At 56.1% G+C, this 57,671-nt stretch carries 49 protein-coding genes and 1 tRNA gene (1 of these 50 cut by a window edge); 12 read left to right on the forward strand and 38 right to left on the reverse strand.

Going from position 1 to position 57,671, the window contains the following annotated elements:
* Window positions 1–103 precede the first annotated feature (103 nt).
* Window positions 104–469, reverse strand: coding sequence for a response regulator (locus ACDZ94_RS07495; RefSeq protein WP_064450150.1), 366 nt, complete (start codon window positions 467–469; stop codon window positions 104–106).
* A 29-nt stretch (window positions 470–498) separates the two neighbouring features.
* Window positions 499–1,194 (reverse strand): Crp/Fnr family transcriptional regulator, encoded by a 696-nt coding sequence (locus ACDZ94_RS07500; RefSeq protein ID WP_064450149.1) that lies wholly within the window; start codon window positions 1,192–1,194, stop codon window positions 499–501.
* Window positions 1,195–1,277: 83 nt separating this feature from the next.
* Between ACDZ94_RS07500 and ACDZ94_RS07505 the strand changes: the two genes are divergently transcribed.
* Entirely contained in the window at window positions 1,278–1,805 is a 528-nt protein-coding gene (locus ACDZ94_RS07505) for a DUF962 domain-containing protein (RefSeq protein ID WP_221293632.1), read from the forward strand.
* A gap of 108 nt (window positions 1,806–1,913) precedes the next feature.
* On the opposite strand, the gene ACDZ94_RS07510 is transcribed toward ACDZ94_RS07505, so the two are convergent.
* The 6 genes from ACDZ94_RS07510 to dibA form a co-directional block, all read right to left on the reverse strand.
* Window positions 1,914–2,894: a sulfate/molybdate ABC transporter ATP-binding protein gene (locus tag ACDZ94_RS07510; RefSeq protein WP_432751273.1), complete on the reverse strand. Its 981-nt coding sequence runs from the start codon at window positions 2,892–2,894 to the stop codon at window positions 1,914–1,916.
* A 3-nt stretch (window positions 2,895–2,897) separates the two neighbouring features.
* Window positions 2,898–3,770 carry a sulfate ABC transporter permease subunit CysW gene (gene cysW / locus ACDZ94_RS07515; protein WP_003218139.1) on the reverse strand — a complete coding sequence of 291 codons (873 nt, stop codon included), beginning with the start codon at window positions 3,768–3,770 and terminating at the stop codon, window positions 2,898–2,900.
* Window positions 3,771–3,783: 13 nt separating this feature from the next.
* The gene (gene cysT / locus ACDZ94_RS07520) at window positions 3,784–4,602 is read right to left on the reverse strand and encodes a sulfate ABC transporter permease subunit CysT (protein ID WP_064450147.1); all 819 of its coding nucleotides are present in this window, start codon (window positions 4,600–4,602) and stop codon (window positions 3,784–3,786) included.
* A 199-nt stretch (window positions 4,603–4,801) separates the two neighbouring features.
* Window positions 4,802–5,812, reverse strand: a complete 1,011-nt coding sequence (locus ACDZ94_RS07525; RefSeq protein WP_432751274.1) for a sulfate ABC transporter substrate-binding protein — start codon at window positions 5,810–5,812, stop codon at window positions 4,802–4,804.
* Between the two features lie 65 nt (window positions 5,813–5,877).
* The gene (oscA, locus tag ACDZ94_RS07530; protein WP_003170956.1) at window positions 5,878–6,060 is read right to left on the reverse strand and encodes a sulfur starvation response protein OscA; all 183 of its coding nucleotides are present in this window, start codon (window positions 6,058–6,060) and stop codon (window positions 5,878–5,880) included.
* 301 nt (window positions 6,061–6,361) lie between these two features.
* Complete coding sequence (gene dibA / locus ACDZ94_RS07535) at window positions 6,362–8,275, reverse strand: phosphodiesterase DibA (protein ID WP_432751275.1); 1,914 nt, start codon at window positions 8,273–8,275, stop codon at window positions 6,362–6,364.
* A gap of 166 nt (window positions 8,276–8,441) precedes the next feature.
* On the opposite strand from dibA, the gene desA reads away from it, so the two are divergent.
* Window positions 8,442–9,626 (forward strand): delta-9 fatty acid desaturase DesA, encoded by a 1,185-nt coding sequence (gene desA / locus ACDZ94_RS07540; RefSeq protein WP_064450144.1) that lies wholly within the window; start codon window positions 8,442–8,444, stop codon window positions 9,624–9,626.
* A 187-nt stretch (window positions 9,627–9,813) separates the two neighbouring features.
* Window positions 9,814–10,815 carry a sensor domain-containing diguanylate cyclase gene (locus ACDZ94_RS07545; protein WP_432751276.1) on the forward strand — a complete coding sequence of 334 codons (1,002 nt, stop codon included), beginning with the start codon at window positions 9,814–9,816 and terminating at the stop codon, window positions 10,813–10,815.
* Between the two features lie 34 nt (window positions 10,816–10,849).
* Here ACDZ94_RS07545 and ACDZ94_RS07550 read toward each other — a convergent pair whose 3' ends face one another.
* The 3 genes from ACDZ94_RS07550 to gabD form a co-directional block, all read right to left on the reverse strand.
* The gene (locus ACDZ94_RS07550) at window positions 10,850–12,058 is read right to left on the reverse strand and encodes an HDOD domain-containing protein (RefSeq protein ID WP_064450142.1); all 1,209 of its coding nucleotides are present in this window, start codon (window positions 12,056–12,058) and stop codon (window positions 10,850–10,852) included.
* A gap of 139 nt (window positions 12,059–12,197) precedes the next feature.
* Window positions 12,198–13,475 (reverse strand): 4-aminobutyrate--2-oxoglutarate transaminase, encoded by a 1,278-nt coding sequence (gene gabT, locus ACDZ94_RS07555; RefSeq protein ID WP_064450141.1) that lies wholly within the window; start codon window positions 13,473–13,475, stop codon window positions 12,198–12,200.
* Window positions 13,476–13,673: 198 nt separating this feature from the next.
* Entirely contained in the window at window positions 13,674–15,116 is a 1,443-nt protein-coding gene (gene gabD, locus ACDZ94_RS07560; protein WP_064450140.1) for an NADP-dependent succinate-semialdehyde dehydrogenase, read from the reverse strand.
* A gap of 371 nt (window positions 15,117–15,487) precedes the next feature.
* Between gabD and ACDZ94_RS07565 the strand changes: the two genes are divergently transcribed.
* The 5 genes from ACDZ94_RS07565 to ACDZ94_RS07585 all read left to right on the forward strand — a co-directional run bounded on the left by ACDZ94_RS07565 (window position 15,488) and on the right by ACDZ94_RS07585 (window position 19,113).
* A tRNA-Arg gene (locus tag ACDZ94_RS07565) sits at window positions 15,488–15,564 on the forward strand.
* Between the two features lie 425 nt (window positions 15,565–15,989).
* Window positions 15,990–16,319 carry a DUF4031 domain-containing protein gene (locus tag ACDZ94_RS07570; protein WP_432751277.1) on the forward strand — a complete coding sequence of 110 codons (330 nt, stop codon included), beginning with the start codon at window positions 15,990–15,992 and terminating at the stop codon, window positions 16,317–16,319.
* 52 nt (window positions 16,320–16,371) lie between these two features.
* The gene (locus ACDZ94_RS07575) at window positions 16,372–17,370 is read left to right on the forward strand and encodes a thymidylate synthase (protein WP_432751278.1); all 999 of its coding nucleotides are present in this window, start codon (window positions 16,372–16,374) and stop codon (window positions 17,368–17,370) included.
* A gap of 13 nt (window positions 17,371–17,383) precedes the next feature.
* Window positions 17,384–18,184 carry a hypothetical protein gene (locus tag ACDZ94_RS07580; RefSeq protein WP_432751279.1) on the forward strand — a complete coding sequence of 267 codons (801 nt, stop codon included), beginning with the start codon at window positions 17,384–17,386 and terminating at the stop codon, window positions 18,182–18,184.
* Window positions 18,181–19,113: a hypothetical protein gene (locus tag ACDZ94_RS07585; protein ID WP_432751280.1), complete on the forward strand. Its 933-nt coding sequence runs from the start codon at window positions 18,181–18,183 to the stop codon at window positions 19,111–19,113. Before ACDZ94_RS07580 ends, ACDZ94_RS07585 begins: the two co-directional genes overlap by 4 nt.
* Window positions 19,114–19,117: 4 nt before the next feature.
* On the opposite strand, the gene ACDZ94_RS07590 is transcribed toward ACDZ94_RS07585, so the two are convergent.
* The 5 genes from ACDZ94_RS07590 to ACDZ94_RS07610 all read right to left on the reverse strand — a co-directional run bounded on the left by ACDZ94_RS07590 (window position 19,118) and on the right by ACDZ94_RS07610 (window position 23,857).
* Window positions 19,118–20,200: an ImmA/IrrE family metallo-endopeptidase gene (locus ACDZ94_RS07590; RefSeq protein ID WP_432751281.1), complete on the reverse strand. Its 1,083-nt coding sequence runs from the start codon at window positions 20,198–20,200 to the stop codon at window positions 19,118–19,120.
* Complete coding sequence (locus tag ACDZ94_RS07595) at window positions 20,190–20,525, reverse strand: hypothetical protein (protein WP_432751282.1); 336 nt, start codon at window positions 20,523–20,525, stop codon at window positions 20,190–20,192. Before ACDZ94_RS07595 ends, ACDZ94_RS07590 begins: the two co-directional genes overlap by 11 nt.
* Window positions 20,526–20,908: 383 nt before the next feature.
* Complete coding sequence (locus ACDZ94_RS07600) at window positions 20,909–21,505, reverse strand: hypothetical protein (RefSeq protein ID WP_432751283.1); 597 nt, start codon at window positions 21,503–21,505, stop codon at window positions 20,909–20,911.
* Window positions 21,502–22,074 (reverse strand): RNA polymerase sigma factor, encoded by a 573-nt coding sequence (locus ACDZ94_RS07605; RefSeq protein WP_064450138.1) that lies wholly within the window; start codon window positions 22,072–22,074, stop codon window positions 21,502–21,504. The genes ACDZ94_RS07600 and ACDZ94_RS07605 overlap by 4 nt, the downstream gene beginning before the upstream one ends.
* 154 nt (window positions 22,075–22,228) lie before the next feature.
* On the reverse strand, window positions 22,229–23,857 hold the full coding sequence (locus tag ACDZ94_RS07610; RefSeq protein WP_432751284.1) for a vWA domain-containing protein: 1,629 nt from the start codon (window positions 23,855–23,857) through the stop codon (window positions 22,229–22,231).
* Between the two features lie 557 nt (window positions 23,858–24,414).
* Here ACDZ94_RS07610 and ACDZ94_RS07615 point away from each other — a divergent pair.
* The 3 genes from ACDZ94_RS07615 to ACDZ94_RS07625 all read left to right on the forward strand — a co-directional run bounded on the left by ACDZ94_RS07615 (window position 24,415) and on the right by ACDZ94_RS07625 (window position 30,094).
* A complete protein-coding gene (locus ACDZ94_RS07615; protein WP_432751285.1) occupies window positions 24,415–26,319 on the forward strand; it encodes a M10 family metallopeptidase C-terminal domain-containing protein in 1,905 nt (634 codons plus the stop codon).
* Between the two features lie 98 nt (window positions 26,320–26,417).
* Entirely contained in the window at window positions 26,418–27,788 is a 1,371-nt protein-coding gene (locus tag ACDZ94_RS07620) for a M10 family metallopeptidase C-terminal domain-containing protein (protein ID WP_432751286.1), read from the forward strand.
* Between the two features lie 92 nt (window positions 27,789–27,880).
* Window positions 27,881–30,094: a M10 family metallopeptidase C-terminal domain-containing protein gene (locus tag ACDZ94_RS07625; protein ID WP_432751287.1), complete on the forward strand. Its 2,214-nt coding sequence runs from the start codon at window positions 27,881–27,883 to the stop codon at window positions 30,092–30,094.
* 47 nt (window positions 30,095–30,141) lie between these two features.
* Here ACDZ94_RS07625 and ACDZ94_RS07630 read toward each other — a convergent pair whose 3' ends face one another.
* The 6 genes from ACDZ94_RS07630 to ACDZ94_RS07655 all read right to left on the reverse strand — a co-directional run bounded on the left by ACDZ94_RS07630 (window position 30,142) and on the right by ACDZ94_RS07655 (window position 36,937).
* Window positions 30,142–30,792 carry a DUF799 domain-containing protein gene (locus ACDZ94_RS07630; protein WP_064450133.1) on the reverse strand — a complete coding sequence of 217 codons (651 nt, stop codon included), beginning with the start codon at window positions 30,790–30,792 and terminating at the stop codon, window positions 30,142–30,144.
* Window positions 30,789–31,151, reverse strand: a complete 363-nt coding sequence (locus tag ACDZ94_RS07635; protein ID WP_053253757.1) for a DUF4810 domain-containing protein — start codon at window positions 31,149–31,151, stop codon at window positions 30,789–30,791. The genes ACDZ94_RS07630 and ACDZ94_RS07635 overlap by 4 nt, the downstream gene beginning before the upstream one ends.
* A 29-nt stretch (window positions 31,152–31,180) precedes the next feature.
* Window positions 31,181–31,861, reverse strand: a complete 681-nt coding sequence (locus ACDZ94_RS07640) for a CsgG/HfaB family protein (RefSeq protein ID WP_064450131.1) — start codon at window positions 31,859–31,861, stop codon at window positions 31,181–31,183.
* Window positions 31,862–31,950: 89 nt separating this feature from the next.
* Entirely contained in the window at window positions 31,951–32,115 is a 165-nt protein-coding gene (locus ACDZ94_RS07645) for a hypothetical protein (protein WP_156526242.1), read from the reverse strand.
* 1,746 nt (window positions 32,116–33,861) lie between these two features.
* Window positions 33,862–34,299 (reverse strand): RDD family protein, encoded by a 438-nt coding sequence (locus ACDZ94_RS07650; RefSeq protein ID WP_432751288.1) that lies wholly within the window; start codon window positions 34,297–34,299, stop codon window positions 33,862–33,864.
* A 67-nt stretch (window positions 34,300–34,366) separates the two neighbouring features.
* Window positions 34,367–36,937: an autotransporter outer membrane beta-barrel domain-containing protein gene (locus ACDZ94_RS07655; RefSeq protein WP_432751289.1), complete on the reverse strand. Its 2,571-nt coding sequence runs from the start codon at window positions 36,935–36,937 to the stop codon at window positions 34,367–34,369.
* A gap of 687 nt (window positions 36,938–37,624) precedes the next feature.
* Between ACDZ94_RS07655 and ACDZ94_RS07660 the strand changes: the two genes are divergently transcribed.
* On the forward strand, window positions 37,625–37,879 hold the full coding sequence (locus ACDZ94_RS07660; RefSeq protein WP_017136667.1) for a hypothetical protein: 255 nt from the start codon (window positions 37,625–37,627) through the stop codon (window positions 37,877–37,879).
* A gap of 127 nt (window positions 37,880–38,006) precedes the next feature.
* Here ACDZ94_RS07660 and ACDZ94_RS07665 read toward each other — a convergent pair whose 3' ends face one another.
* From ACDZ94_RS07665 to ACDZ94_RS07740, 16 genes are all read right to left on the reverse strand, one after another.
* The gene (locus ACDZ94_RS07665; RefSeq protein WP_432751290.1) at window positions 38,007–38,573 is read right to left on the reverse strand and encodes a hypothetical protein; all 567 of its coding nucleotides are present in this window, start codon (window positions 38,571–38,573) and stop codon (window positions 38,007–38,009) included.
* Entirely contained in the window at window positions 38,558–39,001 is a 444-nt protein-coding gene (locus ACDZ94_RS07670; protein WP_082895804.1) for a hypothetical protein, read from the reverse strand. Before ACDZ94_RS07670 ends, ACDZ94_RS07665 begins: the two co-directional genes overlap by 16 nt.
* Before the next feature lie 209 nt (window positions 39,002–39,210).
* Window positions 39,211–39,471 (reverse strand): hypothetical protein, encoded by a 261-nt coding sequence (locus tag ACDZ94_RS07675; RefSeq protein WP_064450128.1) that lies wholly within the window; start codon window positions 39,469–39,471, stop codon window positions 39,211–39,213.
* A gap of 337 nt (window positions 39,472–39,808) precedes the next feature.
* On the reverse strand, window positions 39,809–40,234 hold the full coding sequence (locus ACDZ94_RS07680; RefSeq protein ID WP_432751291.1) for a hypothetical protein: 426 nt from the start codon (window positions 40,232–40,234) through the stop codon (window positions 39,809–39,811).
* A 45-nt stretch (window positions 40,235–40,279) separates the two neighbouring features.
* Window positions 40,280–40,855 carry a transposase gene (locus tag ACDZ94_RS07685; protein WP_237140874.1) on the reverse strand — a complete coding sequence of 192 codons (576 nt, stop codon included), beginning with the start codon at window positions 40,853–40,855 and terminating at the stop codon, window positions 40,280–40,282.
* A gap of 797 nt (window positions 40,856–41,652) precedes the next feature.
* On the reverse strand, window positions 41,653–41,838 hold the full coding sequence (locus ACDZ94_RS07690) for a hypothetical protein (RefSeq protein WP_432751292.1): 186 nt from the start codon (window positions 41,836–41,838) through the stop codon (window positions 41,653–41,655).
* A gap of 97 nt (window positions 41,839–41,935) precedes the next feature.
* Window positions 41,936–42,160 (reverse strand): hypothetical protein, encoded by a 225-nt coding sequence (locus ACDZ94_RS07695; protein ID WP_432751293.1) that lies wholly within the window; start codon window positions 42,158–42,160, stop codon window positions 41,936–41,938.
* Window positions 42,161–42,404: 244 nt separating this feature from the next.
* On the reverse strand, window positions 42,405–42,854 hold the full coding sequence (locus ACDZ94_RS07700; RefSeq protein ID WP_169367947.1) for an SMI1/KNR4 family protein: 450 nt from the start codon (window positions 42,852–42,854) through the stop codon (window positions 42,405–42,407).
* Between the two features lie 588 nt (window positions 42,855–43,442).
* A complete protein-coding gene (locus ACDZ94_RS07705; RefSeq protein WP_064450126.1) occupies window positions 43,443–44,027 on the reverse strand; it encodes a hypothetical protein in 585 nt (194 codons plus the stop codon).
* 440 nt (window positions 44,028–44,467) lie between these two features.
* Window positions 44,468–44,899, reverse strand: a complete 432-nt coding sequence (locus ACDZ94_RS07710; RefSeq protein ID WP_432751294.1) for a hypothetical protein — start codon at window positions 44,897–44,899, stop codon at window positions 44,468–44,470.
* Window positions 44,899–45,273: a hypothetical protein gene (locus ACDZ94_RS07715; RefSeq protein WP_432751295.1), complete on the reverse strand. Its 375-nt coding sequence runs from the start codon at window positions 45,271–45,273 to the stop codon at window positions 44,899–44,901. Before ACDZ94_RS07715 ends, ACDZ94_RS07710 begins: the two co-directional genes overlap by 1 nt.
* A gap of 47 nt (window positions 45,274–45,320) precedes the next feature.
* Entirely contained in the window at window positions 45,321–45,707 is a 387-nt protein-coding gene (locus ACDZ94_RS07720) for a hypothetical protein (protein ID WP_432751296.1), read from the reverse strand.
* 9 nt (window positions 45,708–45,716) lie between these two features.
* A complete protein-coding gene (locus ACDZ94_RS07725) occupies window positions 45,717–46,157 on the reverse strand; it encodes an EndoU domain-containing protein (RefSeq protein WP_432751490.1) in 441 nt (146 codons plus the stop codon).
* A gap of 18 nt (window positions 46,158–46,175) precedes the next feature.
* A complete protein-coding gene (locus ACDZ94_RS07730; protein ID WP_010428178.1) occupies window positions 46,176–46,580 on the reverse strand; it encodes a hypothetical protein in 405 nt (134 codons plus the stop codon).
* An 11-nt stretch (window positions 46,581–46,591) separates the two neighbouring features.
* Window positions 46,592–57,577, reverse strand: coding sequence for a hemagglutinin repeat-containing protein (locus ACDZ94_RS07735; RefSeq protein ID WP_432751297.1), 10,986 nt, complete (start codon window positions 57,575–57,577; stop codon window positions 46,592–46,594).
* Between the two features lie 31 nt (window positions 57,578–57,608).
* Window positions 57,609–57,671, reverse strand: partial view of a ShlB/FhaC/HecB family hemolysin secretion/activation protein gene (locus ACDZ94_RS07740; RefSeq protein WP_432751298.1) — the final stretch only. 1,662 nt of this gene lie beyond the right edge of the window; only the last 63 of its 1,725 coding nucleotides appear in the window; its start codon lies off the right edge, out of view — the gene reads right to left on this strand; it ends in the stop codon at window positions 57,609–57,611.

A 57,671-nucleotide genomic window follows, 5' to 3' on the forward strand; every position in this document is an offset into this window, starting at 1 on the left:
GGGAGCAAGCCCCCTCCCACATTTTGATGTGTGAACCCAGTCAAATGTGGGAGCGGGCTTGCCCGCGATGGCGATAGCCCCGGCAACCCATGAACGGGATCAGTCAGCGCCCACGATCACGTCGCAATAACTTCCTTACCCGCGCCACCAACGCCTTGGCATCGAACGGTTTGAGCAAATAATCATCTTCATGCAGTTCCAGGCCACGCAGTCGGTCTTCAATCCCGCCCGGCGTGGTCAAGAACAACATCGGCGTCTCGCCCTTCAACCGAATCGCCTGCTGCAACTTCCAGGCATTCAGGCCCGGCAGCATCACATCCAGAATGACCAGGTCGTACTCGGTGCTTTCCACGAAACGCAACGCCGCCATGCCATTGGCTGCGACCTCCACGGTGTAGCCCGCTTCGTTCAAGCCCTGGGCCATCCGCTGTGCTTCTTCGGATTCATGTTCCACTAACAGCACACGCATAACACACCTCGATTAATCAGGCTTGCAGGCTAACACCCTGGCGTGTGCGCCGCCTCACGCAGTCGCTGGGCATCAAGGATTTCGATCTCGCCATAGCCCAGGCGCACGATGCCCTGGGCTTGCAGGTCCTTGAGCAAAGCGTTGGTGGTCTGGCGCGACAGGCTCAACATCGCCGCCAGGTCTTCCTGGGGCAGTTGCACACTGCTTCTGGAGGGTTGGATATCACCGTAACCCTCAACAATCATCAATAAGCGGTGGGCCAATCGAACGGAAGCAGGCATCAGGCTGAGGTGTTCGAGGCCAATGAAACTCAGGCGCAGTTTCTGGCTCATCAGCAAAGCCAGGTCGCGCCAGTATTGCGGGGTTTCATCCAGGATGTTCAGCAGCGCCCGTTGCGGCACCTGCAACAGCGTGCACGGCCCGACCGCGCAGGCGTCATGGGTACGCGGCAGGCCGTCGAACAGGCAGATTTCGCCGAACCAGTAAGGCAGCTCAACCTGGCTCAATACCGCTTCCTTGCCGTGCTCATTCACTGCGCTGATGCGCAGCGTGCCGTCGAGCACCGCGTACAGGCCACACGGCGGGTCGCCGCGTTTGAACAGGTATTGCCCCGCCGCCAGCTGCCGCTGCCGGGCGTGGGCCAGCAGGCTATGCTGAAAAGAACCCGGCAGGTGGCTGAACCAATGGCCCGTGGCCAACTGCGCGTGCCATTTCTCTGTGTCCATGACAACTCCGAAGATTGTCGCCCAGCTGACAGTCAGTCGCCGGCTGACAGGGCATGATCAAACATCCTACAGGAGGAACAATAATGAAAAGCCTCGTCGACCATCTCAGTCAATACGCCGCCTACCATCGCGACCCCCGCAATATCGCCAGCCACTTTATCGGCATTCCACTGATTGTCGTGGCAGTGGCCGTGCTGCTGTCACGCCCCGAAGGGTCAGTGGGCGGGCTCTGGCTCTCGCCTGCCGTCATGCTTGCGCTGTTTTCAGCGTGGTTTTACCTGCGTCTGGAGCTCGCGCTGGGCGTGCTGATGACGGTGTTGATGGGCTTGTCGGTGTGGGCCGGACACATACTGGCCGCACAGAGCACGATGGTCTGGCTCAGCAGCGGCATCGGGATGTTTGTGGTGGGCTGGGTAATTCAGTTTGTCGGCCACTATTACGAAGGCAAGAAGCCGGCGTTTGTGGATGACGTCTCGGGGCTGATCGTCGGGCCGTTGTTTGTGGTGGCGGAGCTGGCGTTTATGGTGGGGTTGCGGGAGGAGCTGAAGCAGCAGATAGAGCAACGGTCTGGGCCGGTGGAACGCCGTGATCTAAAGCCGAGCAAGGTCTAAATGTGGGAGCGGGCTTGCTCGCGAAAGCGGTGTATCAGTCGGTATATCTATTGACTGACACTCTGCATTCGCGAGCAAGCCCGCTCCCACATGGGTATTGCAGTAGGCTTAGGCTTTTTGCCAGACCTTGGGCTTGAAGAACAGCGTCTCGCCACGGGCCAGGCCGGTGAGGCTGTCGTGGTCTTTCACCACTTCAGCTTCAATCAGCTCGCTCTGGCCTTCCACCTTCAAGGTCACCCGTGTAGTCGCACCCAGCGGACGAATATCACGCACTTCAGCCGCATGGTGGTCTTCCAGCTCATGGCGCGACAGCGACACTTCGTGCGGGCGGAACAGCACGTGCTTGTCCTCACCCAGGTGCAGGCGGTTGGAGTCGCCGAGGAAGTGGTACACAAAATCGCTGGCCGGGTTTTCGTAGACGTCGCCCGGTGAGCCGATCTGCTCGATCACGCCCTTGTTCATCACCACGATACGGTCGGCGACTTCCATCGCCTCTTCCTGGTCGTGCGTCACAAACACCGACGTCAGGTTGATGTCTTCGTGCAGGCGCGCCAGCCAGCGGCGCAGTTCTTTACGGACCTTGGCGTCGAGGGCACCGAACGGTTCGTCCAGCAGCAAGACTTTGGGCTCCGCCGCCAGCGCACGGGCCAGGGCGATACGCTGGCGCTGGCCACCGGACAGTTGCTCCGGATAGCGATCAGACAACCAATCGAGCTGCACCATGTTCAGCAGTTCGTGAACCTTGACCGCGATCTGGCTTTCGCTCGGGCGCTGGTTTTTCGGCTTCATGCGCAGGCCGAAGGCGACGTTGTCGAACACTGTCATGTGGCGGAACAACGCGTAGTGCTGGAACACAAAACCGACGTTGCGATCCCGCACGTCGTGGCCGGACACGTCTTCACCGTGGAACACAATGCTGCCGTCATCCGGGGTTTCCAGCCCGGCAATGATGCGCAGCAAGGTAGTCTTGCCGCAGCCGGACGGGCCCAGCAACGCCACCAACTCGCCACTCTGGATGTCCAGATTGATGCTGTTCAGGGCCTTGAAGGCGTTGAAATTCTTGCTGACATTACGGACTTCAATCGACATGACTTATTCCTCACCGGCGCTTTTGCGCAGGCGGTTGATACGGTTCTCGCTCCACTGCTTGAGCAGCAGGATGAAGAGCGCCAGGATCAGCAACAGGCTCGCGACGGCAAACGCTGCGACATGGTTGTATTCGTTGTAGAGGATCTCGACGTGCAGCGGCAGGGTGTTGGTGACGCCGCGAATGTGGCCGGACACCACCGACACCGCGCCGAACTCACCCATGGCCCGCGCAGTACACAGCACCACGCCGTAGATCAGGCCCCATTTGATGTTCGGCACGGTCACATGCCAGAACATCTGCCAGCCATTCGCACCGAGCAGGCGCGCGGCCTCTTCTTCCTGGGTGCCCTGCTCCTGCATCAGCGGGATCAGTTCACGGGCCACGAACGGCACCGTCACGAAAATGGTCGCCAGCACAATGCCCGGCAAGGCGAACACGATCTGGATGTCATGATCCTGCAGCCACGGGCCGAAGAAGCCCTGGGCGCCGAACATCAGCACATAGACCAGGCCCGCGATCACCGGCGACACCGAGAACGGCAGGTCGATCAACGTGACCAGGATGCTCTTGCCACGGAACGAGTACTTGCTCACGCACCAGGCGGCGCTGACCCCGAATACCACGTTGAGCGGCACCGAAATTACCACGGCGATCACCGTGAGCTTCAGCGCCGACAGCGCGTCGGGTTCAAGGATTGCGGTGAAGAATGCGCCGAGGCCATTCTTCAAGCCCTGGGACACCACGATAAACAGCGGCAGCAGCAGGAACAGGAAGAACACCAGCCAGCCCAGGCTGATCAGGATGCGCCGGGACACCGCGCTGCCACGACGGGCGGCGTTGGCCGAGGACGCGGCGGAAATAGACGATTGGGACATGTTCCGCGCCTCCTTATGGACGTTCGATGCGCCGCTGCAACAAGTTGATCAGCAGCAGCAGGACAAAGGAAACCACCAGCATCAGCACGCCAATGGAGGTGGCGCCGCGGTAGTCGTATTGGTCGAGCTTGACCATGATCAGCAGCGGCAGGATCTCGGTTTTCATCGGCATGTTGCCGGCGATGAAGATCACCGAGCCGTACTCACCCACGCCACGGGCAAACGCCAGCGCGAAGCCGGTCAGCCAGGCGGGCAGCAATGCGGGCACGAGAATGTAGCGGAACACCTGCAATGGCTTGGCGCCCAGGCAGGCGGCGGCTTCTTCGATTTCCCGGGGGATATCGGCGAGCACCGGCTGCACCGTACGCACCACGAAGGGCAGCGTGACAAAGGTCAGCGCCAGGGTGATGCCCAAGGGGCTGTAGGCAATCTTGAAGCCCAGGTCGGCCGCGAACTGACCGACCAGGCCGGTCGGCGTGTACAGCGCGGTCAGCGCGATACCGGCCACGGCGGTGGGCAGGGCGAACGGCAGGTCGATCATCGCATCGATGATCTTGCGGCCGGGGAAGGTGTAACGCACCAGCACCCAGGCCAGCAGCGTACCGATTACGCCATTGATCAGCGCGGCGTACAACGCGGTGCTGAAGCTCAGTTTCAACGCCGCCAGCACGCGTGGTGCGGAAATAATGGCCCAGAACTGATCCCAGGTGAGTTGAGCGGCGTGCACAAACATCGCCGCAAGGGGGATGAGTACGATCAGGCTGAGGTACACCACGGTGTAGCCCAGCGTCAGCCCGAAGCCGGGTATGACGGGGGAAATACGACGCGACATAAGAGTCCTTGGTTAAAAGGTAGAAACCACTGTAGGAGCGCGCTCCTCTGTGGGAGCTGGTTTATGTGGGAGCCGCGCTTGCCCGCGATGCAGCCACCTCGGTGTGTCAGCCACACTGCGGTGATGCTATCGCGGGCAAGCCCGGCTCCCACACAAGCCAGCTCACAGAGAGAAGCGGGGCTCCTACAGGTACTTTGGCTTACTGCGCCGTGTAAATCTGGTCGAACACGCCACCGTCATTGAAGAATTTCGGTTGGGCAGTTTTCCAGCCGCCGAAGTCTTTGTCGATAGTCACCAGGTCCAGTTTCGGGAACTGCTGGGCGTATTTGGCGGCGACTTTCTCATCGCGTGGGCGGTAGAAGTTCTTCGCCGCAATCTCCTGGCCAGCCGGGCTGTACAGGTGCTTGAGGTATTCAGTGGCAATCTCGGTATTGCCCTTTTTCTCGGCGTTCTTGTCAACCACGGCCACCGGCGGCTCCGCAAGAATCGACAGGGATGGCACGACGATGTCGAACTTGTCGGCGCCACCGTCTTCTTTCAGGGCCAGGAATGCCTCATTTTCCCAGGCCAGCAACACGTCGCCCTGACCGTTGTTGACGAAGGTAATGGTCGAGCCACGAGCGCCGGTGTCGAGGATCGGCACATGCTTGAACAGCGCTTGAACGTATTCCTGGGCCTTGGCTTCGCTGCCGCCGGCTTTGAGGCCATAGGCCCAGGCGGCGAGGAAGTTCCAGCGGGCACCGCCGGAGGTTTTCGGGTTCGGGGTAATGACCGAAACGTCTTTCTTGATCAGGTCACCCCAGTCCTTGATGCCTTTAGGGTTGCCCTTGCGCACCAGGAACACGATGGTCGAGGTGTACGGGGTGCTGGCGTCCGGCAAACGGGTTTGCCAGTTTTCCGGCAGGGTCTTGCCCAGCTTTGCGATTTCGTCGATGTCGCCGGCCAGGGCCAGGGTCACGACGTCGGCGCGCAGGCCGTCGATCACCGCACGGCCTTGTTTGCCGGAACCACCGTGGGATTGCTGGATCTTGACGTTGTCACCCGGGAGCTCTTTCTTCCAGAAGCTGGTGAATTCAGCGTTGTAGTCCTGGTACAGCTCACGGGTAGGGTCATACGAGACGTTCAGCAACTCGTAGTCCTTGGCAACAGCGGAACCGGCAAACACGGCACTGGCCAGTGCGGCCAGGGCATAACGGCGAATCGACGACATAGAAGGCTCCTGAAATTCTGGGTGTTGGCTTTTTCTTATAGTTGCGGGTCTATCGCCGTTTTTGCTTAGCTCGGTTTGTTACCCGGGTTCTGCAAACGGAATTTTTCTTTGCGTTCGATCTGTACCACTTGGGCGTTATGCACAGTGATTTCCACCGCGCCAAACCGCAGGTCGCGCAAGGCGCTCTGGATCTCGCGCAAAATGGCTGCTTCGTCCTGGCCGTCGACGCTACGTAGAGATGCGCTCATGGTCTCGCTCCTGAAAAGAATAGTGCCTGGCAGTGGCGGCACTGCTTGCGGCGTGAGGGCGATAGTAGATAAGCGCGGATATTCTTAAAAATACTATTTAAGAATGTTTATATAACCAGAAAGAATTTTCTGGCAGGACGTGGGGTTGCGAGGTTTTTTACGCGTGCGACACTGAAAATAAGCCATGCCGAAATCCAAAGGTGGGAGCGGGCTTGCTCGCGAATGCGGTGAATCAGTCAATACACCTGTTTCTGACAGACCGCTTTCGCGAGCAAGCCCGCTCCCACATTTTGACTGTATTTCAAGTCCTGATAGCTGGCGCACGCTCCCAATCAATTTCATTTGCCGGCATCGGCCGCCCGAACCAATAACCCTGCCCCATATCGCACTCCTGCTCCGACAGAAACCGCGCCTGCTCAACCTGCTCGATGCCTTCGGCCTGCACCTGCATGCCCATGCTTTTCGCCAGGGCGATCACCACGCGCACGATGGCGGCGTCGTCTTCATCCCACGGTACACCGGCGACAAAACCCTGGTCGATCTTGAGCTTCTGCACCGGCAAGCGCTTGAGGCGCAGCAGCGATGAATAGCCGGTGCCGAAGTCATCAATGGCCAGGCGCAAGCCCAGTTCACGCAGGCGATGCAGTTGCTCAAGGGCCACTTCGGGGTCATCCATCACCGCGCTTTCGGTGACTTCCAGCTCCAGGAACGCCGGATCAAGGCCAGTGGCATGCAGCACTTGGGCGACTTGCTCGTACAGCTCGCGTCGGGCGAACAGACGGCTGGAGACATTCACCGCAATAAAACTCAGCGGCGCGCCATCGGCCAACCACTGGCACATCTGGCGGCAGGCCTGGTCCATCACCCACGCATCGATATCGGCAATCAGCCCGGTGCGCTCGGCGATGGGGATAAATTCGCCCGGCGGCACCAGGCCGCGCTCCGGGTGTTGCCAGCGCACCAGCGCTTCGACACCGATCAGGCGGCTGTCCTGCAGGTTATGCACAGGCTGGTAATACACACGCAGCTCTTGCTGCTCGAGGGCGCGGCGCAGTTCGCTGGCGATTTCCACGCGATTCTGCGCGTGGGCGGTCAGCTCTTCGGTGTACAACGCATACCCTTCGCGGCCGGCGCTCTTGGCCTTGAACAGCGCCGAGTCGGCATTGCGCAGCAACTGTTGGGCGCTCAGGGCATCGCTGGGGAACAGGCTGATGCCGACGCTGGCGCTGATAAACAACGGGTTGCCATCGAACACGAACGGTTCTTTCATCGCATCGAGCATGCGCTGTGCCATCGCGGCAGCCTGAATCACCTGTGGACAACTTTCGGCCAGCACGGCGAACTCGTCCCCACCCAGGCGCGCCAGCGTCACGCCGGGGCCAAACAGGCCTTTTAGCCGCTCGCCCACCGCCTTGAGCAACTGATCACCGACGTTATGGCCGAGGCTGTCGTTAATGATCTTGAAGTGGTCCAGGTCCATCAACAGCAACGCGCAGCCGCGCTTGTGCACTTGCGCCGAGGCCAGCGCCTGTTCGGCGCGGTCGGTAAACAGCAGGCGGTTGGGCAGGTCGGTCAGCGGGTCGTGATGGGCGAGGTGCGCCAGTTCGTGCTCGGAGTCCTTGATGGCGCTGATATCGGAAAACACCGCGACGTGATGGCTGACCTGGCCTTGGTCATCGTGGATCACACGGATGGTTTGCCACTGGGGATAAATCTCACCGCTTTTACGCCGGTTCCAGATTTCGCCGCTCCACTCACCCTCGTGATCCAGAACCTGGAACATCTGCTGATAAAAATTCGACGAATGGCGCCCGGATTTGAACAGGCTGGGCCGCTCGCCCATGACGTCTTCGCGGCAGTAGCCGGTGATCTCCATGAACGCTCGGTTGACGTGCACAATCAGCCCTTGGGCGTCGGTGACCAGCACCCCTTCGCGCGTGCAATCGAACACGGCGGCCGCCTGGCGCAGGCGCTCGCGGTTTTCCTGCAGGGGTTGCTGAAACTGGTGGGCGCGGGCAAAACGGGCGCAAATCAGATAAATAACCAACGCACTGAGGGCCACCCACACATAGCCGCGCAGCTGAAGCCAGCGGACCAACTCCCGCGGGTCATCGAGAAAGTCGATCAATAGATGATGGCTGAGCTGGAGCCACACAATCGAAACCAGCAGATATACCAGCCCCACACGCAGGGCACCTCGGTATGAAAACAGCATAGGGTCAGTAATCCTTACCAAAAAAACAAAATCGCCCCACAAAGGCCGCGGATTATAGAATAAGAAACATCCAGTCACTTCTATCTGAAAGGGCGGCTGGTTTTCTCTGTAGGCTTAGTGATAATGCGTGAGCTGTTTTTTACTTTATCTGAGGGCCATACAGCCTATGTGGTACAACGGTTTTCTTGACCTGTCAGCCTGGCAACTGGTGGCAGTCACTCTGTTGATGACCCACGTGACCATCGTTGGGGTCACGGTTTATCTGCACCGCTATTCAGCCCATCGCTCCCTGGAGCTCAATGCCGGCCTGAAACACTTCTTCCGCTTCTGGCTGTGGTTGACCACGGCACAGAACACCCGCGAGTGGACTGCTATCCACCGCAAACACCACGCCAAATGTGAAACCGTCGACGACCCGCACAGCCCGGTCATCAAAGGCCTGTCCACCGTGCTGCGCAAGGGGGCCGAGCTGTACCGCGCCGAGGCGGAAAACCCCGAGACCCTGCGCATCTATGGCAAGAACTGCCCGGACGACTGGATCGAGCGCAAAATCTACACGCCTTACCCACTGCTGGGCGTGGCGATCATGGGCGTTATCGACCTGCTGCTGTTCGGCACCATCGGCATCACCATCTGGGCGATCCAGATGATGTGGATTCCGTTCTGGGCCGCCGGCGTCATCAACGGCCTGGGGCATGCCATCGGCTACCGCAACTTCGAATGCCGCGACGCGGCGACCAACCTGGTGCCATGGGGCATCATCGTCGGTGGCGAAGAACTGCACAACAACCACCATACCTACCCGAACTCGGCCAAGCTGTCGGTCAAGAAGTGGGAGTTCGACCTGGGCTGGGCGTGGATCAAAGTGTTCAGCTTCCTGCGCCTGGCCAAGGTGCAGCGCGTCGCGCCAATCGCGCACCGCGTTGAGGGCAAAGGCAACCTGGACATGGATACCGCCATGGCGATCCTCAACAACCGCTTCCAGATCATGGCCCAATACCGCAAGTTGGTGATCGGCCCGCTGGTCAAGCAGGAGCTGGAGAAGGTCGATCATTCGGTCCGCCACCAATTCCACCGTGCCAAGCGCCTGCTGTCGCGTGAGACCAGCCTGCTGGATGACCGCCACCACGTGCGTATCCAGAGCATGCTGGAACACAGCCATGCCTTGACGGTGATCTACGAAAAACGCCTGGCGTTGCAGCAGATCTGGCTGAAGACCAGTTCCAATGGCCACGATATGCTGGCGGCGATCAAGGAATGGGTGCACGAGGCCGAAGCCAGTGGCATCCAGTCCCTGCGTGACTTCGCCCACCAACTGAAGACCTATTCGCTGCGCCCTGCAGCGGTCTGACGGCACTGTGGGAGGGCCAGCCCTCCCACATACCCTCTTTCTGGCGCCATTTTCCGGGCACCACGAATCCGTCACGATCACGGAACTTCACTGCAATTACCCTCTCTCAAAGAACACTTCGCCATCATGGTGAACCTTGTAGTGACCGCTGTTCCATCCTGCGGCGCGCCCAGAGAGAGTTGCACCGATGGTCCACGAAAAGCCCTGCCTGCCCGACGCCCCCACTGCTGAGCCCCCTCGCCCAGCCGCGGCGGCAACCCTGTTGGCGCTGATGCACGCCCAGGGTGAAGTCGAGCGGTTGAGCGAGCGCGAGCAATTGCTGAGCTCACTGCTGGTCAGTGTGAATGCCGTGCTGTGGGCCATTGATTGGGAAACACGTCGCGTGCTGTACGTGAGCCCGGCCTACGAGCGGGTGTTCGGCCGCTCGGCCGGTTTGCTGTTGGCCGATTACCGGGAATGGCGCAACAGCATTCACCCTGAAGACCTCGACTATGCCGAATACAGTCTCGCTCGCGTGCTGGAGCACGGTGCCGTGGAGGACCGTGAGTACCGCATCATCACTGCCGACGGGCAAATTCGTTGGCTGAGCGACAAATGTTATATCAACCAGCAGGTCGAGCCCGGAGAGCCGAAGATCGTCGTCGGCATGGCCGAGGACATCACCGAAAAGAAGCAGATGGCGTTAGAGCTGCACCGCCTGGCCACCACCGACGTGCTGACCCAGAGCAGCAACCGCAGGCATTTTTTCGAGTGTGCCAATCAAGCCTTCGACAACGCCTGCGCCCAGGGCGCGCCGCTGGCATTCCTGTTGCTGGACATCGATGACTTCAAAGACGTCAACGACAGCTACGGCCACCTGGAGGGCGATCAGGTCTTGCGGCGTATCGCCGAGAGCGGTCGAGGTGTATTGCGCCGTGGCGATCTGTTCGGGCGTATTGGCGGCGAAGAATTCGCCGCGGTGCTGCCCGGTTGCGCACCGGAGATGGCGATGCAGGTGGCTGAACGCCTGGGCAAAGAAATCCAGGCATTGGGTTTCAGCTATGAGGGCCGGGCGTTTACCGTGACCGTCAGCCAGGGCTTGGCCAACCTGCGCGAAGGCGACTCAACCCTGGACAGCCTGTTCGCGCGGGCCGATGCCGCCATGTACGAAGCAAAGCGCCAGGGCAAAAACCGCGTAATAGCGGGCTAGCACTGAACAAAATGCGGGGGTGAGTGTATTTTTGTCAGGCTTTACGCACCCGCATCAGCTCCGACAATCCCACTTTCAGCAACCGCGCAGTCTTGCCTTTGGCAAGTTCTTCGAGCCCCTCATGCTCGGTCAGGCGCGCCATTTGCGCGGCCAGGTTCACCACCAGCGCCTCCCGCGAATACACCCCGCCTTCGAGTGAATAGGTCGCCGCGATCAACTGACGCAACTCCAACGGCAAGCGCCAACGCGTGCGCAACGCCGACCCATAGGCCGCGCCAAAGGTGAACAGGGATTCGCCAATCACTTCATCATCCAATGCACCACCGCCCAGGCGCCAATCTTCCAGGCAGCGCAACAGCGCCAAGTCCCCCAGCCGATGCAGGATAGCGGCGCTGTAACAGCGCTCGTGGTCCAGATCCAGCATGCGCGCGAGGCGGCGGGCATAGTCGGCAGTGGCCTGGGACAATTGCCAGTGGCGCTCGGCGTAGTCCATTAGCGCCGGATCGCCCAATACCACGTTGTGCTTGAGGGTCAGGCCCAGGATCAGGTTCATGCTCTGCCCGGGCACCAGCTTGTGCAGCGCGCCCGGCAGGTGTTGTACCGGCGAGCCATGATGCCCGGCGCTGTTGGCCGCGGCGATGAGCACGGCGGTGATTTGCGGGTCCAGGCGCACCCGGTCTTCCAGACGCTGGAGGTCCAGGCCATCCGGCCCGAGGCTCTGTTGCACGGCAGCCTTCACGTCGACCCGCAACGGCGCGCCATCGCAGGCGTCGCGGCGACGCTCCAGGAACACCGGCAAGGTCATGCCCGGCGCCAGCGGTGGAATTTCGCAATACACGCTTTCGCCTTCATTAAGCAGCAGGTCTTGCAGCCGCTGGGTCAGGCCTTCCATATTCAGGGGTTTGGTCAGGTACGCCGTCGGCGCCAGGGGCAAGGCTTCACGCACGCTGGCACTGTCATTGCGACTGCTCAGCAGAATAAACGGCAGCGCGGGCGAGCGGCGCTTCTGGCGCACGTTGCGCAGCAGGCTCAGGCCATCGATGCCCGGCAGCTCCCAATCCGCCAGGATCAGGTCGTAGGCTTTTTCTTGCAGCAGCGTGGCGGCTTGCTGCCCATCGGCACACACATCCAGCCGTGCGTCGCAGCGCACATTCAACAACACTTGCTTGAGCAGATCCCGCGACCAAGGGTCCGCCTCGGCAATCAACACTCGGGGTACAGCCGGTAAATCAACAGCAGTCATCCAGCACGCTCCATCGGCAATGCCTGCACCTTAGACAATCACGCTGCCTACGTACAATGAACAAGGCCTGAATGTGCTGCACCCGGCACAAAAAAACCCGCCGAGGCGGGTTTTTTCTGTCGATCAGGTCAGGGTCCGCTTACAGCTCGGAGAAGCACTCTTCGATGATCGCCAAGCCTTTGTCCAACTGCTCGTCCGGCGAGGTCAGCGGGACCAGTACGCGCAACACGTTGCCGTAGGTACCGCAGGACAGCAGGATCAGGCCCTTGTCGCGCGCCTTGGCGACCACGGAGGCAACAGCAGCCGCGTTCGGCTTGTGGCTGTCGCCGTCTACGAACAGCTCCACCGCGATCATCGCGCCGAGGGCACGCACTTCACCGATCACCGGGTACTTGGCTTGAATGGCTTTGAGGCCGGTCACCAAGCGCTCGCCGACAGCCTTGCAGCGGTCCAGCAGGTGCTCTTCTTCGAACACTTCCATCACCGCCAAAGCAGCAGCGCAAGCGATCGGGCTACCGGCATAAGTGCCGCCCAGGCCACCTGGGGCGATGGCGTCCATGTATTCAGCCTTGCCGCACACACCGGCCAGCGGGAAGCCACCGGCGATGGATTTGGCGAAGGTGGTCAGGTCGGCAGCAACGCCCATCTGTTCCATGGCGAAGAACGTACCGGTACGGCCGGCACCGGTTTGCACTTCGTCGGCGATCAGCAGGATGCCGTGCTTGTCGCACAGCTCACGCAGGCGCTTCATGAACGACTTAGGCGCGACGTAGAAACCGCCTTCGCCCTGCACCGGCTCGATGATGATGGCCGCGATATCACGCGGCTCGGCATCGTTTTTGAAGATGCGTTCGATGCTGGCGATGGAATCATCGTCGCTCACACCGTGCAGTTCGTTCGGGAACAGCGCACGGAACACGCCGCCGGGCATCAGGCCCATACCGGCCGAGTAAGGCACGACTTTACCGGTCAGGCCCAGGGTCATCATGGTGCGGCCGTGGTAGGCGCCGGTGAAGGCGATCACGCCGGCACGGCCAGTGGCGGCACGGGCGATTTTCACGGCGTTTTCAACGGCTTCGGAACCGGTGGTGACCAGCAGGGTTTTCTTGGCGAAATCGCCTGGCACCTTGGCGTTGACTTTTTCGCACAGTTCCACGTAAGGCTCGTAGGCCAGTACCTGGAAGCAGGTGTGAGTCAGTTTGTTCAACTGCGCGGTCACGGCGGCGATGATTTTCGGGTGCACGTGGCCGGTGTTCAGCACGGCGATACCGCCGGCGAAGTCGATGAACTCGCGACCTTCAACGTCGGTCACGGTTGCGTTCTTTGCCGACTCGGCGAAGATCGGGTGAATCTGGCCAACACCGCGTGGTACAGCGGCTTCGCGGCGTTTCATCAGGGAGGCGTTGGTCTTGCTCATAAAGTCCTCATTCGCCACTCATCGGGTGGCGGGGTCCAAGGAATACGTGGCGGGGAGGCAACTACGGCAGCATGCGATGATCGACTGCCACAGCTTTCCCGGCCACTACGAATAACGTCTTGAAACACGCAAAGGGTCAGCGCTCTCGTGCCCTCTGCGTTTACTGCAATCTCTTGCCGGGCTTATCCCTTACAGCACTTAGATGCCCAGGCAGAGGTATTTGATTTCCAGGTAATCCTCGATCCCGTACTTGGAGCCTTCACGGCCCAGGCCCGAAGCCTTGATGCCGCCGAACGGCGCCACTTCGTTGGAGATCAACCCGGTGTTGACGCCGACCATGCCGTATTCCAGGGCTTCAGCCACACGGAACACACGGCCCAGGTCGCGGGCATAGAAGTAGGAGGCCAGGCCGAACTCGGTGTCGTTGGACATCGCGATCACTTCGGCTTCGTCTTTGAAGCGGAACAGCGGCGCCAGCGGGCCGAAGGTTTCTTCCTTGGCCACAGCCGCGTCTTTCGGCACATTCACCAGAATAGTCGGTTCGAAGAAGTTGCCTTCCATCACCTTGCCACCGGCCAGCAGCTTGGCGCCTTTGCTCAGGGCATCAGCAATGTGCTCCTGAACCTTGGCCACAGCTTTTTCGTCGATCAGCGGGCCGGTGGTGGTGCCTTCTTCCAGACCGTTGCCGATCTTGAGTTTGGCCACGGCCACCTTGAGTTTTTCGGCGAACGCGTCGTACACCGAATCCTGGATGTACAGGCGGTTGGCGCAGACGCACGTCTGGCCGTTGTTGCGGTACTTGGAAATGATCGCGCCTTCGACGGCCTTATCCAGGTCCGCGTCGTCGAACACGATGAACGGCGCGTTACCGCCCAGTTCCAGGGAGACTTTCTTGATGTCCTTGGCGCACTCGGCCATCAGCTGGCGACCGATTTCGGTGGAGCCAGTGAAGGACAATTTACGCACGATCGGGTTGCTGGTCAGCTCGCTGCCGATATCGCCGGCGCTGCCGGAGACCACGCTGAACACCCCTTTTGGAATGCCCGCACGCTGGGCCAGTTCAGCCAGGGCGAACGCCGAAAACGGGGTTTGCGACGCAGGCTTGAGCACCATGGTGCAACCGGCGGCCAGGGCCGGGCCGGCTTTACGGGTGATCATGGCGGCCGGGAAGTTCCACGGCGTAATGGCGGCGGTAACGCCGATCGGCTGCTTGATTACGATCAGGCGCTTGTCCGGCTGATGGCCGGGAATGACATCACCGTAGACGCGCTTGGCTTCTTCGGCGAACCACTCGATAAACGAGGCCGCGTAGACGATTTCGCCTTTGGCTTCGGCCAGCGGCTTACCCTGCTCCAGGGTCATGAGGCGAGCCAGGTCTTCCTGGTTCTCGATGATCAGCTCAAACCAACGACGCAGCTTGTTGGCGCGGTCTTTGGCGGTGAGTGCACGCCAGGCCGGCAGGGCCTTGTCGGCGGCTTCGATGGCGCGGCGAGTTTCGGCGGCGCCCATCTTCGGCACGGTGCCGAGAATTTCGCCCGTGGCAGGGTTGTTAACCTTGATGGTTTGACCGTTGTCCGCATCGACCCATGCGCCATCGATAAAGGCTTGTTGGCGGAACAACTGGGTATCTTTGAGCTGCATGTCGGCTTTCCTTAACAGCACCGCGCGCACGCGGAGCGAATTAGAGTTGTTGAAAGGCGCCTTGTGGGCTGCCGTCAGGGAAATCAGCCCCAGCGCGCGGGAATAATGAAAAAGCGCACGGGAGACAGAGCGTTTGAAATCTCAAACGAATCCTAGGATCAATGGGGGTACAGGGCAATAGTCTGTTCGAAAAAAAGAACGAAAACGGCGCATTTGCCGAATCTTTCTGATCAGCGTCGTTCGGCCAGGTTCCGACGTATTGATCACTGGTCCCCGGCGCAGGGCCTCGGTGCAGCAAATTCCTACCCATAAACGGCCAAAGACCGGCATGGACGCCCAAGGGCGACATGGGTATGATGTCGCCCGCACAAGCATCCGTAGCTCAGCTGGATAGAGTACTGCCCTCCGAAGGCAGGGGTCGTGGGTTCGAATCCCGCCGGGTGCACCAGATACGCATGAAAAAGCCCCAGGTCGAAAGACCTGGGGCTTTTTTGTGTGTCGAGTCGCGCCTGACTCAAGCCGAGTGCTCTGCGGCCTTAGGCCGACCGCAGTCATTTATGAGCGATAGTAGAGAGAGGAGTAAGACGGCTAGATATCGTACAACCGCACGACCTCCGCCTCGTCCTCCGCCTCGTCCTCCAAACCGACCTCACAAGCTTCACAAAAGCTTATAAAAAGGTTATCTCTGACAAGGAGAACCCTGATAACGAGAGGTCGTATATATTATCAACCACGGGGGCATTTGCAGATGGTCTTTAGCTCACCACCGGACAGACGTTTGATACCAATCGGCTGAATACTCTATTTGAGTAAGTCATCCTATACATAAGCGCTCAAACCAAGCTTTTAAGCATTTCGGATGGAAAATCGAAAATGGCTATTTACGTAGATAACGTAAAAATAAAATGGCAGGGAAGAGAGTGGTGCCATTTAGTTGCTGATTCTCTAGAGGAACTGCACGGCTTTGCACGTACTCTTGGGCTGAAACGTTCATGGTTCCAGGCGTCCGCCTCTTATCCACATTATGACGTTACTATAGAAGTACGACAAAAAGCATTACGCTTGGGCGCACATGAGGGCTGTCGAAGCAAAATAATTAGCTGTGCCAAGGCCATGAAGGCTGAACAAATAGTTCTATTGCAACAGCCTGCCCCCGAACAGTTTTTGCTTTTTTTTGACAACCCTGTTTATGATCAGTCTTAAAATTTTAAACTGAGGATTTTAAATAGCTGTAGCGCTGGATTAGGGAGAAATAATGTATATACGCGAGGAAACGCTCGACGACCTGCTAAATAACATATATACCAGACTGCTAAAAAAGCGGAATAAGATAGTAGCAAGCAAAGGCAGCTTCAAAGAGATCACAGGCATCTTGCTTCATCTAAAAAAACCCAGAGCCAGATTAAGTAGAGCTGAAGGCAAAGGAAAGCTTTTTAGCTGCTTAGGCGAGCTAACTTGGTATTTGGCCGGTTCTAAAGATCTAAAATTTATTAGCTACTATATTCCTAACTATATAAAAAGCTCAGATGACCGAAAAACTGTATATGGTGCTTATGGCCCCAGGCTTTGTGGCAAAGGTCGAAATGCTCAATTATTAAATATCATTAATACACTCAAGAATCGCTCTACAACTCGGCAGGCGGTAATTCAGCTTTTCGATGCAAAAGACATTTTGAAACCTCACAAGGACATACCCTGTACTTGCACTTTACAATTCATAGTTAGAGACGGAAAACTGGATATGTTCACATCCATGCGCTCAAACGATGCATTCCTGGGGTTACCTCATGATATTTTCGCTTTTACTATGATACAGGAACTAGTAGCTAACTCGATAAGCTGTCAGATCGGCGAGTATAAACACTATGTAGGCAGCTTACACCTTTATGAAGTTCACTTTCTTCAAGCTAAGAGCTATCTTGATGGTGGATGGCAAAAACAAACTGAAATGCCTCCAATGCCATTGTGTGACCCAACGTCAAGCCTTAACTTACTTCTTGACTGCGAGCAAAAGATTCGACTTGGCGAAAGTGTAGAGCCTGACGCTCTAACTATAGATGAGTACTGGAAGGACTTAGTTCGAGTATTACAGTTTTTCAGATTCACCAAATACGAAGACGAAAATAGCAAGGTCGACTCCGTGCTAGACAAAATAAGCAGCGAAGTTTATAAATCATACCTACTTAAGAGAAAGGCGGAAAAAGCAATTGCAACAGAGTCGCATCCATCTCAACTAGAAATATTCGAACAATAACTAGGAAGAAGAGATGTACGAAACCTTAAGTAAACTAATCTCACTGATGAATAACCGAGAACTCATTAACTCTGAAATTATCGAGTGGGGAAGTCCTATCCCAGTATTTGGAGAAGTAACAAGATCGGCTATTGCTACTTTAGGGCTTAATCCCAGTAATCGTGAGTTTATGGCTGCGAATGGAGCTGAACTGACCGGAAGACTAAGAAGGTTTCATTCCTTAAACTCGCTCGAAATTGATCGATGGACAGATATTACAGACCTTCATCTTGAAGAAATTTGGAAGAAATGTACGGGGTATTTCCAGGAAAATCCTTATAACGGATGGTTTAAATCCCTAGACATTTTGATAAGCGGAACCAACTCATCGTACTATAGCACTCTCTTTCCCGCATGCCATCTAGACCTCGTGCCTTATGCTACACATCGCAAATGGGCAAATTTGTCTCCCAGGCAGAAGTCAGAACTACTTCAAGTGTCTGGGAGTGCCCTTGGTGAGATACTAAGAGACTCACCAATTAAAACAATAGTATTGAACGGCAGAACGGTAGTAGAAACTTTAATTCGCATTTCAGACGCTGCATTTGAAGTCAAATTTATTCCTCAGTGGTCTCTCCCAAGGAGCAACGGAAAAATGGTCGCCGGAGTTGCCTACCGTGGAAGTATAAATAGTGTTTCCGGTATAGAGCTAGGACGCAGCATCGAGATATTAGGTTTCAATCATAATATCCAGAGTAGCTTTGGTGTAACTACGCAGGTCAGAAAATCAATCCAGGAATGGATAACAATGTGTATTCAGGAGCAAAAAAATTGAGAGCACGCGATAGAGCAATGGCGGACGACTTACGAAAAAAACTTGAAGATTATAGTAACAAGCATAAAAAACTGGCTGGAATTGACCCTCCAGAAAACAAAGAATCTCTTATTGAACAAATGATTGATAGCATTCGAAGGATAAAATTTGTAGATGCTATCAGACAAAGAAAAATTAGTAATTTGAGGATAGATTCGTCTTCAGAATTGTTTGATCCTATCAGAGCTGCGATAGTTCACGCGACTAACGGTGATAGTGAGGAAGCTTGTTGGTTGATATTCCTAGCTATTCACTTCGGTAAAAGCAGCGTGGGAGGCTGGAGCTTCGTCAGAGATATATACAGCGCTCTTGGCGCAGGGTACCTCTGGAACTGGAAGCGCATAAGCTTCAACCCAGATGCATTTACGGACTGGCTAGCAAAAAATTACCAAAGTTTCAATAATGCAAACTATCGCTTTGGAAATCATCGGAAGTACGAGTCGATCAATCCCACAAAAAGCAATTTCACAGGTCTAGTTACCAAAAGCTACGTTAACTGGGTTTTAGACAGTGGCTCGCACAAGAACCTATTTATAAATGCATTGAATAATTCGAATAATGACCCTCGCCTAACCTTTCGCCATTTATACAAGTCCATGAAAGTATTCCGATTCGGCAGAACTGCTAAATTCGATTATTTAACAATGCTGGCAAAAATTGGCCTAGTAAAAATAGAAGCAGACTCGGCATATATGGGCGCCGCAACAGGCCCCGTTGATGGTGCAAGACTTCTATTCACAGGAGTTTCTACTGCAAACATCTCTCGGAACGACCTTGATAAGTTGCTACTAGACTTAGATTTACACCTTCAGGTCGGAATGCAGGTACTTGAAGACTCGCTTTGTAATTGGCAAAAATCACCAAGCGAGTTCAAGGCATTTAGAGGGTGAAAAATCACGCCCATTTGTATCTCACCTTAAGTTTTTGCAAGTGATAGTGCTTAACTATCCCTAGGTACTGTAATTGGCCGACTACAATACCTGGGGAAACACCGAGCCTTTTAGAAAACTTAAGAATTTTACGTATATCACTCCCTAGAGACTTAAGCTCACTCTTATATTCGACCGGTATTAGGAAATCGGCCGAAAATGTATTAGCCTCTTGTTCTTGAACACTATCAGAACAGTGCTCACTTTCCACAAAAACAACATCTCCATGAAGTATGAGATGTGCAGCCTCATGAAAAAGGGTGAACCAAAAATGATCATCCGAGAGATGCCTAAAACTGAGCATCAACATTGCTTTTTCGTCACTAATAAACTTTGTTGCACCACTAGCTTGACAGCCATCTGGAGTTCTAGCAATTACAACAGCAACGCCGCAGGCTGCAAAAATCTTCTGCAACTCAGGAATAAAGATATTGGGGTCTTCCTGAGTTGTTAAACATCTTGCTTCTTGTAATACTGCATAAAACCTATCTTTGTCCCACGGACTACAGTCTATGAAATCTGCCTCAATCTCTCCCTGCCTCAACCATGCGGCTACAGCTCCGAGCTTTGGATCAAAAGCGGGTGATGTTCTAAATGCAGCCAACTCCGAACCGGACGTATAAATTTTCTTCCAACTACTAATATCCGGAACATCAAAAAAACTTAAACAGTTCCGTAAATTTTGTGCAGGATAGGCTACTTTTGGTATCCATCCGTTTTTTTGCATTGTCGATACGGGAATTTCTTTTAACCAGCTATCTTCTTCACTGGTAAGTGGAGTATTTAACTCGCTTAATTGCGCGCGATAACTTTCTTCTCGATTTAACCAGAACGACGGTGATGCTCCCAAAACCCCCGACAAGATAACTGCAAGCTCATTATTAATAACGAACTCACCAATTAGGAGCTTACTGGCGATTTCATAGGCCACTCCAATACCCTGAGCAAAGTCACTTGTAGTGATTTTGCGCTCTTCTAAAATATCAGATATTGTTTCGCCTGGCGGAATTAACTGACTAGGCTTAAAAACATGATTTTCAAGCATCATCTTTGATAATCCTTAACAGTTTAAGACGACTTACCTTCGACCAGTCTACTTTATTTTTATCATTTATGGGCATTTTTAGATCAACGGCGCAAAACATCAAATAATATCCGTCGACTAAGTCTAGTCTATATTCGCCAGGAGGATCGCCAGATATTTCCCGAGGATTTCCCAAAGGAACATCCTTGATATTAGAAGCCGAATTCAGATCAGTGAGGCGGCGCATTAAAGCCTTGACTACATTTGGCGGAAGTCTACGAAGAGCCACAACTTCACTATCGCAAATGTTGCGAATTTTTTTATCCGCATAAGAAATTTCTAATGTCATTTTTAGAATGACTCGTCCATGACTGAATAACGCTTCAACATTCTAAATAGTCTATGCATTTTTTACAGTGTGTTTCTTACACCCAAACCCCTTAGATAGACTCATGGTCACGAACGAGGCAATTACTAAAGGAGCATAAACAACGTGAAGGCAGGATGCCACAATTTTGCCACACTCGCCCGGCTAACCGGCACGAAAACTCACTAACCGCAGCTACCACAACCTTTGATTCCCCAGCTAACCCCCGCTAACGTATTGATTATAAACGTCGACTTTTAGGACTCCGAAGGCAGGGGTCGTGGGTTCGAATCCCGCCGGGTGCACCAGATACGCAAGAAAAAGCCCCAGGTCGAAAGACCTGGGGCTTTTTTGTGGCCGGCGATTTAATGTTTCTGCAACGCCTCCAACCGCGCCGGCAAGTCTTCCTCGGGGAAGCGTTCATGCAGCGCCAGCAGCTTCTCATCCGCCGCTCTGGTTTCTCCGGCCAGGCGCAGGTTCACAATCTCCTGCAGCCCCTCCTCCAATGAAGGCAACGCCACCGGCGCGCGTTTGCTCAGTTTCACTGCCGGCGCATCGGCCATCGAGCCGGCGACCTCAGCCTGAACCGGCGGTGCGGCGGCCATGCGGGCCATAGGCGCGGGCGCGGGGGCCGAAAACGCTTGCGGCGCCGGGCGTGCTGCTTCTGGGTGGGGCGCGGAGAACGTCGTTGTGGCCACCTCCTGTTGTGGCACGGGCGAGCGCATCACCACGCCGATCATCAGTGCCACACCGGCGACGGTCGCAAATGCCATTTGCCAGCGCGGGCGTTGGCAGGCGTGCAGCCAGCGTTGCCACAGGCTCGGTTGCGGTGCCGGGGCTTCGCGGCGGGCGGCGTTGAGGATGAAGGCGTCGAGGGACGCAGGCGGTTCGCCGGCGGTGTGTTGACGAAAGTGCTGGAGCAACACGTCGTCGCAATCCTGGGGGTGTCGGGAGTCAGTCATGCGGGTATCTCCTCGGCCAGCAGGCGGCGCAGTTTCTGCTGGGCGTAACGCAGGCGGCTTTTTACGGTTTCCAGCGGGGCGCCGGTGAGCGCGGCGATTTGCGGCACTTCGAGGTCGCCGTGCAGGCGCAGCAGGAAGACTTCGCGCTGGTCTTCGGGCAAGTCTTGCAACGCGGCGTCGAGGCGCGCCTGATCGCGGCTCAGGCTCAGTTGCTGCTCAGGGCCGGCACTGTCGTCGGCCTGGGCGTGCAGTTGCTCATCGTAGCTGTCGTGCAACGGGTTGTGCACGCCGTGCTTGCGCCAGTGATCAATCAGGCGGTTGCGGGCAATCTGGAACAGCCATGTACGAAAGCTCGCCCGGCCTTGTGGCTGGGTGCTGCTGCGGATCAGGCTGAGCCAGGTTTCCTGGTACACCTCTTCAGCCAGTTCGGCCTTGTTGCTCAGTGATACAAGGAACCGGTACAAACCTTGGCGGTGCCGCGCGTACAAGACCTCGAACGCAGCAGCGTCACCGGTTCGGTAACGGGCCAGCAGCGATTCGTCGCTGGGTGAATCATCTGAAACGACCATGTTAAGTGGCGAACTCCTTTTGAGACGTTAAAACCTTTCAATGGTGGCCGTCGGGCTTGCCCGCGATAGCGGTGGTTCAGGCAACCTCTGCGGTGCTGCTTACCGCTATCGCAGGCAAGCCAGCTCCCACACTGGCGCTTCATTGGGCCCAAGATCAGTGTTTGAGACTCTGCGCCAACTCCACCAGTTGCACGAACTCGTTGCGCAGCCCGAACGGGTCATCGCCTCGCGCCGAGCGGGCCAGTGCGGCGGTGTCCTGCAAACGCATACTGCCAGTGTAGCGGCCATCACCCTTGAGCTGTTGGGCGAAGGCGGCCACGGCGGCGGCGAAGCGCAAATCGTCGCTGGCCTGGGTGGTTTGGTTGCGGATGGGCCGCTCAATCAACTGGCTGGCACCGCCTGCCGCAGGCTTGTAGCGCACGCGCAACAGCGCCAACTCAGCGGACGTGTTTTCAACCGCAGGGGCCGTGGCGTAACGCAATGGCTCCAACCAGCCCTGCTCGCCCTTCGGCACAATTTCGTACAACGCAGTCACCGTATGCCCTGCGCCGATCTCACCAGCGTCGACCTTGTCGTTGTTAAAATCCTCACGCTTCAAGGCACGGTTTTCGTAGCCCAGCAGCCGGTACTCACTGATTTGGGACGGGTTGAATTCCACCTGTAGTTTCACATCCCGCGCCACCACCGCCAGGGTCGAGCCGAGTTGGTCCACCAGCACCTTGCGCGCTTCGCGCAGGTTGTCGATGTAGGCATAGTTGCCATCGCCTGCGTCAGCCAATTGCTCCATCAGGTGCTCGTTGTAGTTATCCACACCAAAGCCCAGGGTGGTCAGGGAGACACCACTTTTGCGCTGGTCGACGGCCATTTGCTTAAGGCTGTCGAAGTCGCTGATGCCCACATTGAAGTCACCGTCGGTGGCCAGCAGGATGCGGTTGATGCCCTTGTCGATAAACCCTGCGCGCGCCATCTGGTAGGCCAGTTCGATGCCGGACGCGCCCGCCGTGGAACCACCCGCCGAGAGTTGGTCGATGGCGTTGCGGATCGTGGTTTTTTCGCGGCCGGAGGTCGGTTTGAGGACCACACGGGATTCACCGGCATAGACCACCAGCGACACACGGTCCTGTTCACGCAGCTGATCCACCAGCAGCTTCAGCGTGTTTTTCACCAGTGGCAAGCCTTCGCGGCGGTCCATGGAGCCGGAGACATCCACCAGAAATACCAGGTTGGCCGGCGCCAGATCCGCCACCGCGCGATCAGACGCCTTGATGCCGACGCGCAACAATCGGGTGTGCGGGTTCCACGGCGTCGCGGCGACTTCGGTGGTTACGCCAAAGGGCGAGCCGTCGGTGGGCAGTGCATAGTTGTAGGGGAAGTAGTTGACCATTTCCTCCAGACGCACAGCGCCGTCAGGCGGCAGGCTACCTTGGTTGAGGAAGCGCCTCACGTTGGCGTAACTGCCGGTGTCGACGTCTGCACTGAACGTCGACACCGGGGTTTGTGCAACGCTGTAGACCGGATTATCGGGCAGGTTCTGGTATTGCTCTCGAGGCGCGTCCCGGTACGCCAACGCCACCGAGTCATGCATGACCCTTTGCGAGGCCATCAACACAGGGGCCGCCGCCCGCTTGGCCAAGGCCCCCTCAGGGCTAGGCGCTGCGGGCGTTTCTGCGACAGGCTTGGCAGCCTCTCGAGACGATGACAGCCCGCAGCCGACGAGCGCCGCCAGCACGGTAACGACAATGCTGCAGCCGATGGGACGCAGTAATAAAGGAGCCTGTGACATGGCGCTGAACCTCAACAGTGAATAGTCCGTTCATAGGTTCAGACGCAAAGCACCCTGGGTTCGGGTTAAGGCTCGAAGTTTCTTCGCCAAGCACTCTCCCCCAGTGCACGCTGAGCCCGTTGTCAGATCACAGCACAGAGAGCTGTCATTTATTCAGCAAGGCTAAGTCCAAAAAAACATCCAGCCTGTAGGAAACTTCGAGAATAGAAGCACTTAAATAAGATGCTCTACTGGCTGACCGCTAAATGCGTTAGCAAAAACGTTCACACTGTAAAAATTTCTGTATTACCAAAGAAGACATATTAAACATAATTGAAATGTACGCTTTCACACCCACGAGCAACGCTTTCAAAATCAACGCCACACACACAGAGTTTAAAAAATAATAAACACAACCCCCATTACAAAGCATGACGCACCGAACAGCCAACACACTCAAGAAACATATACCCCATTGGCAATTCATTTATAGAGTGCGAAGGTATTTACAGCAAACGGACATGCACTTTCCATATAAAAAAAGGAATCCATCTCACAACAAAAAATGGATTGTTCTCATGCGAATCGACTTCAGGCCACCTCTACTGCAACAACCGAATTACGCTGAAAACTTCTTGGGGCCGATCCTTCGACCCTTTACTCAACAGATTTTCAACCACCCGATCTTCCGTCCACTCGTGCAGCCCTTCCTTCGGCATCCTTTCGTAAGGCCATTTATTCAACCCGTCATACGACGCCCGTTAGATCCAACTCCTACAACCAACCCCACGACACCCGACACACCCACCACGCGCAATTGGGACGGCAAAGACCCAACATTGCGGCCCGACGACCCGTATGTGGCCGGCTTGAATAAACGCTCTTTCGATGCACGCCAGGCCAGCGACAACCTCACGCGGGAAAACACCCAGTGGGTTGACCGAAATGGTGACGGCAAAACCTCTGTTTCCTACTCGTTCAATACGGGTTTCGGACAGTTCGATGAGCGCCAGAAAGCCCAGGCGCGGCGTGCCATGCAGTCGTGGAGCGACGTGTCCAATCTTGTCTTCGAGGAAAACGGGCCTCGAACAGAGGGGAGAATGTCATTTGGTATATCAAATAGCGTGCCCACCGCTGTCGGCTATTACCCAAGCAACCATCCCGATGGAGGCTCGACCCTTTACAACCCCAGGCGGGTAAACCCCAACGACTTGATTCACGAAACAGGTCACGCCCTGGGGCTGTCACATGGCGGCAACTACAATGGCAGCATGACCGCAAGCCAATGGAATCACGCCCAGGATTCGAAAGCCCATACCGTCATGAGCTATTTCGGCGCGGAAAAAAGTGGCAAAAACCACGGCAGGACCTCGCCTGCGGCTCCGATGATGGATGACATTTCCGCGATCCAGAAACTGTATGGCGCCAATCGTCAAATCCGTCAGGACAACACCACCTACGGCTTCAATTCCAACAGCCAGCGGGACTACTACACCCTGAACTCCAACCGGGACGCTGCGGTGTTCTGCATCTGGGACGGCGGTGGCATCGACACCCTGGACGTCTCTGGCTACACGGCAAACCAGACCATCAATCTCAAGGCCGGCTCGTTCTCGGATGTCGGCGGGCTCAAGGGCAACGTTTCCATCGCCCGGGGCGTCACCCTGGAAAATGCCATCGGCGGTTCAGGCAACGACGCTCTGATCGGTAACGACGCCGACAATCGGCTCACCGGCGGCGCAGGCGGTGACCGGCTGCGGGGTGGTGGCGGCGCAGACACCTTCGTTTACAGCAGGGCCAGCGATTCCAGGCCGGATAACCCGGACGTCCTCATGGATTTCATCAGTGGCACCGACAGAATCGATGTGTCCGCGGCTATGAAACATGCCAATGTCGCCAGCCTGGCATTTGTCAGCGTAATGACCGGCAAAGCGGGTGAGACCGTACTCACCCATAACGAGCAAAGTGGCAGCGCCAGCGTGGCTATCGATATGACAGGCGACGGCAAACCCGACCTGCTGATCCGAGCCCACGGGCAAGTCAAACCGGGGGACATCATCGCTTCCACAAGTACCGTAACCCTGGATAAGCAGCCGGCGACACCGAGCAATCGTTCCACATTGACTCCCCCCACGCACCACCGTTCGAGTACACACACATACGAAAAAGCCAGCGACTCGACCTATCACAATGCTGATCTGATCAACGATTTTGTCAGTGGCAAAGACAAGATCAATCTCACCGGTTTGATAAAGAACATCGGCACACCCCTTCAACTTGTCGAGCACTACACAGGGCGAATTGGCGACACCCTGGTCAAGTTTAACGCGCACAGCGGTCGATACTTCGTGGGCGTGGACGTGACGGGTAATCGTCGAACAGACTTTCTGGTCAAAAGCACTCAAATAATAAAACCTGAAGACATCATCGGTTTAACTACACGCACCACAGTTCGGGCCAACGCATTTTCACGCGCCTGGTAAACCAGCCCCCTTTAAATACATTAACCCCTGAACAACTCCACTCACCCATGAGCCTTAAAGCTCACGCTTCACTTTGCCTATTAAAAGGATTCAAGTAGATGTTGCCAGTTAGTCAACCGTCTTACCCGGTACGTGCAGTTGTACACGCCAATCAACCACCCGATGTCATAAAGGCCCCCGCCTTGGCGTCCTACACCACCGATCAAGCCGCCCGGCAACTGCTGCGTACCAGTCATGAAAGAGGGTTTAAATGGCAAGACCGCAACCGCGACGGCGTCGTTGATATTGCCTATGCGTTTTTCACGCCCGGCAATCCGCGCGCGGTCAGCAATGTGCCCAAGGACGCCAATGAATTAGGTGAGCAACAAAAGAAACTGGCGCGGATGTCCATGCAAGCCTGGGCCGACGTTGCCCGTATCAAGTTCTCGCAGAACAGTGCCAGTACCGAGGGCCGGCTTACCCTGGGTCTTTACGACGGTGACGGAGAATCCTATGCGTCCCTGCCCTTTCCCAGGAACTTCAAGAAAGGCGGTGAGGCATGGCTGGACAAGGAGCATGCGCAACCCAAGACTGATCGTCATGACCGACAGGTCATGACCCATGAAATTGGTCATTCGCTGGGCCTGGATCATCCAGGGGACTACACCCAACACCCCGCGGCGCGCCATTATCTTGAGGACACTCAAGCCTATAGCCTGATGAGTTACAACCCCGAGATCCGGAGCGGTCAAAACTTCTCGAAAAACGGCGAGTGGACTCACTACCCGGCTGCGCCGATGTTGCATGATATTGCGGCGGTGCAGGCGCTCTACGGCCCCAACTACAAGACCCGGAGCGATAATACCGTTTACGGCTTCAACTCCAATACCGATCGCGACTATTACAACCTCACGTCGTCACGGGACGCGCCGGTCTTTTGCATATGGGATGGCGGCGGCAACGATACGCTGGACTGTTCCGGCTTCGACCAGAAGCAGACCCTCAACTTGAACGCCGAAGCGCTCTCGGATGTGGGCGGAATGACAGGCAATGTCTCCATCGCCAAAGGCGTGACCATCGAAAACGCCATTGGCGGAGCCCATGACGACACGTTGATCGGCAACAACGCGAACAACCGGCTAAAGGGCGGTGGCGGCGCAGACACTCTGAAAGGCGGCGGTGGCGCGGACGTTTTTGTCTACGACAAGGCGAGCGACTCAACCGTGGCCAAGGCCGACCTGATCCTCGATTTTGTCAGTGGCAGAGACAAGATCGACCTCACGGGCTTGAGCAAAGAAACCCGCACTCAGCTGCAACGGGTAAACGCCTACACAGGGCGCGCGGGAGACACCTTGGTGAGGTTCAACCCGTATAGCCAGCGGTACTTTGTGGCCATTGATCTGACCGGAAATAGCCAAACCGACTTTCTGGTGAAGAGTACCCAGTTGATCAGGCCTCACGATATCACCGGCCTTATTACCCCCAGATAACCTTTCAGGTAAAGGCGCTGCTTGAGCGTTCACGTCTGAAGCAGCGCCGGACTTCGTAGATAGCGTCAGCGACTGACAGAAGGTAAAAATCCATGGTCAGAATCAACCCGCCCCTTATCACGTCTGCTTTTTCGAATGCGCAGGCCGCCGAGCCGAACAGCCAACCGGCGAGCACTCTTTCAACCCCGGGCAATAAAAAGAAATCCTACAACACAGACCAGGCCGCAGCACAAATCACCCGAATGGGCTTTCGCTGGAAAGACCTCAATAATGACGGTGTCACGCGCATTTCCTTCCAGTTCTTTACAGCTTCGAAAGCACCGTTCAATACGCCCAAGGGGGCCAATAAATTTACCGCCGCGCAAAAAGACGACGCCATCCGTGCAATGCAGTACTGGTCGGATGTCGCCAATATCACGTTTACGCAAAACGCGCCCTACGCCGAAGGGAAGATGTTATTAGGCAACGACTCCCAGCTCAGCGTTGCCGGACAAGGCTCCTACCCCGGCATCTACAGCGACGGCACGCAGGTCTGGATCGCTTCCGATGGCAAGGAAAGGCCCCCCAGCCAGGACCATTTCGGGCAATGGCTCATGAACCATGAAATCGGGCATACCCTGGGCCTGCTGCATCCCGGTAATTACAATGGCGCCGGTGCCAGTTACGCCACCCATGCCAAGTATGCCGAAGACACCCGCGCCTACAGCATCATGAGCTACTGGTGGGAAGGCAATCTCGGCCATGACTTCGCCAAGCACCAGCGCACCTACTACCCCAGCACCCCAATGATGGACGACATCACGGCCGTGCAAAAACTGTATGGCGCCAATTACAAAACCCGCAACACCGACACAACCTACGGCTTCAATGCCAACGCCGGGCGCGAAGCGTTCAGCCTCCGGTCCTCAAATGATGCCCCCGTATTCTGCATATGGGACGGCGGCGGCAATGACACCCTGGACTTTTCCGGCTTTCACCAAAACCAGCGCATCAACCTCAACGCCCAGCACTTTTCTGATGTCGGTGGCATGCAAGGCAACGTCTCCATCGCCAATGGCGTGACCATCGAGAACGCCATCGGCGGCTCGGGAGATGACCGGTTGACGGGTAACGCTGCGAACAATCGCCTGAAAGGTGGCGCAGGGGCAGACCGCCTGACCGGCGGCACCGGAGCCGATACGTTTGTCTACGACAAGGCCAGTGATTCCACCCTGAGTCACTCCGACCTGCTCACCGACTTCAGCAGCGGGCAAGACAAGATCGATGTATCCGGGGCATTGCGCGAGGCACGTGTCGATAGCCTGCGCTTCGTGGCACGCTTTAGCGGCCGGGCGGGCGAAGCGGTGTTGGGCTACAACCCCAGCACCCGGGAAAGTAGCCTGTCCATCGACTTGAACGGCAACGGCAACGCCGACCTGTTCATCAGGAGCAGCGCTGCAATCAAAGCCAGCGATGTGATCGTCAATGGCTCAACGGTGCACCGCACGGTGCCACAAGCACCGCCAGCCACCTCAACATTGCCCACTCTCCCTGGGCCCACAGGCAAAACCAACGCCCCGCAGCGCGCACCCTTTTCCCTGCAGAACTGGTCCAGTGAGTCGCTCAAGAACTCCCCCATGTATACCTCTGCCAAAGCGGTGGGCAGTATTCGCGAGGTGACCGTGGTGCGCGACTCATGGGGCTACGACCGGGTTCATTACAACACCTTGGGCACCGGCTCACTGATCGACACAGGCGCCAGCGTATTGACCAACAAACATGTGCACGACGCACTCGCCAAAGGCAGCAAGCTCGAACTGTGGTTGGGTTACACCGAAGATGAGAGCGGCCGCATGCGCGTTGAACGCAAGGTGCCGCTGGACAGCCACGCTATCAGCAGCGACGCGCACCTGGATTACGCCGAATTGCGGGTCGACTTGCCCCAGGCGCAGATCAGCACGCTGGCCAAGCAATTCCCGCCACTCAAACTGGCCGATAACCCGCAGGCCAAAGCCGGACAAAAAATCTTTATGCCCAACCACGGCCAACAAGGGCTCGGTATTTCTTTCCTGAACGCCGAAGGCAAGCCCACCACGCTTTTGGGGCGGAGCACCGACAGCGGCGCCCAAAGCGCCTTCTATCATGACGCCTACAAAATACCGGGCACGTCCGGTTCTCCGCTGATTTCAGCCGACACTGGAGAAATCATCGCGCTGCACTACGGTTCGATCATCGGCCAGGTGGGCAATAGCCACGCCTCAAGAGGTGCCGCGACACGCGCAGAGCTGATCCAGCAGCACCGCAAAGAGCCGCAGAAACAGGCATAAAAAAACCCGGCCATCCGTAATGGCCGGGTTTTTCTCACACCGGTGACTCAGTCGGTACCGTACTTGGGATTACGCGGACCATACAGAAGCCCCGTACGCTGCCCGGCCGACAGCAAACGCACACTGGCGATACCGGCAATCGGGTGCGCGGCATCGGTAGAGCTGTTGATCACCTGCTTGACCGCCGCCGAGATCAGCATGCCCACCAGGCCGCCGCTGTTGTTGTTGCCTTCCTCGCTGGAAGCACGTGCCGAACCGGTCCACAAGGTGGTGCCGGTGCGCAGGTCTACCAGCTTGGCCGAGGCGGTCACGGAGGTGTCGCTGGAGATCAGCATGTACTTGGTGCCGTACTCGCTGACGGTGATGTACAACGCCGCATCCGCACCAAAAATGTCATGCAGCTTGGCCGGTGCCACGCCCTGGATATCGTTGGCGGTGGTCAGGCCGTTCTGGCGGAAGGTTTCGTCCACCAGGGCAATCGGCAACACGTAGTAGCCCGCTTCGGCCAACGGATAGGTAACCTGCGAAACCAGGCTGTAGGACGCCTGCACTTCCGGCGATTCATTGATCGGCGGCAGTACCAGGATCGACTTCGGCCGGGCCTGTTTATACGCCGTGTAATCAATGGTCTTGGGCGCCGCGCAGCCGCCGAGCAACGCCAGGGCGAGCAAGGCGCCGGTGAGTTTTAACAGGCTCATTTGGCAGCGACTCCGGTTTTGGCGTTTTTCAGCAGAAAGTCCATGTACGAAGCCGACTCGGGGAACAGTGCCTTCTCGGTGCGAAACTCCTGCACCATCTGGTCATCCTTGCCCATGCTCAGGTACAGCATGCCCAGGTGCGCGTGGTAACCCGGCGGCGCCTTGCGGCCACTGGCGTTGATCTTTTGCAGATCGCGCTCCAATGCTTCCACCTGTGCTTCCTTGGGCTCGCCCTTGAAGTACTCGTAAACCTCTGCCTGGTAGCTTTCCCATTGATACAGGGGTTGGGGCGCCGTCTGGCACCCGGCGACCGTTGCGATTGCTGTCAGCATCAGCGCCAACTTAACTGCCTTGCTCATCCTTGTACTGCTCCTTGAGGTGCTGCTGATCAGTTGCGCGGGTTCCAGGCGCCGGCATTGATGCCGTCGACCAGGCGGTTGATTGCTTCGCGCATGGCCAGGTCCAGGACCTTGCCATTGAGGGTGGAGTCGTAGCTGGCGGTGCCGCCGAAGCCGACGATTTCACGGTTGGACAGGGCGTACTCACCGGCGCCCTGGGTGGAATACACCACTTCGGACGTGCTGATGTTGACGATATTCAGCGCGACCTTGGCGTAAGCCACCTGGGTTTTGCCACGGCCAAGAATGCCGAACAGCTGGCGGTCGCCGGTCTCTTTGCGGCCGAACTCGGTCACGTCGCCGGTCACCACATAGTCAGCGCCCTTCAGCTTCTGGATGGTGCCTTTGATCGCGGCTTCCTGGGAGATTTCGCCCATGTTGTCGCGGTCCAGCACGCTGAAGCGGTTGGTCTGCTGCAAGTGGGTGATCAGGATGGTCTTGGCCTGGCCACCGAGGCGGTCAACGCCGTCGGAGAAGATCCCGCGCATGTAGCTGGAACGGTTATCGAACTTGCCCACGGCAATCGGTACACGTACGCCGGAATAGGCCACGCTGGCGCTGGCGACTTGTTCCACCGGCATCGCGCGATTGCTCTCCGTGGCGCAACCGGCCACGGTCAGCAGCGCTGCGGCGGCAACGCCGGACAGCAGGATTTTGGACAGTGTTTTCACAGGGTGCTCCTAGGGTGAGAGGTCCGTGGTTGCAGCAGATGAACCAGCGGGAGGGACTGTTATGTACGTTGACTACGATATGGCGGCGATCAGAATTTTCTGAAAAAACGCGCGATCTTGCCCAGCGCCTCACCATCAAACGTGTCGGGCCAGCAGGTAGGTGTTTTGGCAAGGATGACCGGCGCAGAGCGGTCCGGCTGGAAAGTGCAGCCCGCCATCAGGCAGGTGACGGGGAGAAAAGCAGAAATGCGCATTGCTTGATTCGTCCTTGAAAAATGCCATGTTGCTAATGCCGCGACATTTTACGGGGTTGCCCTGTGTACTCAAGCGGTTTTGCTGCCAAGAGGACATTCACCGCCCAACGGCAACGCCCGCCTCAACGACAGCTCAAGCCAGGTGCACCGACATTTTGCGGTGGCCAACGGGTCGAACAACATGCAGCGCCCCCCGCGGCCGAGCCCAGTGAAGTGCGGCCCATCTGACAGACGCAGATCCAAAGGTGGGAGCGGGCTTGCTCGCGAAGGCGGTGTATCAGTCACTGGCAATATCGACTGGTCTACCGCTTTCGCGGGCAAGCCCGCTCCCACAGGGGTTTGGCGGCGCTAGCTGTTCCCATGGTATTGGCTTGGGTAGCGGCAGAGTGCAGCCAATCTAATAGACACAGATACAAAGGTGGGAGCGGGCTTGCCCGCGATAGCGGTGTGTCAGTCACTGTAGGTATCGTCTGATCTACCGCTTTCGCGAGCAAGCCCGCTCCCACAGGGGTTAGGCGGCGCTAGGTGGTCTTGTGGTACTGGCTTATGTAGCGGGCAGAATGCGTCCATCTGAGAGACGCAGATCCAAAGGTGGGAGCGGGCTTGCTCGCGAAAGCGGTGTGTCAGTCACTGGCAATATCGACTGATTTACCGCTATCGCGGGCAAGCCCGCTCCCACAGGGGTTTGGCGGCGCTAGGTGGTCTTGTGGTACTGGCTTATGTAGCGGGCAGAACGCGGCCAATCTGACAGACGCAGATCCAAAGGTGGGAGCGGGCTTGCCCGCGATAGCGGTGTGTCAGTCACTGTAGGTATCGACTGATCTACCGCTTTCGCGAGCAAGCCCGCTCCCACAGGGGTTTGGCGGTGCTAGGTGTTCCAATGGTATTGGCTTGGGTAGCGGCAGAGTGCAGCCAATCTAATAGACACAGATACAAAGGTGGGAGCGGGCTTGCCCGCGATAGCGGTGTGTCAGTCACTTGAGGTATCGACTGGTCTTCCGCTTTCGCGAGCAAGCCCGCTCCCACAGGGGTTTGGCGGTGCTAGGTGTTCCAATGGTATTGGCTTGGGTAGCGGGCAAAGTGCGGCCATCTGACAGACGCAGATCCAAAGGTGGGAGCGGGCTTGCTCGCGAAGGCGGTGTATCAGTCACTGGCAATATCGACTGATTTACCGCTATCGCGAGCAAGCCCGCTCCCACAGGGGTTTGGCGGCGCTAGGTGGTCTTGTGGTATTGGCTTATGTAGCAGGCAGAACGCGGCCAATCTGACAGACGCAGATCCAAAGGTGGGAGCGGGCTTGCCCGCGATAGCGGTGTATCAGTCACTGTAGGTATCGACTGATCTACCGCTTTCGCGAGCAAGCCCGCTCCCACAGGGGTTTGGCGGTGCTAGGTGTTCCAATGGTATTGGCTTGGGTAGCGGGCAAAGTGCGTCCGATCTGATAGACGCAGATACAAAAGTGGGAGCGGGCTTGCTCGCGAAGGCGGTGTGTCAGTCGCTGGCAATATCGACTGATTTACTGCTATCGCGGGCAAGCCCGCTCCCACAGGGGTTTGCCGGCGCTAGCTGTTCTTGTGGTACTGGCTTATGTAGCGGGCAGAGCGCGGCCAATCTGACAGACGCAGATCCAAAGGTGGGAGCGGGCTTGCCCGCGATAGCGGTGTGTCAGTCACTGTAGGTATCGACTGATTTACCGCTATCGCGAGCAAGCCCGCTCCCACAGGGGTTTGGCGATAACGCGCGTGCTCAGGCGTTGATCACGATTGTCTTGGCCAACATGTCGCCCAAACGACGACGCAGCCCAAACAGCACCAAAAAGCCATCCAGTGGGCTGAACAACATTTTGCACGCGTTGCGCAGGAACGACTGGAACGGCGTGCAGTTCGTCGCGTAGGGGTATCCCACCACCGACATGCTGAACAGCCGTTTGCCAAGACTTTGACCTTTGGGCAAAGCATCGCAAAACAAAAAATAGCCGAAGGCCAACAGCGTTAACACGGCGTCGATAACCTGAAAAAACATCTGCCCGAACGTAGAATAGAAACGCATGGCCAGCGACGCCATTAGATATTTAAGCAGCAAAATGAAAAAAACCACGGCCATGTCGACCATGAAACCCATGAGTCGGTTGCTGCGGCTGGCCAAGTTGAACGTGCCGGTAGCCGTTAGAGAATCACTCATCATATTTTTTGATCCGTGACGGGATAAAGGGACATGAAGCGCCCGGCCCATTGGCCAGGCGCTCAGTTTTTTAAAACGCGTAACGCGCTTTTAGCATCACCCCATCGGCATCAAACCCGCTGCGCGCCTGACGCGTGTAACTGGCGCCCACGGTGAAATCCGAGACCTGGTAATTCACCCCGACACTGGCTTCATAGCTGTCACGTGCCACCGAAGCGCCGGTGGTGGTGAACGCCGCACCGCCTGCCACGAAGCTTGAAGTTTGCGCCACGCGATCACCCATCAGGTCGTGGTACGCCATCAAGGTCGCTTCCGGTTGCAGGCTACCCGCGCCCATCGGCACGTTGCCGGCCAGGCGAAGACCTGCGCCCAACTCCCCCACTTCATAACGCTGCGAACGGGTGCTCAGTGCGGCCGCCGAACCTTTCTCGTCGAAGCCATCCATGCGCACGTTGGCATAACGCGCCGCCACGCGCGGCTCGATCACCACCGCCTGCGACGGCTTGAAGCTGTAGCCGCCGATCACGCTGGCGGCCAACACATTGCTGTCGTAACTGCCCTTAGCCGTGGTGCCTGCCACATGGCGTTTGCTGTCGTTGTCGTTGTGGCCGTAGCTGAGGCTGCCGTCGACAAACCAGTTTTGCAGCGCCCAGTTGCCATACAGCGACAGCGCGTGGCCCTCGACGTCGGTCTTGTTGCCGAGGTCGGAATGGATGTTGGAATTGAGGTAGCTGTAGGCCACGCCCAAGGTGGTGGTGTCGTTCAAGCGACCGTCCACACCCACCGCCATGCCGCTGCTGTTGGCCGAGTAACCGTTATCGCCGCCGCGCCCGTCCTGGTCCATGTTGCTGCTCAGGCCCTGCACCCACACGCCGCCGGTTTGACGGCTTTCGCGCTGGTCGGTAAGGCGGTTGAAGATCGCGCCGTTGACCACGCTTTGCCCCGACAACGCCACATCCAAAGCGCCACGGTTGGCATCCGGCTTGAGCTGTTCGCCAACCTGCGCCAACGCTTGCACCGAGGGCGCATTGGCCACCGACTGGAAGACCGCGTCCTGGGTGTCCAACTGGCCGAGCACGCGGTTTTTAAGGGTGTTGACCGCCGCCACGGTCGGCTCGGCAGTGCCCACACTGGCGAGCATGGTTTGCACTTGCTGATCGCTCTTCACGCCCACCACGGCCTTGACCGTCTGCGCATCAGCCGAGTAGCTGAGCACATTGAGCAACGACGACGCGCTGGCTACCGTCAGGCCGTTATTCTGCAAGCTACCGGCCTGCAACAGCGTGTATTGCGTGGCGGCAGGCGTGCTGGTGAAGTCACCGGGTTTGGCGCTGACGGTGATGTTCGAGCCCGGGGCAAAGGTGGCAGCGCCGTTGACCGTCAGGTAAGGCGTGGTCGGCACCACGTTGCTGCCCAGGCGCATATCCACGCCCGCACCGCTGCCCACATACAACTCGCGGCTCACCACCGTGCCGGGCGCCGACAGGTTCAGGGAACCGGCGTTAACCGACACCGGCGCGTTGATACGGCTGCCGGTGAAATCCGCTTGCCCGCCGATGTTCACCGAGCTGACATCCAGCACGTCACCCTGGATGCGGCCACCGGTCCAGATCAGCGAGGCCATGTTGCCGCCGTCAATCGCAATGCCGGAATGGCTGCGAATTTCCCCGGCTTGCTGGTTGATCTCGAAGGGCGAGGTCTGCTCGGCAGGGTTCACCAGGATCGCCGTGCTGTCGGCACTGATCACACCCCGGTTGATGATGCCCCGCGCACCGACCGGCGAGCCGGTGGTGAACGTCGCCCCGCGCAGGTTGATAGCCGTCGCGCTGCTGCCCTTGGCTTCGATGGTGCCGGTGTTTTGCAGGTAATCGACAGTGCCTTCGTATATTGCCACCGCCCGTGACTGATTACCGGTGACCGAGAGCAGGCCCGTGTTCTCAATGCGCAGGTCATTGGTCTTGGTCTCAATCACCATCCCCAGCGCTTCTTCACCCGTGACGCGAATAATCCCGGCGTTGATAATCTTGCCGCCGACCGTCACCGGCATATTGTTGTGGGTATCCAGAATCAACCCATACCCGTAGTACGAGGTGATATCCACCAGGCCCGAGTTGATCACATCACCGGCAACCGTAGTGCCATTGAGATAGATACCTTCCGCGTCGCTTTCCGGGCCGGAGCCCGGTACGTCGACAGCGATGATCGTGCCGGTGTTAACCACATTGCCGCCGACCATGGCCGCGCCCACTTCAAAACCTTCGGCCCAGATCTGGTTGTACATATTGATGGTGCCGGCCTGAACGATACCGCCAGTGATGGTGCCGCCACGGTTCCTGAGGTCTGAATCCAGCGCGCCATCCACCACAAACCCGCGCACATTGCGGCCGCTGCCATCCAGGTTGAAATTGGCATAGTTGATCAACGCGCCCTGGATGTTGGTATCGGCCACGCTGGCGCCGTCGGTCTTGCGCTCAGTGGCGACGATATTGCGTGTCCCCACCAGCGTCACGGTCTCGTTGAAGTTCTGGTACGACCATGCGTTCTGGCCGGTACTCACATCAAATTCCACGGCACTGGCCTGTGCGGCGCCTGCGCTGACCATCAAGGCCAGCAGGGTTTTCTGGAACGGCTTACGCTTCATTTCAAACTCCATGAACTACAGTAAAAGCCGCCAATAAGCCCGGCGGCCGTAGGTGTGCTGAGCGAAGGATCAGATGATCCGAATGCACTCCCTCAAGGCGCTTTGCTGAACCACAGGCGCGAGCAATCGCACCGCAGCCGGTGGTGGCAGAAAAGGGATTGGGGGGGCGAGGTTCACATTAGTCCTTAATGTATTTTGAAAACGCTGCAGTCCATGCAGCCCGACCGGTTGCGGGTGGGCGGGCGGGGTAAAGACCCGGGCTTGAGGGAAATGGTTCCTTTTGCGGTAGGACGCCTCCCGAAACGACTGGGGATTTGCGTAATACCCGTGCGCAGACGGCGGGAAGCGTTGGCGTCGGTGGGGGTTGGGGATAGGACGCAGGGGTTTGAGTCAGGGCGTTGATGCCTTGCGTGGGTTTGGGTGCGGGGCTTATAGTCCGGCCCGTCGCCCATATGGCGATCAGGTTTGGCGACCTGACAACAGAGTGCAAAAGCAACCCGCTTCCATGCAGGTGTTTTTGCACCCGCAAAGCTGTGCATGTTATGGCGGCTGTGCGCGGGAGACCTTCGGGTCTGCCGGTTACTCTGTTCCGGTTCGCCAACCTGCGTACAGCTGCCACCCATTCGTTTGGCGACGAATGCGTGGTGGCTTAATCCACCAACAGAGTACTGAAAAATGAACCAATACATGCCCCTAACGGGCCACGACTGCACCGTCCCCGCTCTGCTTATCGACACCAGTGCGCCCCTCGACGTGCTCCACGACGCCGCCGCGTACCGGATTCGCGCCGTCACCCAACTGCTGGAAAACCTGGCCTTCCGCGAACAACTCAGCAGTGATGCTGTGGTGCTTCAAGACTTCGCTCAACTACTGGCTATACCGCTGCGCGATGGGTGTGATTTGCTGGATGTCATCATTCGCAGGCTTAACAGCGTCAACTGACCGCGACAGGGCGGCTGACGAGTTGCCCTGTTAATGGTGAGGCAGTGAGTAGGGGCAAACTACACTTGAATATTAAAGGTGGCTTGTCACTACTCCTTTACACCATCAAACAGAAAATGGCCTGCCCCTATTTCACGCTCGATCTTATATACCTGTCACAGATTTCAGAGTACTTAATGGTCACAGAATTAACATCATCAACAACACAATTCCATTTTTTACCAAACTCGTACGCCAACCATAAATACATCTCTATCGACCCTTTTGAGTGTCCCAACTGTATTTCAATCATTGTCCTCGGCGTGGCACCCAACCAAGATTCCCAATCGAGAATATCTTGCGCATCATAAAAACCTATGAGCTTTTCGGAGGTAAGTAATGACACATACAAAGTGGCCTCATCCCAGCTCAATACTCCACGACTACGTTTACCCGCGCTGACGATTCCACCTACAGCGTGGAGAAAATCAGCGAAAGTGTCTTCGTCAATTGCCACATCCGATATAATTGATGCTGAGTTGCTCACAACCATAACCCCGCTTTTTTTGGTTCCATACTCGAATAACTCTTCGACGCGAATGAAAAGGGCGGAAAAGTGGACAGATTTATTTAAGTAAAAAAGCACTCGAAAAATTAAATAAATCTGTCCCCTTTTTCCCTTAGCCCCCAACTTCCCCCTTAGCTTACGCAACACACTCGATCCCCAGCCAGATAATAAAGCCCCTCAAGCCTTCCACGAACCGAAGGAAGGTTAAGGAGCGGCTCTGAAACATAAGAAATTGGCAAATCGGATCTAAGTAAATTGGAGAACTCAGAATTATCCCACGTGGGTTGTACTATACCGTTCCAAAAGCTGATGGTTTCCCCCGCTTGCGACAAGATAACTGGCTTTAAGTATTCAACCAAAGAATCAGAACCCCAATATAAATAACCAGAATATACAGAGCCACTTACTCCAAAAAAATCAGCTCTTACAATAATCTGAAAATCTGAGCAAGTTTCTTGTTCGGCCAGAGGACGCACTGTCAACTCATCCTCTACGGTATCGTCCATCGGAAAAAACCAAACACCAAAATCAGCAAGATCACCAATGGTCAGCTCGTAGACTTGTTTATCCGACATAACAAACACCCCCTATTTAAACGAAAAACGTGGTCTGACCCCTATTGCCTTGATAGACAGTCCTATCTAGAACTGTTGTTTTATTCCAAAAAACACCAGCTTTAGGCGTTGTACTTGCAACATCACTACCCGCGGTCGTGCCCGTACCAGCAGAACCCGGCCCTTTTGCACCATTTTACAGCAGGACAATATCGGACTGACCCTATTGCCTACCTCGCTTCTAAAAGTGCTGAAACAACCCTTACACAAAACAGTTTCATTTCGAACTCATCTATAAGATGCTCGCCGCCTCCAGGCCGATAAAGCGAGAGCTTTTCCTGCAGCTCATCAAAGAGATTTTCAAACTTACCAAAACCTTCATTTTCTTCAATTTCATCCAGAAGGGTTTCCGTATCTTTTGCCCATTGAACCGAAATATTAGAACCACTCACAAATCTATCAAGATGCTCAATCAAATTATCTATCGTCATTTTTTCTTTACCGGATTAACAACCGTGATAATACGATCCTCATCCACAGCAATTTGAGCTTTAGGATATTTAGAGTTCATGAGCGTAACTGAGGCACCACGATAAAATAGGCATAAAATAGCATAAGATAGGGGTCAGACCACTATTAATACTTGATTTAAAAAATATGGCCTGCTCCCTATTCCCTCTTAAATTAAAAAGCCATAGCTTGAACCCGATTTTTTCCTTCAAATCACCAGGCTAACAAAATAGAATAATTACAAAAAATAAATCATATTTTTAAAGAGCAACTCCGCCGAACTATAAAAAGCAAAAACCGTGGTCTGACCCCTATTCTCTAATCGTTCTCTGTCCACATTTCGATAAATTCTTGATCGTGCCTCTTATTTGTTAGCCAGATGAAGAAATCATCGAATTTCTCCTCTGACCATGGATCTACTGGATCAAGTTCCACAGCTGAATATTCGAATACAAGGCTGCTTTGACCTAAACCGACGAAACTAACTTCATTTACACCTAAATTTCTTTGAACCCGAATATTCCATGAGGGCTCAGCAAATAAATACTTGCAATCATTTATAAATAAAACCGGCCCTTCAACTGAGGAATAAACCCCGATAAACCCGTCGCAAAACCCAACATAAAAAGCCTTGCTTCTTGGTTCGTTTTTACCAATATATTCCTCTGAAATTGGATTGTAATTTTTATCGCATAACAGAACCAAGCGTCTATCGTTTTTATGTCGCATATAAACGTGATTCATGATCATTTTCGCTCTATTAAATGCGGGAAAATAGGGGTCAGACCACTATTCTTTTAACTCATACTTTTTTGGGCGTCCTGACACGCCCTGCGAAACTTTTTTACCTAATGCCTGCGCGATCTCGGACGCAAACTTCTGATCGCCCAAAACGTAATTACCGTTTATAGAAGATCGAATTTGTTCTATCAGCCCAAGTGAAAGTCGGTCATTGAATATAGACCGGTAAGCTTCGGCTCGTTGCGCGGTGCCGCTACCTAATTCGTTATAAACCGCATGCGGGCTTATAAAGCCTGACAGCTCGCCCTGTGCGTTTGCCCTATAGCTGGTCCAGCGATAGTCGCCCGGATGAGCAACCATACCGGCTCTGACCGGGTTCATTTCGATATATCGATAGCAAGCTAAAACATAGTTGTCTTGTTGAACCAAACAGGAGCGGAAACGGCCTTCCCACAACGTGCCCGTTCGTTGATATGTTCGATTGACATATTGAACGTAGCGCTGCCCCAGTCCCTTCATAAGCAAGCCGGCCCCTGCGCAGCAACTGGGAGTCAACAACAAATGAACATGATTTGTCATCAAGCACAATGCGTGAACTTTACAGCCATACAATTCAGCAAGCACGGCTAATGTATCAATGTAAAAAATATAGTCTTCATCTCAATAAAAACACGCAGACCGATTGTTTCCCCGCTGAATAATGTGCAACGGGATATCCGGCAGTAAAACCCTAGGACGGCGAGCCATATAAACCCCTAACTGGATAAGAGCTTACAGCTTAACCGCCATTCAACAGGCCAACAGATTGGAATAATTACAAAAAATAAATCACATTTTTAAAGAGCAACTCTGCTTAACTCTAAAAAACAAAACCGTGGTCTGACCCCTATTTCCTTGAATTCAGACATTACTACCTCTACCGAACTCTAGGATAAAATAGAGAAAATAGGGGTCAGGATCCCTCAGGGTCTGACCCCTATTTCTTCCGGGTCGGCATCCTTACTCATGCCGCCCGGCGCGATTGCCACCCTGGCGCCTCGCGCATAGCTGTAGACCGCCTGGCCAAACCACAACTGCACCAGCACCATGAGGAAAAAGCGCTTCCAGCTACCGTCAAATCGTAGAAAGCCATTGAGTAGCGCAGCCAGGAGTAAGACCACATACAAACGTGATCTGACCTCGATTACCCGCTCTACCACCCACCACGCCCGGACATAAAGGATTTCACATAATCCCACCGTGTAACTATCCAGTACACAGCAAATATTCCTGACAAGGAAAATCCAATCCAGATGAACACCCAGTTCGAATCTGTGCGAAGCAGTATACCAACCACTATGGCGACCATCATGCCGAAAAACGTACTCACCCCACACACCACCGCCAACAATGAAACTATCAGCAGCAGGGTATTTATAAGTTTACTTGCTCGCATCGACCGCCTCATTGTAAAGGCTATTGCCTTTCGCGCCCACGGACAGAAAATATAGCAACATTGCACCGCCATACGGCGCCTTTTTACCAAGAATAAATTGGTTATTATCAAACTTTCTGACCGTCACATCAAATATTGATTTTTTCTTGTTCAAACCATCAGCCAACCCCATCTTCAGAGGCACCTTTACAAACCCCGAACCAATTGATAACGCGAAATCTGCGGCACTATATATCACCGGCCCATATCCGCCAGGGGGAAAATAGGGGTCAGACCACTGTTAATATTTCCCCCTGCTGAACTCTAAAAAACAAAACCGTGGTCTGAACCCTATTTCTCTTTCTTTCTTGGTCTACAGTTATCATCTGGCCACGCACATCAATAACGACTTGCTGCTGCATTCCCTGCGGTAAGTTTTCAGCTCGCTGGATGGTTTGCTTGGAAACATTACTAATCAATCCGCTTTGATTTTTTTCAATGTTGTAGTTCTTCACTTCAACACTGCATACGTTACCTACACACCAGTCTGGACGAACACTACCCGAAGTGCCGTAAGGAACTTCTTGTCCATTTTTATAACTGACTTGTGGGCGAGCTCCAGCACCAAGATCAGCGCCGACATCAATTTCAGATTTTTGGGGTGTGGGACGAACAGGTGTCCCAGTAGAGGCAAGATCATCTACCTTTCCAGCAGCGCCACCAGTAGCTTTTGCACCTCTTAAATCGCAACCCTAACAATCAGCCCCCCGCACGCCGTTCAACTAAAGACTTAATATACTTCAGTTGTTCCAAGATAAAATCAGAAAAGCTTGACGCCAACACATCAACCCCATCCAACTCAGAACTAATCTCTACTACCTGCCAATTATTTTTTGCGTCGAAAGCATATAGCACATCGCTAGAATTTCCACCGAATACATAAATTCCCTCATAGCCCTCAATATCCCGGCCGCATATAGTCGAATATTTCTCCGGTCCATCATCAAGATGAAATGCCGCGTCTAACTCCCCGAAACCAAACTCGGTGAGAAATTCCAGATAGTCATCTGGAGCCTGCTGACGATGTGACTCATCAACATTGCTTAACGTCGCACTCGTGTCTGTTATGTGGTAGCCGTAATTACCCTCATAGTCATCTGAGGACGTCACAGCATCAATCAACGACTTTAACTCTTCTTTATTTTTCATAATCATTTACCAAATAGAAAATAGGGGTCAGACCACTATTCTTTTAAAAAATAAATCATGTTTTTAAAGAGCAACTCTGCTGAACTCTAAAAAACAAAACCGTGGTCTGCCCCCTATTTCTCTGAATAATATGCAACGGGATATCCGGCAGTAAAACCCTAGGACGGCGAGCCATATAAACCCCTAACTGGATAAGAGCTTACAGCTTAGCCGCCCTTCAACAGGCCAACAGAGTGGAATAATTACAAAAAATAAATCATGTTTTTAAAGAGCAACTCTGCTGAACTCTAAAAAACAAAACCCTAAACCGTGGTCTGACCCTTATTTTTCATGTAAAAAATATAGTCTTCATCTGACTAAAAACATGCAGACCAATTGTTTCCCCGCTGAATAATATACAACGGGATATCCGGCAGTAAAACCCTAGGATGGCGAGCCATATAAACCCCTAACTGGATAAGAGCTTACAGCTTAGCCGCCCTTCAACAAGCCAACAGATTGGAATAATTACAAAAAATAAATCATGTTTTTAAAGAGCAACTCTGCTGAACTCTAAAAAACGAAAAACGTGGTCTGACCCCTATTTCCTTATATAAACCGAAGTTTCCAATAGTCATTGCCCGCCACTATCCAGTACCGCTCGCGAGCAGGGATCAAAAAGCTAAAATCAAAGCATTCAGCAGTCCAGTCCGAATAAGCTAGACTTTCATGAACACGCACGTCATCCATATGCATAAAAATTTTTCTGTCAAAATTTATGTAGAACTTGGGAAACCTGGAATGAATGATATTGGCCTTTTTAAATAGGGCCGGGGACAAACCCTCGCCGGTTAAAAAATAATGTTCAGTCTTTTCAAAAACTTCATAATCCGCTTCTATGAAATTTTTCAAATCGCTTGAAGTAAGAATTTTTTCACTTGAGTCATCTAGATACTGCGGAAAATTTTCCGAAGTCATTTTCAGAATACCGCCCCTGAAACTTTTGCAAGATTGCTCGTATTGCTCCTGGGTTATATCGCCATCTTCAAGATAGGCGCGATAGTCTTTTTCTGCGTCAAGAGAGAAATTATACTTCTCATCTATCACCCAATAACATCTTCCAGAGTGTACAAAAAAGCAGACACTTCTCTCTCCATTCCAAAGATCATCAAAAACTGTCTGGTTCACCTTCATTGCTTGAACTCCTTGAAAAATTCATCCTGTGTATAAACACGGGCGTTACTCGAGTTCTTTTCGAGTAGCGACTCCCAAATCTTGGGTAGCTCGAGGGAGTAACCGGGCTGGTCTTTGTCTACCCTCTTAGGTGCATCAGGATCCTTCGTCATACCAGCGACAGGCCGCTGAGGGACTACCCTGTCCATAATTTCCTTATGAAGGCCAGCATCAACGTCAAAAACCACTACAGAGCCATCAGGTCGCTTGTTCGTCAAGTAGTACGTAGCGTGATCAGCATTGCCAACACTTACACAAATTTGCCCTGCGCAACCTGGGTTGATGCTGATGGTTCCATCCTCATTGGCAGTAATACGGTTCTGACTGGTCTTAGTGCCAGATCCGCCGCCCTCAACCCTGAAATAGGTGGCAGTTTCTGGAGAACCGCCTTTTGCACCAACTCAACTTTTCCCTTTGAGGTGATTTCGCCACGGTACAAGCAAACCGTCCAGCAGGACTCGATCAATAACACCGTCCTCAATAGCGCCAACAAAAGTAGTATCTAACTGAAACTCAAAGGAAAGATTTTCATTTTCAGATAGTTTTTTTACGGCACCTACCAGCGCCTCTACGTCATCTAGGTTTTTTGAGTCCATCTCAATAGGAAGTATGTTTGGCGGCAAAGCCGAATAAATTTCCAAAATCCCACCTACTACTTCCGCGCCACTCTCGTCTATCTCGTCAATAAAGCTTGGCGGAGTAACGCTCCATATTCTTGACGCAGCAACCTCATTCACAAGCTGCTGCACATTAGATCTAATAGACTGGTCCAAATCCTGAGCCACGTAAAAAATTAACTTTTGCTTCGCAAGCTCTAGCGGTATGGAATGCATTACTCAGCTCCTTTTTTCGGAGGGTATGCCGGGAGAGCTGACCCTGGACCGCCCGGATTATATCTAAATCCTCCTGGCATATGCGCGTCCAAATGCCGTGTATCAGGCAGTGGCACAGTAAGTGGCGAACCCTGGACATGGTGCATAGGAATTCTCTCGCCCTTTAGCCCTGCATCTTCAGGAAAAACCTTAACCCATGCATCGTCAACTTTCGGAGTCTTCCCTTTAGCTATCGCGGCCCGATTTTCAGTACTTAAGATTTGACCATATCCAAGGTCATCCCAGTTATCACGCAGTGCTCTCCAGTCTGCGGCATTTGTACGAACAACACCTGTCCGAGTAGTACCAGAAGTAACAACAGGCACAGGAGGCACGACTTCGCCCGTCGCTTTTGCACCAACTCCAACTGCCAAATGGCAGTTTAGATTTCAACCTCCTGAATTATTCCCATCGTTGGTTTAAGTTTAATAAAGTCCAACCACGCTAATAGTGCTATTTCAAATGAGTCGATAGCAATTAGCTCGAAGTAACTTTCATCATGGAGCGAATAGATTTTTACATGTTCTTTAGTCAATTCAGCCCCCCAGGCATCGCGACTCCAGTCTACAAAATCAACCTTATCCTCCTTAACTAATCTTGTTCTATCCAGCCCCTCATCCAACCACGGCACAGTGTCTAAAAATAATTGCCCGCCATCATCAGTTAAGAGGCACGCTAGCGGGCTAACGCCATCTCTGTTGACCATGTTTGAATTACAAACCGGCGAAAGAGTTCCTGCTGACTCTTCCCATGAAAAATGCAATTTCATTTTATGCACCTAAAGCTTTGGATAGACGGTAGTTTTCGGACTCATATATCCCTCGACTTGGACACCGCTAGGGGTTGTTCCGGTCCACTTATTTCCGACAACTGTTCTATTTTGGAAGGCTCCATCCACCTCAACTTTTATTCGATCTGCGGTCCAAGAATCGGGAAACAGTGTAGAGATGCCTCCATTATTCGTCTTCGGCAAGAATTGCCCTGGATTGGCTGGATCTGCCACCTGAATCCTAGCGCTATAAACACCTTGCGCATTCGGTATCGAAGCTGTCCCAGGGATCACTTGAACATCCCCCGTCACTGTTGAGTGCCCACCAACAACATTACCATTTGGTTTTACTTCAGCACTCAGTATATGACCATCAAAATCAATCGGAGCATTAACTTTGCTTACAGATAGTGAGGCCTGTGCATTGAGATCAACTGTGCCATTTGGAATTGCTTTTGCACCAACTCATCAACTGTCGCTCTGATTCAAAATCTTTACCTCGCGCCAGTAAATATTTTCTGGTAAAGGCTGATTCTGATTGAATCGGGAGAAAACTTCGATCACATCGTCAATATTAAACCACTCATCTTTCTTTAATTGAACACGCCCTGCACCAAACGACAGCAAGCTCCCATCTTCAAAGTTCGTGCTGGAATTTGAATGATACCCTCTAAACAGAGCTTTACTTTTTGCGTCATATCTTTCAATAAAGCAAGTGAATCTGCCTCCTGCCACTTGCACATAATTACCGTCGTCGTCAGTTATGCATGCGTATGAGCTTGGACCGTAGCTTTTTAATTTTTTTAACACTTTTACAAGCTGCGCCTGGTTAACGTCAATTAATACGGGACTATTTTCGGCTTCGAGCTTCATATTCCTCACCTTCACGGCACATAAACTGTTGTAGCGCTTTCGATGACTTCGCCTTTTAGCCGTCCCTTCCCTTGCGCCCCAAACTGATTGACAAAATAATCGGTGAATTCTTGATAGCTGGTCTTACTAGCAGTTCCGCTTTTCACCTCAAGACCGTGTAATTTACCATTTGCGTCACGGACTACAATGTCATACCTACGATCACCGAGAGGCCCTTTAACGACCATCTCCGTGCCTACAACTTCCATTCCATTTGCTTCTAAATGCTTAGCAAACTCATCTGCCTTAACTGTTCCCGGAGGAGCTAGACCCTTCGGGCTAGCAAATTTTCCGTCAGGGGTTCGATAGCTTCCATCTGAATGCAGATTTACTTCGGGGGCTAGGTCGGTCTCTGGACCAACTTTCTTCCCGCCCGTCGCATCTGGGCTTGCTACCTCTTTTGCACCCGCACCCACCTCAGCAGCGCCTTCAGCCCCTTTAGCAATCTCTCCTACTTTGCCCACCGCACCCGCTCGGCCCGCAGGAATCATCGACAACGCAAACTCAGTGGCAAGCTTTGTTTCAAACCTGGTACTAGCGATTTCGTTGCCTTGGAGCCTATCCAGGAATCTCTGGGCCTCTATCTCGGTATCAGGCTCTCCCCGCCCTGATAGCAGGGTCACCAAGCCATTGGCCATTTGCGAGCTTACACCCGTAAAGTCGGTAAGCAGTGCCTTGTCGAGCGCCCACAGACCGTTAGCCATACTCACCGTTCCAGCGGCCAATCCCTGAGGAATTCCCGTTCCCACGCCTTCTATCGTCTCTCCCAGAGATGCACCATAGTGGAGGTTGTTCTGGTAGAAATCGTATTGATTCACGACAGGATCAAATTTCCCGACCAGGTACTCCTCGTTGATGCTCCGATTGTTGTATTCGCTAGGACGATTGAGTCGATAGTCCTGAAGCAAACGAACCGTTTCGTCGGGCGTATAAATCTTTCCAGCGTCGGCTATAACCGGTACATCACCCATCTCAGCGCGACGAGTGTAGTTGTCCCCCAAAGGTGCTAGCGCAATACCCAGGTATTTAAGTGTCAGTGCATCCGGCTGGTCCTGATGCGCACCTACCAACTTGTTCCAGTCAGCATCAACGTAGTAAACGAGCCCCCTGGCCAGACGCTTCTCGGCCTCGGCCGTGGTGATCTTGGCATCGGCTGCCAATGCGCTGACTTGCTGCTTCAGCGCCATGACTTCCGCAGGGTGCATCTGACGGTTGAACATATCGACGTTCGCCGCACTTTTCCCACCGGCCACAGCTCCGGCTACACCGGTAGCGGAGCCAACACCCGCGCCCACGCCTGTTGCGATCAGCGCAGAGATGGCGTCCAGATTGTGGGGGTCATTAACGCTGTTTTTCAGTGCTTTCTCGACGATAGGCATCAAGGCGGCAGAAGCGCCTGCGCCAAGCGCAGAGCTCTGCACGCTGCCACTCGACAGCCCTATGGCAGCGCCTGCCAGGGTGTGAAGCAAGACTCGCGCAGCGCCCCCTTCGGCCCAGGCCGCCTTTTCCGAAGCGCTAGTAGCTGCAACCTCTCTTTGGTTGGCGTAATCACCAATCTTGTAGAACGTATCGGCGGCCGTCGTATTCGCAACAATGCCGACGGTGGTGCCTGCACCCGCACCGCCCAAGCCAGCTGCGATCAAGCCTGTAGCGATGTCCGCCATGATCCGTTTATCGCCGCCTACGCGCCAACTGGCCGCATCGGCCAAGGCCAGGTTGGCGGCGGCCACTTGCTCAGGGGTGCCACCTTCAGCTTTCTTCGCTTGAGCCTTGGCCGCGTCAGACTTGGCTTTGGCGACCGTGTTGATCACGCTGCTGGCCAACTGCGCAGAGCTTTGGATCAGGTCGATCCGCTCCTGCATGGCCTTTTCATCCGGACGGTCCAGATGCTGGTTGGCGTTTGCGGTATCACGATTGAGCCCGACGACGTCATAGGCCCCTGCGGCATCGCGAACGATGATGGTGCCAGGGCTGACCGCACTGCGGGTTTTGCTGCTGTCGGACTCTTTGAGCAGCAGCGGTATCGCCCCGCCGGTGTCGGTGTGTGCCCACTTGCGCTCGTCGGGTGGCGTGACCGGGCCACCCGGCTTGTCCCCTTTGGTGCTGGTGTAGGACAAGCTCAGGCTGGCGGCCTGGCTCTTGATATCACTTTTGTTTTTGATATCGCTGACCAGCAGCCGCTCGGTGCTGAGGATGTTTTTATCAGCGCTGGCTTCGCTGGCAATCACGGCACCTTGCAGTGTGGTGTTTTTGCCGACATAGATGTCGTAGCCACCGCTGCCGGCAAACAGCCCGGTCTGATCAGTCACAGCGTTGTAATCGCTGTTCATCTTGCTGCCGCCAATCGTGCCGGAGGCGGTTACCATCGAGCCCCAACAGAAGGGCGGTACGCAAATGCTGGCGCCCACACCGGCGCTGGTCTGCTTGTTTTTCTGGCTCGCCTCGTCCTGTCGAGAGGCGATATTCAGGTTGCCACCGATGTTGGCATTGATGACATCGGCCCGTACCTGGGCGCCGGCCAGCGTAGTGTCCTGCCCGCTTTTAAGCACCAATGAACCGGTGTCGAGCGTCGTGTTGACCTGTGTCAACTCATGCCCGGTGCCCATTCCCTTGGCCATTTTTGCGCCAAGGTCGAGGGTGAAACCGTTCTGGTCACCAATGTTGAAACTGGCGCCGATGCTGGTTTTGTTATTGCTGTTCTTGTTATCCCAGTTTTTTCGGTCCTGCGCGCTCTCCAGCGTGATGTTGTTTTTCGCCAACAACAGCGTATCGCCAGCTTTGATACTGCTGCCAATTACGTGGAGGTTGCCTTCAGTATTGGCCGCGTCCCCCGTAGCAATGATCGACAAGCCGCCGCCGCTGTTAAGCGTGGATTGCTTGGCAGTTTCAGCATGGTATTCACTGGTGCTTTTCTTACGAGTCGAGGCTAACTCGGTGCCGATTTTGATGACCGAACCCGAGCTATTCGCGGGCTTGCCGTCTGACTCGTTGGCAGCGCTGTCATCGCCACTCATGGCGTTATAAGCCGAGAGCAACGCTTGGGCGCCTTTGACCGCTTTCAAACGGCTGTCATCGGCATTTTTTGCAGCCCGAACATCGTCGCGAATGCTGTTGACCGTATCGACCAGCGTGCCACCGATCACACGGCCAACCGCCAGGCTTTTGGAGCTGTCCTTGCTGGTCTGGTTCGACGTTTCCATACCGGACGTGATAGTGACGTTAGCACCCGTGAGCGCCATACTCTTGGTACTCACCAAATCACTCGCCACCACCGTCAACTCTCGGCCAGCCGTCAGCGACACATTGCCCGCACTCGAACCCACCGTGCTGCCGGTCAAGGTCATCTCATCGGCAGTACCGTTGTGTTTCTGGCTGCCAATGGAAAGGTGTTGGTTGCCGGTGATGTCATCCAGCCCCAGCTTGTTGCCGGTGAGCACGCCGGTGAGATCGCGGCTCTTTTCCTTGTGCATGTCGATACGGGAAAAGGTGTTCTTCGCCGCATCAATGGTCAGGTCGCGCCCCGCCTCTACGGCGAGGTTGCCAGTGCTTACCAGGGATGACCCCGTAACTGTGGTGTCGCGCTTGGCAGCGACGGTGACGGTATCGCCGGAGACCATACTGCCCACGGCAGTGGTGCGTTTCTCGTCGACTTTGTCTTCAACCTTGCTCGACTTGAACCCGCCCCAGCTGCTTTTACTTTCTTTGCGTTCGTGACGGGCGCTGTCGGAGTTAGTGACCGCAAGAATGCTGACGTCCTGGCCTGCGACCAGTTGCGCAGCGCCTTTGTCGGCAGTGACGGCGCTGCCGGCCAGCAACAGGTTTGCACCCGCCACGACGGTGCTGTTGGTGCCCGCGCTGACCAAGCTGCCGACATTGTTGACGGCGGATGTCTCATCGAGGCGGAATTTCTTCCCGGACGAGGTCTTCTTGGTCTTGCTGTAGAAGCTGTAGTCCTGATTTTCAGCCGCCTTGAGGGCAAGGTCGTTACCCGCAACCAGGTACGCTTCTTTGCCCGCATCCACTTGGCTGGCCACCAGTTGCAGGTTCTGCCCGGCGCTCAGGGTGGCGTCACCGCCAGCCTTGAGCACGGTCGACACCTGCTGAACATGGTCCTCGACACTGGTGACCTTCTTGGAATTAAACGCCGAATGCTGTTCATTCGCCGCCGACGCCAGGTTCACATTGCCCTTGGCCACCAGCGCCAGATCACGCGTGGCATTGAGCTGGCTGCCGATGGCGCTGATATCCCGCGCAGCCACCACCTGGAAGTCGCGCCCGGCTTCGATCACGGTGCCGTACTGGTTTGCGCTGCTGCTGCGCATGTAGGTGCTGACGGTGTTGGCATTGCGCTGTTCGGCGGTGGCCAGGTTCACATCGCGCCCGGCTTGAACGCCCAGGTCGGCGCCGCTTTTGAAGGCGCCGCCGGTGCTGTTGACGTCGCGCCCGACTTGCAGGGTGAGGGTGTTGGCGGCTTCGATGCGGGCGGCGTTGTCGACGAAGTCGGTGCGTTCGGTGCGGTAGCCGCTGCTGCTTTGGTGGCTGGTGACGGTGCGTTCGTTGAGCACATCGCCATTCACTGCGCTGACGCTGACGTCGCGCCCGGCGATGATGCCGCCGGCGCGGTTGGTGAGGTTGTTGCCGGCGAGCAGGTCGAGGCGGTTGCCCGCTTGCACGAGGCCGCTGTTGACCATGTTGCGCCCGGCGCTGGCCGCCAGGTTGTTGGTGGCGCGCAGGGTGCCGACGTTGTTGAGGTCGGTGCCGCTGACCAGGTTAAGGTCGCTGCCGGTGATGAGTGCGCCGTTGGGCGCCAGGCGGTTGTTGGCCTGGGCCAGGTACAGCACGGGCACCAGCACTTGCTGGCCGGCGACGGTGGCGTTTTCCATCCACACGATGTCGTGGGTCAGGGCCGCGACTTGCTCGGCGGTGAGGCTCACGCCTACGGCCAGGTTAAGTGCCTGCTTGGTGCCGATGGCGTTGTCCATCAGGTATTTGAACATCGAGGCGTCGCTGGTCTGGCCATCAATGAAGCGCTGGCCGGTACGGGCGATCACGGCTTGCTGGATCAGGCGCTGTTCATACAGGCCGTCACCCAGGCGCTTTTGTGCCTGGTCCGGGTCGAAGCCCAGTTTGGACAGCATGTAATCAGAGCTTAAAAACTGGCTGAGGTTGGTCAGCAGCGGGTTGGTTTCGATCAGGTATTTCTGTGGGTTGGAGACGAACTGGCTGTCTGGCAGGCCTTGCACGCGGTTGATCACCACGCCGTCGGCCGAGGTGCCGCTGCCGGGTACGACCGGGCCGGTCACCGGCGTGCGGTCGACGCTGCCGCCGCCCAGGGTCCAGCCTTGCGGGCCAGTAGTGGCCGGCGCGCTGGCGCTTTCGCCACTGAGGCGGAACAGTCCGCCTTGGCCAGTAGGCAAGGTGAAGCCGGGCAGGCTCAACGGGTTGATCTGCTGTTGGGCGAGGTCAGGCGGCAGTTGCTGGTTGAGGGTGACCCGGGTCGAGTAACCGGCTGCGCCACTGGCACCGGTGGCGCCGGTAGTGGTTTTGGCGCCCGCACCGATGTAGTTGTAGCCCAGGCGCACCACGCTGTTGTCGATACCGGCTTGCGCCTTGACGTCTACCGCGCCGGCGGCCTGAATCACCGCAGCGTAACGTTGGTCGTCGCTGGCGATTTTGGTGACTTTGCCGAACTGGGTGTTCTCTTTCTCCATCAGGCCGACGAAGTTGGCCACGGTGGCTTCCAGGCCGCCGAGGTCATTGGGGTTGTAGCCAGCGCTTTGGTACCAGTATTTGTTGGTGAGTGCAGCGGCGGCGCTGAACCAGCCTTCCGGGTGTTTGGTGCGGGCGGAGGTAAAGAGCCGGTAGGTTTCGGTCTCGCCGGTTTCGATGCCGGTGTTGACCAGGTTGTTCAGGCGCGCGGTGAAGTTGCCACCGGCCGCAATCGAGCTGCTGCTGTTGAGCAGGTCGCCGCCCGCCAGGGTCATGTTACCGCCCGAGGTGATGCTCGAACCGACACTGGCGGCGGTCACTTCCAGTTTGTCGCGGGTCACCAGTTCCCACACGTAGTTGCGCGGTGTACCACCGGCGTGGCAGTCACCGGCGTTGACGTACTCGATGCACGTGCCTAGGGTGGCGGAGGCGGTGTAGACACCTGCGTCGTTGACGGTGAGTACCGCCCGTTCATTTTTGATCGAATTGGCGGACAGGCTGAGGTTGCCGTCACTCTGGATCGTCGACGAACTGTTGAGGATGCTGCTGGCCAGGCCGCCCTTGCCGTCGCGGTCGACGCTCAGGTTGCCCATGCTGTAGAGGTCGGCGTAGCTGTTGTTCAGCGCATCGACACGCAGGCTCATGTCGCCGCCGCTGAAGATCAGGCCGTGGTCGTTGAGCAAGGCGCCGGTGGTGGCGACCAGTCGTTGGCCACTGCCCAGGGTCGCGTAGTTGTTGAGCGTGCCCGCGTTGAGCAACAGGTCGGTGGCGGCGGTGATGCGCCCGCGGTTGTTGAGCGTGCCGCCGATGTTGGCGGTGGTGACGCCGCCGCCGGCAATGCTTGCCGTGTCGCTGAGGGTGGCTTGGGCCGCGCTGAGGTTGAGGTTGCCCAGGCTGCTGATGCGCCCGGTACTGTTCAATGCGCCGCTCAAGGTCAGGTCGAGTGTGCCGTCGCTGGCAATCAGGCCATGGGTGGTCCAGTTGGCGCCATTGCCGACAAAGCGTCGGGCGCCGAGCAATTGGCCGGTGGCGGTCTGGTCGAGGCTGTCGACATTGACCGTGAGTTGCCCGGCCTGGATCACGCTGCTGTTGGTCCAGTTGCCCTGGGTGATGGTCAAGTCGCCACGGGTGACCAGGCTGCCGCCCACGTCGTTGAGGTTGGCGGGTGCAATGCCGAAATTGCCGGTGCCCACGTGCAGTACATTGCCGCCCAGGTTCTGGAAGCTGCCGGCGTTGAGGGTCAGGTCGTTGTTGGCGGTTTCCACCACACCGTTGCGGTTGTCGAACAAGCCGCCGATGGCAAATTCGGTGGTGCCCGCCGTGCCCAGCGCACGCAGGCGCCCGGTCTGGTTATCGAGGCTGGCGGCGCGCACCTTGAGGGTGGTTTCGCTTTCGATGATGCCCAGGCGGTTGTTGAGCGCCCCGCTCAGGTCCAGGTCGACTTGTTGGCCGGCAATCTGGCCGTCGTTGTCGCCGCTGTTATCAAAGTCATGCCCGACCACACGCATCAGGCCTTTGGCATAGAGCCCGCCGTTGCGGTTGTCGAAATTGCCGGTAGTGACCAGCGCGTTGCCGCCCTGCGCCGCGATGCGCCCGCCATAGTTATCCACAGCGCCGGCTTGCAGGTTGAGGCTTTGCCCCTGCATCACGCCGCCCTGGCGGTTGTTGTTGAGGTCGTAACCGTTGCGCAGCACGCCGACCACTTGGGTTTGCAGTGCGGCCTTGAGGCTGGCGAGGGTGCCGCCACGGTTGTCGAGGCTGGCTGCGTTGACACTCAGGTCGCCCGCCTGGGCGATCAGTTTGCCGCTCTGGTTATCCAGCGTGTCGGCCACGTCGACGCTCATGCCGCCCTGGCTTTGCACGGTGCCTTTGCCATTGTCCACGCGGTTGGCCGTGAGGTTGAGGTCGGCGTTCTGGCTGTAGATCAAGCCATCGTTGCCGTTCTGCACCAGGCCGCTGGCGGTGAGGCTCAAGCGGTCGTTGGCGGCCAGCGTGCCACGGTTGCGGTTGTCCAGGCCGCCGGTCAGCAGGGTCAACAAACCTTGGCTGGCGATCTGGCCGCCCTGGTTGTTGATCTGCGCCGCGCGGCTGATCAGCAGCGGGCCGCCGCTGGCCAACTTGCCATTGGTGTTGGTCAGCGTCGCCAACAGGTCGAGGCTGGTGGCGGTGCCGCCGCTGATGCTGCCGGCGCTGTTGTCCAGGTTTTGCGCATTCAGGGTCAGGGCTGCGCCGCTGTCGATCACGCCGCCTTGGGCGTTATTCAGCAAACCGCCCACGGTGAGGCGCTGGCCCGATGCGCTGGAGAGAACGCCTTTGTTGCTGTTGTCCAATTCGCCGGCGCTGACGTACAGCGCCTTTTGACTGACCAGTGCACCGCCCGCGCTGTTGAGCAGGCTGGCGGTCAGCGTGGCATTGAGGTCGCCGTAACGGCTCGACAAGGTGCCGCTGTTGCGGTTGTCGAGGTTCGCGCCGCTGACGGTCAGGCCCTGCCAGCCGGACATCAGGCCGTTCTGGTTGATCAGGTTTTGAGCATTGAGCACCAGCAGGTTATTGCTGATCAGCTTGCCGTTGCTGTTGTTCAACGTGCGACCGCTGAGGTTCAGGGTTTGCGCGCTGGAGAGTTCGCCGCCCTGGTTGCTGAGGTCGCGCAGGTGGTTGATGGTCAGGTTGCCGGCGGTGGTGATCAGACCACCGGTGTTGTTCAGGTCGCCAGTGGCAGTGCCGAAGTCGAGGGCAATCGCGCTGCCCAGCAGTGAGCCGTTCTGGTTGTCCAGCTCGGCGCTGTTGAGCGTCAAGGCGTTGCTGGCGTTGAGCAGGCCCTGGTCGCGGTTGGCGAGGCGGCCAGCCACGTTGAGTACGGTGTCGCCACGGCTGGTGAGCGTGCCACCGCTGTTGTCGAGGTCGGTGGCCTGCGCATCGACCGAGGCGGCGGCAATCAGGCCTTTGACGTTGGCCAGGGCCTGGCCGATGCGCAGGGTCAGCGCGGCGTTGCTCAGCAATTTGCCGCGGCTGTTGTCGAGGTTGTCGGCGGTGAGTGTGAACGCCTGGCTGCTGGAGATCTCGCCGCCCTGGTTATGCACGTTCTTGAGGTTGTTGAGCATCAACAGCGGTGCGTTGATCAGGCCGTTCTGGTTGTTGAACTCGCCCCGGTTGAGGTCCAGGGTCAGGGCCTCGGCGCTGGTGATCTGGCCGCCTTGCTGGTTGTTCAGGTCGGCGGTGCCGAGGGACAGGGCCTGGCGCGCGCTCAGGGTGCCGTTCTGGCTGTTGTCGACGCTGGCGGCGTTGAGGATCAGGCTGCCGTCGGTGACCAGGCGCCCGCCTCGGTTGTCCAGCGCGCCAAGGGTGCTGAGGGTCAGCGGGCCGGCGCTGGACAGCGTACCGGCGTTGTTGGCCAGGGTGCGCGCCGAGATGCTCAGCAGCCCTTCGCTGCTGATCAGGCCCTGGTTGCGGTTGAGCAACTGATCGATATTCAGGGCTGCGCCGCCGCCGGCAACCACCAGCCCGCCATCGCTGTTATCCAGTTGTGTAGCCGTGACCAGCACGCCCGAACGGCTGGACAGCTCGCCGTTGCGGTTGTCGATATTGACGACATTGGCCTGCACACCGCCGATACCGGCGACCAAGCCTTTCTGGCGGTTGTCGAGGCTGTTACCGGCCACGTTGACGACGCCCTGGCTGGTGACCAGGCCGCCCTGGTTGTTGAGGCTGCCGACGTTGAGGCTCAAGGCCTTGCCCGCCGTGATCAGGCCCGCAACGTTGTCGAGGGTGGCGACCGTCAGCGCTGCGGTGTCGAGGCTTGAGACTTCACCGCCCTGGTTGTGCAATTCACCGACCACCGCCGTCAGCGGCCCGTCGCTGGTGACCAGCCCACCTTGGGTGTTCTGCAGGCGATCTGCGGTAATAGCCAAGCCATTATTGCTGAGGATGCGACCTTTGTTCTGGTTGTCGACCGAGGCGGCGGTTATCTGGGTGCGCTGTTTGGCGCCCAGTGTGCCGCCTTGGTTATTCAGGGCTTGGGCATCCACGCTCAACGTGCGGCTGGCGATGACACTCGCGCCGGTGTTGTTGACGGCCTTGCCGCGCAGGCTCACATCGCCTGCTGCGTTGCGGGTGTTATCGGTGTTGACGCCGGCTTCGATGATGTCGCCGTTGGTCAAGGTGCCACCGGCGGACAGCGCAATGCGGTCACGGGCGGCCAGGCTTTGGCGGTTGGTGAGATCGCCCTGGGTGTTCACGTTCAGGGCTGTACCGGCATATACCGGCCCTTTGGCGTCCAGGCTTGCGGCGTTGACGTTGACCGCACCGCTGGCGGCAGCTTGCGCCATGCTCAAATGCCCATTGGCATCGAGCTGGATATCGCCGCCACTGGCCGCCAGCGTGCCGTCGAGCTTCACGCCCACACCGGCTTCGGTGCCCACCAGCTTGATCGCGCCGGCGTACATGCCGCCCAGCGCGGTGGAGTCGATGGCCAGCTCGGGTTTGGTGCTGCCGTCGTCGGCGCGCGGGGTGGCGTTGAGGGTTTTTGCATCAACGTCGTTGCGCCCGGCGATCACCGCCAGTTCACGGGCGTTGATCTGTGCGTTGATCTTGGCGGTACGGGTGATGATTTCGAAGCGATCGACGTTGCTGGCATTCAAGCCTTCGCCGTCGATGGTCACGGCGCCGCCGTCAACCTGGTAGCGCTGCAACTGGCCGCTCGCGTCGAGCACCGGTTTACCGGTGGTCAGGGTCACGTTGGGGGTGTTGATAAAGCCGCAGCCGCTGCACGTAATGCCGTACGGGTTGGCGACGATGACTTTGGCCGACTGGCCCGCCACTTCGGTATAACCGCGCAACTGGCTCGGGCTGCCGCCGTTGACTTCGTTGAGGATGACGCTGGCGGCGCCGCCCTTGAGGTTCGGGTTGCCGACGATGTAGCCGCCGAGCTGGGTGTTCTGCACCGCGCCGGTGGCGTTGTTGAGGATCACGCCGTTGGGGCCGACGTTGTAGTCCTTGAACTGGTTGTGGGACAAGCCACTGCCATTGGGCGCGGCGATGTTCACCACCGGCACGCCGTTGCCAGCCTGGCCGACGCTAGTGGCCGGGTTGCTCACCACAATGCCTTCGGCCTGGGCCAGCAACGGCTGCCAGAACAGCGCGTTGACCAGGATCAGCACCAGGCCGCGCTTGGGCAGGCCGAAGAACGCGTCGCGGCGCTTCAGGGCAGCAGAAGGTTGGCGGGCCAAAAAGGCAAAGTGGCGAACATCCATGGTCAAATTCTCGTTGCAGCTGGGCGTTGAATTACAGGAAGAAATCCATGCGGAAGTAGATCGGCGCTTCGCGCTCCGTCACGACCCCCGGTCT

The organism is Pseudomonas sp. UBT (genome assembly GCF_050915955.1).
GTDB classification, from domain to species: domain Bacteria; phylum Pseudomonadota; class Gammaproteobacteria; order Pseudomonadales; family Pseudomonadaceae; genus Aquipseudomonas; species Aquipseudomonas antarctica_A.

What these genes read in the sequence shown, in the direction of transcription:
- ACDZ94_RS07575 (WP_432751278.1), top strand. Translation starts at nt 16,372, where the DNA reads ATGTATATACGCGAGGAAACGCTCGACGACCTGCTAAATAACATATAT.
- ACDZ94_RS07545 (WP_432751276.1), top strand. Translation starts at nt 9,814, where the DNA reads ATGGTCCACGAAAAGCCCTGCCTGCCCGACGCCCCCACTGCTGAGCCC.
- ACDZ94_RS07705 (WP_064450126.1), bottom strand. Translation starts at nt 44,027, where the DNA reads ATGAAGGTGAACCAGACAGTTTTTGATGATCTTTGGAATGGAGAGAGA.
- ACDZ94_RS07580 (WP_432751279.1), top strand. Translation starts at nt 17,384, where the DNA reads ATGTACGAAACCTTAAGTAAACTAATCTCACTGATGAATAACCGAGAA.
- desA (WP_064450144.1), top strand. Translation starts at nt 8,442, where the DNA reads ATGTGGTACAACGGTTTTCTTGACCTGTCAGCCTGGCAACTGGTGGCA.
- ACDZ94_RS07660 (WP_017136667.1), top strand. Translation starts at nt 37,625, where the DNA reads ATGCCCCTAACGGGCCACGACTGCACCGTCCCCGCTCTGCTTATCGAC.
- dibA (WP_432751275.1), bottom strand. Translation starts at nt 8,275, where the DNA reads ATGCTGTTTTCATACCGAGGTGCCCTGCGTGTGGGGCTGGTATATCTG.
- ACDZ94_RS07625 (WP_432751287.1), top strand. Translation starts at nt 27,881, where the DNA reads ATGGTCAGAATCAACCCGCCCCTTATCACGTCTGCTTTTTCGAATGCG.
- ACDZ94_RS07670 (WP_082895804.1), bottom strand. Translation starts at nt 39,001, where the DNA reads ATGTCGGATAAACAAGTCTACGAGCTGACCATTGGTGATCTTGCTGAT.
- oscA (WP_003170956.1), bottom strand. Translation starts at nt 6,060, where the DNA reads ATGAGCGCATCTCTACGTAGCGTCGACGGCCAGGACGAAGCAGCCATT.
- ACDZ94_RS07525 (WP_432751274.1), bottom strand. Translation starts at nt 5,812, where the DNA reads ATGTCGTCGATTCGCCGTTATGCCCTGGCCGCACTGGCCAGTGCCGTG.
- ACDZ94_RS07635 (WP_053253757.1), bottom strand. Translation starts at nt 31,151, where the DNA reads ATGAGCAAGGCAGTTAAGTTGGCGCTGATGCTGACAGCAATCGCAACG.
- cysW (WP_003218139.1), bottom strand. Translation starts at nt 3,770, where the DNA reads ATGTCCCAATCGTCTATTTCCGCCGCGTCCTCGGCCAACGCCGCCCGT.
- ACDZ94_RS07650 (WP_432751288.1), bottom strand. Translation starts at nt 34,299, where the DNA reads ATGATGAGTGATTCTCTAACGGCTACCGGCACGTTCAACTTGGCCAGC.
- ACDZ94_RS07710 (WP_432751294.1), bottom strand. Translation starts at nt 44,899, where the DNA reads ATGCATTCCATACCGCTAGAGCTTGCGAAGCAAAAGTTAATTTTTTAC.
- ACDZ94_RS07505 (WP_221293632.1), top strand. Translation starts at nt 1,278, where the DNA reads ATGAAAAGCCTCGTCGACCATCTCAGTCAATACGCCGCCTACCATCGC.
- ACDZ94_RS07730 (WP_010428178.1), bottom strand. Translation starts at nt 46,580, where the DNA reads ATGAAGCTCGAAGCCGAAAATAGTCCCGTATTAATTGACGTTAACCAG.
- ACDZ94_RS07500 (WP_064450149.1), bottom strand. Translation starts at nt 1,194, where the DNA reads ATGGACACAGAGAAATGGCACGCGCAGTTGGCCACGGGCCATTGGTTC.
- ACDZ94_RS07550 (WP_064450142.1), bottom strand. Translation starts at nt 12,058, where the DNA reads ATGACTGCTGTTGATTTACCGGCTGTACCCCGAGTGTTGATTGCCGAG.
- ACDZ94_RS07590 (WP_432751281.1), bottom strand. Translation starts at nt 20,200, where the DNA reads ATGATGCTTGAAAATCATGTTTTTAAGCCTAGTCAGTTAATTCCGCCA.
- ACDZ94_RS07720 (WP_432751296.1), bottom strand. Translation starts at nt 45,707, where the DNA reads ATGAAATTGCATTTTTCATGGGAAGAGTCAGCAGGAACTCTTTCGCCG.
- ACDZ94_RS07610 (WP_432751284.1), bottom strand. Translation starts at nt 23,857, where the DNA reads ATGTCACAGGCTCCTTTATTACTGCGTCCCATCGGCTGCAGCATTGTC.
- ACDZ94_RS07620 (WP_432751286.1), top strand. Translation starts at nt 26,418, where the DNA reads ATGTTGCCAGTTAGTCAACCGTCTTACCCGGTACGTGCAGTTGTACAC.
- ACDZ94_RS07655 (WP_432751289.1), bottom strand. Translation starts at nt 36,937, where the DNA reads ATGAAGCGTAAGCCGTTCCAGAAAACCCTGCTGGCCTTGATGGTCAGC.
- ACDZ94_RS07605 (WP_064450138.1), bottom strand. Translation starts at nt 22,074, where the DNA reads ATGGTCGTTTCAGATGATTCACCCAGCGACGAATCGCTGCTGGCCCGT.
- gabD (WP_064450140.1), bottom strand. Translation starts at nt 15,116, where the DNA reads ATGCAGCTCAAAGATACCCAGTTGTTCCGCCAACAAGCCTTTATCGAT.
- ACDZ94_RS07570 (WP_432751277.1), top strand. Translation starts at nt 15,990, where the DNA reads ATGGCTATTTACGTAGATAACGTAAAAATAAAATGGCAGGGAAGAGAG.
- gabT (WP_064450141.1), bottom strand. Translation starts at nt 13,475, where the DNA reads ATGAGCAAGACCAACGCCTCCCTGATGAAACGCCGCGAAGCCGCTGTA.
- cysT (WP_064450147.1), bottom strand. Translation starts at nt 4,602, where the DNA reads ATGTCGCGTCGTATTTCCCCCGTCATACCCGGCTTCGGGCTGACGCTG.
- ACDZ94_RS07690 (WP_432751292.1), bottom strand. Translation starts at nt 41,838, where the DNA reads ATGGGGTTGGCTGATGGTTTGAACAAGAAAAAATCAATATTTGATGTG.
- ACDZ94_RS07595 (WP_432751282.1), bottom strand. Translation starts at nt 20,525, where the DNA reads ATGACATTAGAAATTTCTTATGCGGATAAAAAAATTCGCAACATTTGC.
- ACDZ94_RS07615 (WP_432751285.1), top strand. Translation starts at nt 24,415, where the DNA reads ATGCGAATCGACTTCAGGCCACCTCTACTGCAACAACCGAATTACGCT.
- ACDZ94_RS07680 (WP_432751291.1), bottom strand. Translation starts at nt 40,234, where the DNA reads ATGAATCACGTTTATATGCGACATAAAAACGATAGACGCTTGGTTCTG.
- ACDZ94_RS07700 (WP_169367947.1), bottom strand. Translation starts at nt 42,854, where the DNA reads ATGAAAAATAAAGAAGAGTTAAAGTCGTTGATTGATGCTGTGACGTCC.
- ACDZ94_RS07630 (WP_064450133.1), bottom strand. Translation starts at nt 30,792, where the DNA reads ATGAGCCTGTTAAAACTCACCGGCGCCTTGCTCGCCCTGGCGTTGCTC.
- ACDZ94_RS07735 (WP_432751297.1), bottom strand. Translation starts at nt 57,577, where the DNA reads ATGGATGTTCGCCACTTTGCCTTTTTGGCCCGCCAACCTTCTGCTGCC.
- ACDZ94_RS07495 (WP_064450150.1), bottom strand. Translation starts at nt 469, where the DNA reads ATGCGTGTGCTGTTAGTGGAACATGAATCCGAAGAAGCACAGCGGATG.
- ACDZ94_RS07600 (WP_432751283.1), bottom strand. Translation starts at nt 21,505, where the DNA reads ATGACTGACTCCCGACACCCCCAGGATTGCGACGACGTGTTGCTCCAG.
- ACDZ94_RS07675 (WP_064450128.1), bottom strand. Translation starts at nt 39,471, where the DNA reads ATGACGATAGATAATTTGATTGAGCATCTTGATAGATTTGTGAGTGGT.
- ACDZ94_RS07510 (WP_432751273.1), bottom strand. Translation starts at nt 2,894, where the DNA reads ATGTCGATTGAAGTCCGTAATGTCAGCAAGAATTTCAACGCCTTCAAG.
- ACDZ94_RS07645 (WP_156526242.1), bottom strand. Translation starts at nt 32,115, where the DNA reads ATGCGCATTTCTGCTTTTCTCCCCGTCACCTGCCTGATGGCGGGCTGC.